This window comes from Pseudomonas fjordensis, assembly GCF_976987115.1.
The window spans coordinates 6753163-6810833 of record NZ_OZ336860.1 but is presented as its reverse complement, the minus strand read 5'-3'; the positions used below and the strand labels follow the sequence as shown (position 1 = coordinate 6810833).

The 57671-nt window shown below is 60.7% G+C and carries 45 protein-coding genes (2 of these 45 only partly in view); 18 read left to right on the top strand and 27 right to left on the bottom strand.

Annotated features, from left to right (window positions below; all coding sequences use genetic code 11):
• On the top strand, positions 1-310 hold the 3' portion of the coding sequence (locus ACWHXD_RS31290) for a DUF3617 domain-containing protein (protein WP_003195781.1). 212 nt of this gene lie to the left of the window's left edge; the window shows 310 of its 522 coding nt (coding positions 213-522); its start codon lies off the left edge, out of view; the stop codon is at positions 308-310.
• On the opposite strand, the gene ACWHXD_RS31285 is transcribed toward ACWHXD_RS31290, so the two are convergent.
• The 6 genes from ACWHXD_RS31285 to folE2 are packed head-to-tail and all read right to left on the bottom strand — an operon-like array spanning position 307 to position 5517.
• Positions 307-1644, bottom strand: a complete 1338-nt coding sequence (locus tag ACWHXD_RS31285) for a dihydroorotase (protein ID WP_138762540.1) — start codon at positions 1642-1644, stop codon at positions 307-309. The two genes, ACWHXD_RS31290 and ACWHXD_RS31285, sit on opposite strands and share 4 nt — an antisense overlap.
• Positions 1645-1647: 3 nt before the next feature.
• A complete protein-coding gene (locus ACWHXD_RS31280) occupies positions 1648-2208 on the bottom strand; it encodes a gamma carbonic anhydrase family protein (RefSeq protein ID WP_005792581.1) in 561 nt (186 codons plus the stop codon).
• Entirely contained in the window at positions 2205-3083 is an 879-nt protein-coding gene (locus tag ACWHXD_RS31275) for a metal ABC transporter substrate-binding protein (protein ID WP_098949990.1), read from the bottom strand. Before ACWHXD_RS31275 ends, ACWHXD_RS31280 begins: the two co-directional genes overlap by 4 nt.
• 11 nt (positions 3084-3094) lie before the next feature.
• Positions 3095-3961 (bottom strand): metal ABC transporter permease, encoded by an 867-nt coding sequence (locus ACWHXD_RS31270; RefSeq protein WP_098949991.1) that lies wholly within the window; start codon positions 3959-3961, stop codon positions 3095-3097.
• The gene (locus ACWHXD_RS31265; RefSeq protein WP_098949992.1) at positions 3962-4630 is read right to left on the bottom strand and encodes a metal ABC transporter ATP-binding protein; all 669 of its coding nucleotides are present in this window, start codon (positions 4628-4630) and stop codon (positions 3962-3964) included.
• Positions 4627-5517, bottom strand: coding sequence for a GTP cyclohydrolase FolE2 (folE2, locus tag ACWHXD_RS31260; protein ID WP_138762541.1), 891 nt, complete (start codon positions 5515-5517; stop codon positions 4627-4629). The genes ACWHXD_RS31265 and folE2 overlap by 4 nt, the downstream gene beginning before the upstream one ends.
• Before the next feature lie 128 nt (positions 5518-5645).
• Between folE2 and ACWHXD_RS31255 the strand changes: the two genes are divergently transcribed.
• Positions 5646-6857: an N-acetylmuramoyl-L-alanine amidase gene (locus tag ACWHXD_RS31255; RefSeq protein ID WP_138762542.1), complete on the top strand. Its 1212-nt coding sequence runs from the start codon at positions 5646-5648 to the stop codon at positions 6855-6857.
• Here ACWHXD_RS31255 and ACWHXD_RS31250 read toward each other — a convergent pair.
• Entirely contained in the window at positions 6854-7222 is a 369-nt protein-coding gene (locus ACWHXD_RS31250; RefSeq protein WP_138762543.1) for a glutamine synthetase, read from the bottom strand. The genes ACWHXD_RS31255 and ACWHXD_RS31250 overlap by 4 nt on opposite strands.
• Before the next feature lie 126 nt (positions 7223-7348).
• Between ACWHXD_RS31250 and dksA the strand changes: the two genes are divergently transcribed.
• The 4 genes from dksA to ACWHXD_RS31230 are packed head-to-tail and all read left to right on the top strand — an operon-like array spanning position 7349 to position 10637.
• Entirely contained in the window at positions 7349-7753 is a 405-nt protein-coding gene (gene dksA, locus ACWHXD_RS31245) for an RNA polymerase-binding protein DksA (protein WP_032894419.1), read from the top strand.
• Positions 7754-7780: 27 nt separating this feature from the next.
• The gene (gene zigA, locus ACWHXD_RS31240) at positions 7781-8986 is read left to right on the top strand and encodes a zinc metallochaperone GTPase ZigA (protein WP_032894420.1); all 1206 of its coding nucleotides are present in this window, start codon (positions 7781-7783) and stop codon (positions 8984-8986) included.
• Positions 8986-9630 carry a DUF1826 domain-containing protein gene (locus ACWHXD_RS31235; protein ID WP_138762544.1) on the top strand — a complete coding sequence of 215 codons (645 nt, stop codon included), beginning with the start codon at positions 8986-8988 and terminating at the stop codon, positions 9628-9630. The genes zigA and ACWHXD_RS31235 overlap by 1 nt, the downstream gene beginning before the upstream one ends.
• 44 nt (positions 9631-9674) lie before the next feature.
• Positions 9675-10637: a CobW family GTP-binding protein gene (locus tag ACWHXD_RS31230; protein WP_098949997.1), complete on the top strand. Its 963-nt coding sequence runs from the start codon at positions 9675-9677 to the stop codon at positions 10635-10637.
• Here the strand turns inward: ACWHXD_RS31230 and ACWHXD_RS31225 are convergent.
• Entirely contained in the window at positions 10631-11026 is a 396-nt protein-coding gene (locus ACWHXD_RS31225; protein ID WP_003195752.1) for a DUF3301 domain-containing protein, read from the bottom strand. The genes ACWHXD_RS31230 and ACWHXD_RS31225 overlap by 7 nt on opposite strands.
• 117 nt (positions 11027-11143) lie before the next feature.
• On the opposite strand from ACWHXD_RS31225, the gene pdxY reads away from it, so the two are divergent.
• Positions 11144-12016 carry a pyridoxal kinase PdxY gene (gene pdxY / locus ACWHXD_RS31220; RefSeq protein ID WP_003195749.1) on the top strand — a complete coding sequence of 291 codons (873 nt, stop codon included), beginning with the start codon at positions 11144-11146 and terminating at the stop codon, positions 12014-12016.
• A 123-nt stretch (positions 12017-12139) separates the two neighbouring features.
• On the opposite strand, the gene ACWHXD_RS31215 is transcribed toward pdxY, so the two are convergent.
• Complete coding sequence (locus ACWHXD_RS31215; RefSeq protein ID WP_138762545.1) at positions 12140-12625, bottom strand: acyl-CoA thioesterase; 486 nt, start codon at positions 12623-12625, stop codon at positions 12140-12142.
• Positions 12626-12907: 282 nt separating this feature from the next.
• Between ACWHXD_RS31215 and ACWHXD_RS31210 the strand changes: the two genes are divergently transcribed.
• A complete protein-coding gene (locus ACWHXD_RS31210) occupies positions 12908-14665 on the top strand; it encodes a cation:proton antiporter (protein WP_032894425.1) in 1758 nt (585 codons plus the stop codon).
• A gap of 102 nt (positions 14666-14767) precedes the next feature.
• On the opposite strand, the gene ACWHXD_RS31205 is transcribed toward ACWHXD_RS31210, so the two are convergent.
• The 3 genes from ACWHXD_RS31205 to uvrD all read right to left on the bottom strand — a co-directional run bounded on the left by ACWHXD_RS31205 (position 14768) and on the right by uvrD (position 18645).
• Complete coding sequence (locus ACWHXD_RS31205) at positions 14768-15175, bottom strand: SMI1/KNR4 family protein (RefSeq protein WP_003195742.1); 408 nt, start codon at positions 15173-15175, stop codon at positions 14768-14770.
• Between the two features lie 135 nt (positions 15176-15310).
• Positions 15311-16177 carry a Tim44 domain-containing protein gene (locus ACWHXD_RS31200; RefSeq protein ID WP_003195740.1) on the bottom strand — a complete coding sequence of 289 codons (867 nt, stop codon included), beginning with the start codon at positions 16175-16177 and terminating at the stop codon, positions 15311-15313.
• A gap of 284 nt (positions 16178-16461) precedes the next feature.
• Positions 16462-18645 (bottom strand): DNA helicase II, encoded by a 2184-nt coding sequence (gene uvrD, locus ACWHXD_RS31195; protein WP_044270067.1) that lies wholly within the window; start codon positions 18643-18645, stop codon positions 16462-16464.
• Between the two features lie 278 nt (positions 18646-18923).
• Here uvrD and ACWHXD_RS31190 point away from each other — a divergent pair, with 278 nt between their 5' ends.
• The 3 genes from ACWHXD_RS31190 (at position 18924) to ACWHXD_RS31180 (ending at position 23681) form a co-directional block, all read left to right on the top strand.
• Positions 18924-21797 (top strand): EAL domain-containing protein, encoded by a 2874-nt coding sequence (locus tag ACWHXD_RS31190; RefSeq protein WP_098949999.1) that lies wholly within the window; start codon positions 18924-18926, stop codon positions 21795-21797.
• 162 nt (positions 21798-21959) lie between these two features.
• Positions 21960-22826: a transcriptional regulator HexR gene (gene hexR / locus ACWHXD_RS31185; RefSeq protein WP_003177007.1), complete on the top strand. Its 867-nt coding sequence runs from the start codon at positions 21960-21962 to the stop codon at positions 22824-22826.
• Between the two features lie 657 nt (positions 22827-23483).
• Positions 23484-23681 carry a PA3496 family putative envelope integrity protein gene (locus tag ACWHXD_RS31180; RefSeq protein WP_073526287.1) on the top strand — a complete coding sequence of 66 codons (198 nt, stop codon included), beginning with the start codon at positions 23484-23486 and terminating at the stop codon, positions 23679-23681.
• On the opposite strand, the gene ACWHXD_RS31175 is transcribed toward ACWHXD_RS31180, so the two are convergent.
• On the bottom strand, positions 23611-24585 hold the full coding sequence (locus ACWHXD_RS31175) for a LysR family transcriptional regulator (RefSeq protein WP_032894431.1): 975 nt from the start codon (positions 24583-24585) through the stop codon (positions 23611-23613). The genes ACWHXD_RS31180 and ACWHXD_RS31175 overlap by 71 nt on opposite strands.
• A 194-nt stretch (positions 24586-24779) precedes the next feature.
• On the opposite strand from ACWHXD_RS31175, the gene ACWHXD_RS31170 reads away from it, so the two are divergent.
• Both ACWHXD_RS31170 and oadA read left to right on the top strand, forming a co-directional pair.
• On the top strand, positions 24780-26195 hold the full coding sequence (locus ACWHXD_RS31170; protein WP_003195732.1) for an acetyl-CoA carboxylase biotin carboxylase subunit: 1416 nt from the start codon (positions 24780-24782) through the stop codon (positions 26193-26195).
• Positions 26196-26206: 11 nt separating this feature from the next.
• Positions 26207-28015, top strand: coding sequence for a sodium-extruding oxaloacetate decarboxylase subunit alpha (oadA, locus tag ACWHXD_RS31165; protein ID WP_003195730.1), 1809 nt, complete (start codon positions 26207-26209; stop codon positions 28013-28015).
• Positions 28016-28099: 84 nt separating this feature from the next.
• On the opposite strand, the gene ACWHXD_RS31160 is transcribed toward oadA, so the two are convergent.
• Positions 28100-29401, bottom strand: a complete 1302-nt coding sequence (locus ACWHXD_RS31160; protein ID WP_138762546.1) for an autotransporter outer membrane beta-barrel domain-containing protein — start codon at positions 29399-29401, stop codon at positions 28100-28102.
• Between the two features lie 109 nt (positions 29402-29510).
• Positions 29511-32477, bottom strand: coding sequence for an autotransporter outer membrane beta-barrel domain-containing protein (locus ACWHXD_RS31155; protein ID WP_138762547.1), 2967 nt, complete (start codon positions 32475-32477; stop codon positions 29511-29513).
• A 223-nt stretch (positions 32478-32700) separates the two neighbouring features.
• On the opposite strand from ACWHXD_RS31155, the gene ACWHXD_RS31150 reads away from it, so the two are divergent.
• Both ACWHXD_RS31150 and ACWHXD_RS31145 read left to right on the top strand, forming a co-directional pair.
• Positions 32701-34041 carry a type II toxin-antitoxin system HipA family toxin gene (locus tag ACWHXD_RS31150; protein WP_098950003.1) on the top strand — a complete coding sequence of 447 codons (1341 nt, stop codon included), beginning with the start codon at positions 32701-32703 and terminating at the stop codon, positions 34039-34041.
• Positions 34038-34316, top strand: coding sequence for a helix-turn-helix domain-containing protein (locus ACWHXD_RS31145; RefSeq protein WP_192901650.1), 279 nt, complete (start codon positions 34038-34040; stop codon positions 34314-34316). The genes ACWHXD_RS31150 and ACWHXD_RS31145 overlap by 4 nt, the downstream gene beginning before the upstream one ends.
• A gap of 3 nt (positions 34317-34319) precedes the next feature.
• Here ACWHXD_RS31145 and ACWHXD_RS31140 read toward each other — a convergent pair whose 3' ends face one another.
• Both ACWHXD_RS31140 and ACWHXD_RS31135 read right to left on the bottom strand, forming a co-directional pair.
• Positions 34320-35090, bottom strand: coding sequence for an amino acid ABC transporter permease (locus tag ACWHXD_RS31140; protein WP_138762548.1), 771 nt, complete (start codon positions 35088-35090; stop codon positions 34320-34322).
• Complete coding sequence (locus tag ACWHXD_RS31135; protein ID WP_138762549.1) at positions 35087-35908, bottom strand: ABC transporter substrate-binding protein; 822 nt, start codon at positions 35906-35908, stop codon at positions 35087-35089. The genes ACWHXD_RS31140 and ACWHXD_RS31135 overlap by 4 nt, the downstream gene beginning before the upstream one ends.
• 114 nt (positions 35909-36022) lie before the next feature.
• On the opposite strand from ACWHXD_RS31135, the gene ACWHXD_RS31130 reads away from it, so the two are divergent.
• On the top strand, positions 36023-36925 hold the full coding sequence (locus ACWHXD_RS31130) for a homocysteine S-methyltransferase family protein (protein ID WP_138762550.1): 903 nt from the start codon (positions 36023-36025) through the stop codon (positions 36923-36925).
• 152 nt (positions 36926-37077) lie between these two features.
• On the opposite strand, the gene ACWHXD_RS31125 is transcribed toward ACWHXD_RS31130, so the two are convergent.
• Genes ACWHXD_RS31125 through ACWHXD_RS31115 form a run of 3 tightly spaced genes read right to left on the bottom strand, consistent with a single transcriptional unit; the run spans position 37078 to position 38841 of the window.
• Positions 37078-37749, bottom strand: coding sequence for a GNAT family N-acetyltransferase (locus tag ACWHXD_RS31125; RefSeq protein WP_138762551.1), 672 nt, complete (start codon positions 37747-37749; stop codon positions 37078-37080).
• A gap of 10 nt (positions 37750-37759) precedes the next feature.
• The gene (locus ACWHXD_RS31120) at positions 37760-38206 is read right to left on the bottom strand and encodes a GNAT family N-acetyltransferase (RefSeq protein ID WP_138762552.1); all 447 of its coding nucleotides are present in this window, start codon (positions 38204-38206) and stop codon (positions 37760-37762) included.
• Entirely contained in the window at positions 38203-38841 is a 639-nt protein-coding gene (locus ACWHXD_RS31115; protein WP_138762553.1) for an FMN-binding negative transcriptional regulator, read from the bottom strand. The genes ACWHXD_RS31120 and ACWHXD_RS31115 overlap by 4 nt, the downstream gene beginning before the upstream one ends.
• 87 nt (positions 38842-38928) lie before the next feature.
• Between ACWHXD_RS31115 and pdxR the strand changes: the two genes are divergently transcribed.
• Positions 38929-40467: a MocR-like pyridoxine biosynthesis transcription factor PdxR gene (gene pdxR, locus ACWHXD_RS31110; RefSeq protein ID WP_138762554.1), complete on the top strand. Its 1539-nt coding sequence runs from the start codon at positions 38929-38931 to the stop codon at positions 40465-40467.
• 6 nt (positions 40468-40473) lie between these two features.
• On the opposite strand, the gene ACWHXD_RS31105 is transcribed toward pdxR, so the two are convergent.
• From ACWHXD_RS31105 to ACWHXD_RS31075, 7 genes are all read right to left on the bottom strand, one after another.
• The gene (locus tag ACWHXD_RS31105) at positions 40474-45084 is read right to left on the bottom strand and encodes a dermonecrotic toxin domain-containing protein (RefSeq protein WP_138762555.1); all 4611 of its coding nucleotides are present in this window, start codon (positions 45082-45084) and stop codon (positions 40474-40476) included.
• A 177-nt stretch (positions 45085-45261) separates the two neighbouring features.
• Entirely contained in the window at positions 45262-46353 is a 1092-nt protein-coding gene (locus ACWHXD_RS31100; protein WP_138762556.1) for a polyamine ABC transporter substrate-binding protein, read from the bottom strand.
• Positions 46350-47384: a histone deacetylase family protein gene (locus ACWHXD_RS31095; protein ID WP_138762557.1), complete on the bottom strand. Its 1035-nt coding sequence runs from the start codon at positions 47382-47384 to the stop codon at positions 46350-46352. Before ACWHXD_RS31095 ends, ACWHXD_RS31100 begins: the two co-directional genes overlap by 4 nt.
• A gap of 127 nt (positions 47385-47511) precedes the next feature.
• Positions 47512-48504 carry an AraC family transcriptional regulator gene (locus ACWHXD_RS31090; protein ID WP_098950012.1) on the bottom strand — a complete coding sequence of 331 codons (993 nt, stop codon included), beginning with the start codon at positions 48502-48504 and terminating at the stop codon, positions 47512-47514.
• 63 nt (positions 48505-48567) lie between these two features.
• Positions 48568-53205: a hypothetical protein gene (locus tag ACWHXD_RS31085; protein ID WP_138762558.1), complete on the bottom strand. Its 4638-nt coding sequence runs from the start codon at positions 53203-53205 to the stop codon at positions 48568-48570.
• 114 nt (positions 53206-53319) lie between these two features.
• Positions 53320-54297: an asparaginase gene (locus tag ACWHXD_RS31080; RefSeq protein WP_138762559.1), complete on the bottom strand. Its 978-nt coding sequence runs from the start codon at positions 54295-54297 to the stop codon at positions 53320-53322.
• Between the two features lie 76 nt (positions 54298-54373).
• Positions 54374-55819, bottom strand: a complete 1446-nt coding sequence (locus tag ACWHXD_RS31075) for an alanine/glycine:cation symporter family protein (RefSeq protein ID WP_003195697.1) — start codon at positions 55817-55819, stop codon at positions 54374-54376.
• Positions 55820-56389: 570 nt separating this feature from the next.
• On the opposite strand from ACWHXD_RS31075, the gene ACWHXD_RS31070 reads away from it, so the two are divergent.
• Positions 56390-57671, top strand: partial view of a PAAR domain-containing protein gene (locus ACWHXD_RS31070; protein WP_138762560.1) — the 5' portion only. It continues 140 nt past the right edge of the window; only the first 1282 of its 1422 coding nucleotides appear in the window; its start codon is at positions 56390-56392; its stop codon lies off the right edge, out of view.

The following is a 57671-nucleotide window of genomic DNA, read 5'->3' as shown; positions in this document are numbered from 1 at the left end:
CAACATGGCCGGTAAGGGCGTGCAGGTGTGCCTGACCCCGGCTCAGGTGGCCTCCGATTCGATCCCGCTGACCGACCCCCAATCGGGCTGCAAACAGGAAGTCACCGACAAGAGCGGCAACCAGTGGAAATTCCGCTTCAGTTGCCCGAAAGCCCAGGGCACTGGTGTGGCAACGTTCCAGAGCCAGAAAGAATTCACCACCAGCGTCAACGGTACCTTCAATGCCACCGGTATCCAGCAGAAGGGTAGCCTGGACAGCCACGCCCAGTGGCTGGGTAACGATTGCGGTACCGTTAAACCCCGCGCTTAACGCCCAAACTGCAGGGGCAAGCCCTGGCAACTGTTGACCACCTGGCCGTTGTGCCAGGCCAGGTGGCCGCTGACCAACGTGGTACTCACGCTGTGGCGAAAGCTGCGCTCTGCAAAGGGTGTCCAGCCGCAGCGGGCGAGGATGGGTTGGCTGCTGACCGGCTTGCCGGCAGGCTCCGGTTTGATCAGTACCAGGTCGGCCCAATAGCCTTCACGCACGTAGCCGCGATCAGCAATGGCGAACAGGTCGGCCACGCGGTGGCTGGTCTTGGCGACCAATGTGGTGAGGGGCAAATGCCCGTCGGCCACCAACTCCAGTAACGCCGGCAGGGCATGCTGCACCAGGGGCAAGCCTGAGGGTGCTTGCCGATAGGCCAACTGTTTTTGCGCCCAGGTATGTGGCGCATGGTCGGTGCCAATCACATCCAGACGGTCACTCAACAATGCCAGGCGCAGCGCGTCGCGGTCGGCGCGGGTCTTGATCGCCGGGTTGCATTTGATCTGATGGCCAAGGCGGTGGTAATCGCGGTCATCGAACAGCAGGTGGTGCACGCAGACTTCGGCAGTGATGTGCTTGTCGGCCAGGGGCTTGTCTTCGAACAGCGCGAGTTCGCGCGCGCTGGTCAGGTGCAACACATGCAGGCGCGTGCCATGACGTTTGGCCAATTCCACGGCTAACGATGACGAGCGATAACAGGCCTCGGCATCGCGGATCAGCGGGTGGGCGACGGCGGGAATATGCTCGCCGAAGCGTTCGCGCAGGCGCTGCTCGTTGGCCAGGATGCTGGGCGTGTGTTCGCAGTGAGCGAGCAGGATGGTTGGCACCTCGGCAAACAGGCGCTCCAGAATGCGTGGATCGTCCACCAGCATATTGCCGGTGGAGGCACCCATGAACACCTTGACCCCAGCCACTTCACGGGGGGCAAGGACCGCGACGGTGTCGAGGTTGTCGTTGCTCACGCCAAAGTGAAAGCCGTAGTTGGCCACTGAGTGCAGTGCGGCACGGCGCTTTTTATCGGCCAGGGCTTCCAGGCTCAGAGTGGCCGGGTGAGTGTTGGGCATGTCCATGAAGCTGGTGATGCCACCGGCCACCGCCGCGCGGGATTCGCTGTAGAAGCTGCCTTTTTCCGGCGCGCCGGGTTCGCGAAAATGCACTTGGTCGTCGATCATCCCTGGCAGTAGCCACTGGCCGTTGGCATCGATTTCCACCGGTTCGTTATCGCCTTGAATGCTGGTGGCAATCTTCTCGATACGGCCATTGGCGATCAGTAAGTCGGCGTCGAATACCTGGCCTTCGTTGACCAGGCGGGCGTTGCGGATCAGCAGGCGGCTCATGGTTCAGAACTCGTTTTGCAGGGCTTTGTAGCCGCGTACCAGGTCGACGTTGGTGCGTGCCACGTCTTCGGAAAACTCCGAGGCGCTGACACTCACCGGCGGGAACTGCGACAAGTCGGTGTTGGGGCCGATACGCGTCGTAGAGGGCACGTAGAAAGCAGCGGGCAAATCGCGGCCGTCGACCACCGAGTTGTGGCGCACCACGCATCCATCGCCCACGGCGCAGTTGAACAGCACGCTGTTGAAGCCAATAAACACACGGTCGCCCACCGTGCAGGGGCCGTGGACGATGGAGCGGTGCGCGATGGAGGTGAATTCGCCGATGGTCACCGCTGCGCCGGATTTGGAGTGGATGACCACGCCATCCTGGATGTTGGAGTTGGCGCCGATGGTGATCGGGTCCATGGCGCCGCTGGCATCGACTTCGTCGGCGCGGATCACGGCGTAGGGGCCCACGAACACGTTCTCGCCGATGATGACTTTGCCGCAGATGATCGCGGTCTTGTCGACGTAGGCCGACTCTGCAATCACCGGCAGGTCGCCGGAAGGATTTTTGCGGATCATGGCTGGCTCAGTGCGGCGCACAGAGTGTTGAGGTTGTATTCGAACAGCCCGATAAAGGTGCTGGCCGGGCCTTCTGTGGCGAGAGCGTCGGAATACAGCGTGCCGCCGATCTGTGCGCCGCTTTCGTCAGCGATCTGCTTGAGCAGGCGCGAGTCCTTGATGTTTTCCATGAACACGGCTTTGACCTTGTCCTTGCGAATCTGGGTGATCAGCGCGGCAACTTCAGCGGCCGAAGGGTCACGTTCGGTGGACAAGCCCTGGGGCGCGAGGAACTGGATGCCATAGGCCTGGCCCAGGTAACCGAAAGCGTCATGGGAGGTGACGATGCGGCGGTTACCCGGTGGCAGTGCGCCGAACTTGGCCTTGGCCTCGTCCAGCAGGCTATGGATTTGCTTGAGGTAGGCCTGGCTGTTGCGCAGGTAGGCGGTCTTGTTGGCCGGGTCGGCGGCCACCAGGGCCTTGGTGATGTTGCTCACATAGATCTCGGCATTGGCCAGGTTGTGCCAGGCGTGCGGGTCGGGAATGGTTTCGCCATCCTCGTCCATGGTGTGGGAAATCACGCCTTTGCTGGCGGTGACCACCGTTGCTTTGGTTTCGGTGCTGGTGACCAGGCGGTCCAGCCACGGCTCGAAACCCAGGCCGTTCTTGATGATGACCTTGGCCTTGAGCAGTGCCTTGGCGTCATCCGGCGTGGGTTCATAGGTATGGGCATCGGCGTCCGGGCCGACCATGTTACTGATCTGGATATGCTCGCCACCGATCTGGTGGGTGATGTCATCGAGAATACTGAAGCTGGTGACCACTTGGAGTTTGTCTGCCGCGTGAGCCATCGACAGCGGCAGCAGCAGACTGAACAGCACGAGTAGAGCGCGCATGGGAAAACACCTCATTGGGATGTGAGCAAAGGCGGGCGGCGCAACAAACCGTGCACCGGACCGAATACCACGGACAACAAATACCCAGCGCCCGCCACCAGCACGATGGCCGGGCCGCTGGGCAGTGAGTAGTAGAACGACAGCAGCAAACCCAACCACACCGACAGGCAGCCCAGCAGCGCCGATACTGCGATCAACACCGGCAAGCGTCGGCTCCAGAAGCGTGAGGCGATGGCCGGCAACATCATCAAGCCGACCACCATCAGCGCGCCGATGGCCTGGAAGCCAATCACCAGGTTCAGCACCACCAGGGTCAGGAACACGCCATGGGCGAGGGGGCCGAGGCGGCTGACCGTTTGCAGGAACAGCGGGTCGAGGGTGTCCAGCAGTAGCGGTTTGTAGATCAGCGCCATGGCGATCAGGCTGAAACCCGAGACCCAGAGCATGCCGGTCAGGGTGGTGTGATCCACGGCCAGGGCGGAGCCGAACAGCAGGTGCAGCAGGTCCAGGCGCTTGCCGGCAAGGCCCAGGATCAGTACGCCGGCGGCAAGAGAGATGGGGTAGATGGCCGCGAGGCTGGCGTCTTCACGCAGCCCGGTGCGGCGGGTGATCCACGCGGCCAGGCCGGCCATGCTCAGGCCCGCACCCAGGCCGCCGAGGGTCAGCGCGGGCAGGCTTAGCCCGGCGAACCAGAAGCCCAGGGCGGCGCCGGGCAGGATGCCGTGGGCTACCGCATCACCGATCAGGCTCATGCGCCGCAGGATCAGAAACACCCCCAGCGGCGCCGTGCTGCAGGCCAGTACCAAACCGCCGATGAGTGCGCGGCGCATAAAAACAAATTCATGAAACGGCAGCCACAAGTGCGCAGTGAAGTGCATTCAGGCCACCTGCATCTGCGGTTGCGGGCGGATCAGCTCTTTGCTGGGGCCGAATACGCAGCCGGTGTTTTTGATCTGCAGTACGTGCTGGGTGTGGTGGCGCACGGAGGCCAGGTCATGGCAGACGATCACCAGGGTGCGGCCTTCGCTGTGCCAGGCATGGATGTGTTTCCAGCACAGCGCCTGGCCATCCTCGTCGAGGGCTGCATGAGGTTCATCGAGCAGCAGGACAGGTGCATCGGCCAGGCTCATGCGTGCCAGCAGGGCGCGCTGCAATTCGCCGCCGGACAGTGCCATCAAGGGGCGGTGTTCCAGGCCAATCAGACACCAGTCTTCCAGTACCGCTTGCAGGCGTTGGCTGCGTTGTTGAGCGGTGTGTTGGGTGCCCCAAAAACCTGCAGCCACCAGTTCTTGCAGGCTGATAGGAAACTGGCGGTCCAAGTGTTGCTGCTGGGGCAGGAAGGCCAGGCCGCCACGGCGTGGAACATCCACGATGACCTTTCCCGTCAAAGGCTTTTGCAGGCCGGCGATGACTTTGAGCAGGCTGCTCTTGCCCGTGCCGTTGGCGCCGATGATGCCGGTGAGGCTGCCTTTTTTCAGGGTCAAATCCAATGCCGGGGTGAGCGGTTGCCCAGGGGCACCCCAGCGCAACACGTTGCAGGTGATCATGCAGAAGCTCTCGTCCAGCGGCTTTCAGCCACGGCATCGTGCGCGTGCAGGCTTTCGGCGTGGATCACTTTGAGGTGGAAGGCGTTGATGGCATCCGAGCGTTTCAAGGCGAGGTTCAGGCGGCGAGCGGCGTCTTCGCAGAACATCAGGTTCTGCCCGTTGGCCAAGGCGAAGGCTTGTTCGTCTGCGCGTTTCACCGCGGTTTGTACGGCGGTGCCGAGCGCGGCTTCGGCAGCGTTGATCAAGTCGACTATCGGCAGGTCAGTACCTTGCAGATGAACGTGCAACTGCGCGCTGCTGCGTTGGCTATGGGGTGTGGCGACGATGCCGTTAGCGCTGCCGAGCCAGGCCAGCACCGCTTCGTGCTGTAACGGTGTGTTGGCGAAATCATCGACAAATTGCTGCTGAATCAACTGTCTGGCGAGGGCGGCGGAGCAAGGGCAGGTTGAGGAGTAAGTAACGTCAATTTTTAGTTCCACGTGGAACATCTGGTTTTCTAGACGTGCTTCGATGCTCACCGGGTAGGTCTTCCAGCCAGCTAATGGGCTGACCAGTGCAGGGCGTTTAAGCAGCAACTGGGTATGGATGCGCAGGTAAGCGTTCTTAGATAAACCTTCATGTGTGTCGAGAAAACGCTGCAGTACATTACGCAGCAGTGCAGGTGTCAGCGGCTGTTGATCAAGCATTTCCAGGGCCAGATACAGGCGTGACATATGAATGCCACGGGCCGTGCCGTCGTCCAGGCTTACGCCCGCGTCAGCGGTGGCGGCCAGGTGTTGACCGTCAATCAGGATCGGCAAGGCGATGCCGCACATCCCCACCCAGTCGAGTGGCAAGGCTTGGCGTGAAGCCTGCGCGGCAATGTCCGGCAGAGTCAGCGCATTCATAAGCAGGTCCATCGTTGGAAATAATTCGACATGTTATAGTATAACAATACGAGCTGCGATGAATTTTCTGCTCCAGCCTTTGTTCAGTCATATCGAGTAGGGACGCTCCTTTATCTGCGGTATATGTCATGCACAGACGTCAGCTCCTCAACCTGCTGCTGGTCAGCCCCCTGTTCACCTTGCCTTTGGGGGCTTACGCCACGCAGATTCGCAATGCACGCCTGTGGCGCTCGGACGATAAGCTGCGCCTGGTGTTCGACCTCAGCGGCCCGGTGCAATACAAGACCTTTTCCCTGACCTCACCAGACCGATTGATCATCGACTTGAGTGGCGCCGGGCTCAGCGGCGACTTTTCCCAATTGGCGCTGAAGAACAGTGGGATTACCTCGATCCGTTCCGGGCATTTCGGCAAGAGCGATACGCGCATCGTGCTGGACCTGGTCGAGCCCATGCAGCTCAACAGTTTCGTGCTGCCGCCCCAGGATGGCCAAGGCCATCGCCTGGTGCTGGACTTGACCAACGCGACCCGTGCGCCCAGGCAAATCGCCGCTGAGCCGGCACCCTTGGTGGCGCCGGTAGACAAGGCGCATCCCAAGCGCGACATCATCGTGGTGGTCGACCCCGGCCATGGCGGCAAAGACCCCGGCGCCATCGGCTCCAAGGGCCAGCGCGAAAAAGATGTGGTGCTGTCGATCGCCCAGTTGCTGGCTAAACGCCTGAAACGCGAAAAGGGTTTTGACGTAAAACTGGTGCGCAACGACGACTTCTTCGTGCCGCTGCGCAAGCGCGTGGATATCGCCCGTCAGCACAAGGCCGATATGTTTATCTCGGTGCATGCCGACGCCGCGCCACGGCTGACCGCGTCGGGCGCCTCGGTGTATGCGTTGTCTGAAGGCGGCGCCACCTCGGCCACGGCGCGTTTCATGGCCCAGCGCGAAAATGGCGCCGACTTGCTGGGCGCTACCACCTTGCTCAATCTGAAGGACAAGGACCCGATGTTGGCCGGGGTGATTCTCGACATGTCGATGAACGCGACCATCGCCTCCAGCCTGCAACTGGGCAACTCGGTATTGGGCAGCCTGCAAAACATCACCAGCTTGCATCAGAAACGTGTGGAGCAGGCCGGGTTCGCCGTGCTCAAGTCACCGGACGTACCCTCGATTTTGGTGGAGACGGGCTTCATCTCCAACGCTCGCGACGCCCAGCGGCTGGTGACGGCGCGCCATCAACAGGCGGTGGCGGATGGCCTTTTCGAAGGTCTGAAACGTTACTTCCAGAAGAACCCACCCATGAACAGCTACATGGCCTGGGTGCAGGCGCAGAAAAACAGCCAGGCCTAACAGCCGGTCATTCGGCTGCAGGTGAACTTGGCGCTGGCGCCTCCTGAGCTGGAAAACCGGTTGATAGTGGTCCAGCCCACGCGCCGCGTGTAGCCGACCCACGCCTCGCCATCCGATGCCAACCCGGTAAAAAACGTCAGTTGCCCATACCGGCTGTTGGTCTGCGCCCAATAGCGTTTGCCGATCACTTCGAAACCGCGCAGATACGTAGTGCTGCCGACGGTTGCCACGCTATAGGCATTGCCCAACGGGTCTACACAGGCCAGCAGGGTGGCGCTGCGTGTGCACTTGGCCAACAGGCTGGGTGCCTGGGCGCAGGCAGGCTCGGCCGCCGCCAATAGCAGGGCGCACAGCAGATATCTCATCGGGTTTCTCAGCATAAGAAGGTGACCCAGCATTGCGCCCTTCGTCGCGGCGAGCAAGAGGGATTGGCTTATTCGTATTGTTATACTATAACATAAAAGCACAGCCCGACCCGCGAACCGTTTCCCATGACCGAACAAGATTTGTTGGCCCAACCAGCGGCCGACTACATGAATGAGGCCCAGCAGCGCTTCTTCCGCGAGCTGTTGCTGGCTCAGCGCGATGACCTGCAAGCCCGTATCGACGCGCAGTTCCAGGCACTGCGCGAGCAGGAAACCAACAGCGACCTGGCGGACATCGGCAGTGCCGAAGAACAACGCCAGTGGCAATTGCGCCTGCTGGAGCGCGAAAAGAAGCTGCTGGACAAGATCGACGACGCCCTGGAGCTGCTGGCCCGTGGCGAATACGGCTGGTGCCGTGAAACTGGCGAACCCATCGGCCTGCCACGCCTGCTGCTGCGTCCCACCGCCACCTTGTGTATCGAAGCCAAAGAACGTGAAGAGCTGCGCGAACGCCATAAACGGGCAGTTTGACCGGCCAACCTTGATGAGGAATACCTGATGCCCAATCGTCTCCCTGTGACCGTGTTGTCCGGCTTTCTCGGCGCCGGTAAAAGTACGCTGCTCAACTATGTCCTACGCAACCGCGACAACCTGCGGGTGGCGGTGATCGTCAACGACATGAGCGAAATCAACATCGACGGCAGCGAGGTGCAGCGTGATGTCACGCTCAATCGTTCGGAAGAAAAACTGGTGGAAATGAGCAACGGCTGCATCTGCTGCACCTTGCGTGAAGACTTGCTTGAAGAAGTGGGAAAACTCGCCAAGGAAGGTCGTTTCGATTACCTGCTGATCGAATCCACCGGTATTTCCGAACCTTTGCCCGTGGCCGAAACCTTCACTTTTCGCGATGAAAACGAGCAAAGCCTGGCCGACATTGCACGCCTGGACACCATGGTCACGGTGGTCGACGGTATGAATTTCCTGCTCGACTACCAGGCTGCCGAAAGCCTGGCTTCACGGGGCGAAACCCTCGGTGAAGAGGATGAACGCTCCATCACCGACCTGTTGATCGAACAGATCGAATTCGCCGACGTCATCCTCATCAGCAAGATCGACCTGATCAGCAGCCGCGAGCGCGAAGAACTGATGGCCATTCTCGAACGCCTCAACGCCCAGGCGGAAATCATCCCGATGGTCATGGGCGAAGTGCCGCTGAACAAGATCCTCAACACTGGCCGTTTCGACTTCGAACGCGCCGCCCAGGCACCGGGCTGGTTGCAGGAATTGCGCGGTGAGCATGTGCCGGAAACCGAAGAATACGGCATTGCGTCCACCGCTTACCGTGCGCGCCGGCCCTTCCATCCACAGCGGTTTTTCGACTTTATCGACCGCCCCTGGGTCAACGGCAAGCTGTTGCGCTCCAAGGGTTTCTTCTGGTTGGCGAGCAAACATCAGGATGCGGGCAGTTGGTCCCAGGCGGGTGGCTTGATGCGTCATGGGTTTGCCGGGCGTTGGTGGCGCTTTGTGCCGAAAAGCCAGTGGCCGCAGGACGAGGAAAGCGTGGCGGCAATCATGGCTAACTGGCAGTTGAGCACCGGCGACTGCCGTCAGGAGCTGGTGTTTATCGGGCAAAACATCGACTTTGCCCAGATGCGTGCCGAGCTGGACGCCTGCTTGCTCAACGATGAAGAAATGGCCCTGGGTGTCGAAGGTTGGCGCCAGATGCCCGACCCCTTTGGCCCTTGGTATGAGCAGGTAGCCTGATGCTGGCCCCGGTGATTCCCCTGCGCCCAGTCATCCGCCAAAGCTTCGGAGAAACGCCGCTGGCGCTGTCCGACATCCTCAATGATGGCGTCAACCTGGCGATCTGGCAGCGCCAACTGCCCCTGCATATCGCCGAGTTTGGCGCTTTGCTGGTGGCGCTCGATGAGCCACTGGCCGAATCCTTGGTGATCGAGTTGAGCAACGAAGACGCGGTGCCGAACTTGCAGGGTTTGGCCTCCAGTTGTTGTGATCTTGAAGGTTACGACGGGTTTGTCGCCGATGTGTCGTGGCTGGTCAGTGCCTTCGCTTGCCTGCTCGGTGCCAAGCGCATCGGCGTGCGTTTACGGCTGTTGGACAAAGCCATGTGCCCGCGCTTTCACGTCGATCACGTGCCGGTTCGGCTGATCACCACCTACGCCGGTATCGGCAGCCAATGGTTGCGCGAAGGCGTCATGGACCGGCGCACATTGAGCCAGGCGGATGCCGAGCCCACTGAGCGTATCGAGCAGATCCACTGCGGTGAAGTGGCGCTGCTCAAAGGCACCAAATGGCACGGCAACGAAGGGCATGGCTTGATCCACCGCTCGCCGGCGCTCAAGGCCGATGAGCGACGGTTGATCCTGACGCTGGATTGGCTGGCATAACCGCGTAGGATCAAACGCTCTAAACGGCCTGAACCATGCCTCTTATGCTGCAGAACATTCCTACCCATGTGATCGCTGGGCCCTTGGGCGCCGGCAAGACCAGCTTGATCAAGCACCTGCTTGCCCAGCGCCCGGCCAACGAGCGCTGGGCGGTGCTGATCAACGAGTTCGGCCAGATCGGCCTGGACGCAGCCCTACTCACACAAGACGATGACGGTATCGCCTTGGGCGAGGTGGCGGGCGGCTGTTTGTGCTGTGTGAACGGTGCACCCTTCCAGGTAGGGTTGGGCCGCCTGTTGCGTAAGGCCAAGCCGGATCGGCTGTTTATCGAGCCCTCAGGCCTGGGCCATCCGGCGCAACTGCTCAAGCAACTGCGGCAGGCGCCATGGCAAAACGTGCTGGCCGTGCAGCCTTGTGTGCTGGTACTCGATGCCCAGGCGTTGGCGGCGGGCAGGCCGTTGCCCCAGGCACAGCAGGAGGCGTTGGCCAGTGCCGGCCTGCTGGTGCTGAACAAGGACGAGACGCTGACTGCTACGCAACGTCAGACGATTGAAGCGCAATTACCCGATTGCCCGCTCCATTGGACACGCCAGGCGCAATTGCCACTCAACCTGTTGCCCGGTTTGAAAGCGCAGGCCCAAAGCGCTGTGGATAACTTTGCGGTGCCTGATGCGGTGGGGCAAATGCCGGCGATCTGGAGCGACCCTGGGCTGCCGATTTGTCTGAGCCAGAGCCAGGAGGGCGGCTGGAGCATTGGCTGGCGTTGGCACCCAAGCCAGCGATTCGATGTCAGCCGTTTGCAGCGCTGGCTATCGAGTCTCGACTGGCGCCGTGCCAAATTGGTTATCCACGGCGTTGAGGGTTGGGTGTCCGCCAACGCTGTGGATAACACTCCACTGCACTGGCAACTCAGCGCATGGCGGCGCGATTCACGTGTTGAATTGATCTTCAGCAAACCACAGGACGTGGCCGCCATGCAGAGCGCCCTGGCAGCCTGCCGTTACTGATGTTTCTTGCTGGCGTGGTCCTGGCGCCACTGGCTCAATTCGATGATCTCGGCGCTGGGCAGCGGCTCCTTGGTTTCGAACGGGTAGGGCGCCAGTTCGATCTGCGCACTGTGGGCGCCAAATTGGGTGATGACCCCGGCGTGCCGGGTTTCGCCGGTCACGGTGAACTCGAAATTATAGATACGCGCCAAGCGTCGGCGGCCATTGGCATCCTTCACGAAGCCGATGCGTTTAAGTGCCACGGCACCGTCGAGCAGCTCGATATCAAGCTTGGCGCAATGCTGCTTGACCCGCGCCAGCGCCCGTTCACGCAGGCCGTGGTTGTGCCAAACCCAGGCGGCGCCGGTTGCCAGCAGCATCAAGACGAAGATGTTTCCCAGGGTCAGCATTCCATGAACTCCAACAAAGTGAGCGCAGCTTAACTGTGTCGCCGGTCTGTCGTACAGGCTGCGTTTAGTCGCATACTGCTCGGCCAGAAATTCAACGGTTTTACGGAAATCTCCCGCATGAAACGTACACCTCACCTGCTTGCGATCCAGTCTCATGTGGTCTTCGGCCACGCCGGAAACAGCGCCGCCGTGTTCCCCATGCAGCGGGTCGGGGTGAACGTCTGGCCGCTCAACACGGTGCAGTTCTCCAACCACACACAGTATGGACAGTGGGCGGGCGAAGTGTTGGCGCCGCAGCAAATTCCTGCATTGGTGGAGGGCATTGCCGCGATCGGCGAGCTGGGCAACTGTGATGCGGTGCTGTCCGGATACCTGGGCAGTGCAGACCAGGGCCGCGCCATCCTCAGCGGTGTGGCGCGCATCAAGGCGATCAACCCCAAGGCGCTGTACCTGTGCGACCCGGTGATGGGCCACCCGGAAAAGGGTTGCATCGTGCCGCAGGAGGTCAGCGATTTCCTCTTGGATGAAGCCGCCGCCATGGCGGATTTCCTGTGCCCCAACCAACTGGAGCTGGACAGTTTTGCCGGGCGCAAGCCGCAATCGCTGTTCGATTGCCTGGCGATGGCCAAGGCCTTGCTGGCGCGCGGGCCCAAAGCGGTGCTGGTCAAGCACCTGGATTACCCAGGCAAACTGCCAGAAGGCTTTGAAATGCTGTTGGTGACGGCTGATGGCAGTTGGCACTTACGTCGGCCCCTGCTGGCGTTTCCGCGTCAGCCAGTGGGCGTCGGCGACCTGACGTCCGGGCTGTTCCTGGCGCGGGTGCTGTTGGGTGATAGCCTGGTGGCTGCCTTTGAATTCACCGCCGCGGCCGTGCATGAAGTGCTGCTGGAAACCCAGGCCTGCGCCAGTTATGAACTGGAACTGGTGCGGGCCCAGGACCGTATTGCCCATCCGCGTGTGCGCTTCGAAGCCACGCCGATCAGCCTGTAAGCGCCCAGAACCCAATGTGGGAGCGGGCTTGCTCGCGAATGCGGTGGACCAGCCACACATGTATTGACTGGCGCACCGCATTCGCGAGCAAGCCCGCTCCCACATTTTGATTGGGTTTACAAATTACGGCGCGTCGGCTTTGATTTCCCGGTAGCGCTTTTCCAGTTCCTGGCGAATCTGCCGACGCTGCTGGGCCTGCACAAAGCGGCGCTTGTCTTCGCTGTTCTGCGGCTGCAACGGCGGTACAACGGCAGGTTTGCGCTGGTCGTCCACGGCCACCATGGTGAAGAAGCAGCTGTTGGTATGGCGCACCGAGCGTTCACGGATGTTCTCGGTCACCACCTTGATGCCCACTTCCATCGACGTATTGCCGGTGTAGTTGACTGACGCCAGGAAGGTCACCAGTTCACCGACATGGATCGGCTCGCGAAAGATCACCTGGTCTACTGACAGCGTGACCACATAACGACCGGCATAACGGCTGGCGCAGGCGTAGGCCACTTCGTCGAGGTACTTGAGCAGCGTGCCGCCGTGCACATTGCCAGAGAAGTTGGCCATGTCAGGGGTCATCAGTACCGTCATCGACAGCTGGGCGTTTCCGGGTTCCATAGCACACTCACGGGTTGTAGGCATTGGTTGGGGGGAAGGCACCTCTGCGGGTACTCAAGGTCTTTGCAGCGCCATCCCTAACGGGACGCCGTCAGGCGGCTTGCCGTCACGCGCGCAGCGATCTGTTTCCATATATTGCACCGGCTTTCCAGCAGAAGTCGCGGTGTTACCCTTCAAAAGCCCTTCTCAGGGCTTTTCTTACGATCAAGGCAGACTTTTCCGACCCTTCAAAGGCGAGGCCGGAAGTGGGAAAAGCGCCCGCACCTCAAGGAGCCCCTCGCCATGCACGCCATCAGCTTTATCCAAGACTTGGCCGTGATCATGCTGGTGGCAGGGGTGGTCACCATCCTGTTTCACCGCTTCAAGCAGCCGGTGGTGTTGGGCTACATCGTCGCCGGCTTCATTATCGGCCCCCACACCCCGCCGTTTGGCCTGATCCACGACGAAGACACGATCAAGACCCTGGCAGAGCTGGGGGTGATCTTCCTGATGTTCTGCCTGGGCCTGGAATTCAGCCTGCGCAAGCTATTCAAGGTAGGGGCCACGGCGTTTATCGCGGCGTTCCTGGAAATCGTGCTGATGATCTGGATCGGCTACGAGATCGGTCGCTGGTTCGACTGGAGCACCATGGACTCGCTGTTCCTCGGCGCGATCCTGGCAATCTCCTCGACCACCATTATCGTCAAGGCCCTCAACGACCTGAAGATGAAAGACCAGCGGTTCGCCCAGCTGATTTTCGGTGTGCTGATTGTCGAGGACATCCTGGGTATCGGCATCATTGCCTTGCTGTCGAGCATCGCGGTGAGTGGCACGGTCAGCTCCGGCGAGGTGTTCTCCACGGTCGGCAAACTCTCGTTGTTCATGATCGTCGCCCTGGTGATTGGTATTTTGCTGGTGCCGCGCCTGCTGGCCTATGTGGCCAGGTTCGAAAGCAACGAGATGCTGCTGATCACCGTGTTGGGCCTGTGTTTCGGCTTCTGCCTGCTGGTGGTGAAGTTGGAGTACAGCATGGTACTCGGGGCCTTTCTGATCGGCGCAATCATGGCTGAATCCCGCCAGTTGATTAAGATCGAGCGCCTGATCGAACCCGTTCGCGACATGTTCAGCGCAATTTTCTTCGTGGCGATTGGCTTGATGATCGACCCGCAGATCCTGCTGCAATACGCCTGGCCCATTGCAGTGATCACTGTGGCCGTGGTGGTGGGCAAGATGCTGTCTTGCGGGCTGGGCGCGTTTATCGCCGGCAACGATGGCCGCACCTCGCTGCGGGTCGGTATGGGGCTGTCACAAATTGGCGAGTTTTCTTTCATCATCGCGGCGTTGGGGATGACGCTACAGGTCACCAGCGACTTTCTGTATCCCGTGGCGGTGGCCGTTTCGGCGATCACCACGCTGCTCACGCCCTACCTGATCCGTGGCGCGGACCCACTGTCGTTGAAGATCGCGGCGGTGATGCCCAAGCGTATGAGCCGAGTGTTCGGCATGTATGGCGAATGGCTGCGCAGCATTCAGCCTCAGGGCGAGGGGGCAATGTTGGCCGCGATGATCCGCAAGATCATCCTGCAGGTCGGGGTAAACCTGGCGTTGGTGATCGCGATCTTCTTTGCCGGCAGCTTTTTCGCGGAGCGCATCGGTGGGTATCTGCAGGGCTGGGTCAGCGATCAGAGTTGGCAGAAGGCGTTGATCTGGGGCGGGGCGCTGCTGGTGTCGTTGCCGTTCCTGATTGCGGCGTATCGCAAGCTCAAGGCGTTGTCGATGCTGCTGGCGGAGATGAGCGTGAAGCCGGAAATGGCCGGGCGGCATACCCAGCGTGTGCGACGGGTGATTGCCGAGCTGATCCCCATCTTGTCGCTGCTGGTGATCTTTTTGCTATTGGCAGCCTTGTCGGCCAGTATTCTGCCGACCAACAAGTTGCTGGTGCTGATTGCCGTGGTCACGGCGGCGGTGGCTGCAGTGCTCTGGCGCTGGTTTATCCGTGTGCATACGCGGATGCAGGTTGCGTTGCTGGAGACGCTGGATAACCACAAGGACACACCGTAGGAGCGAGCTTGCTCGCGAAGATCGTTAACGATAACGCGGGAAACCTGACACCCAGCGGCGCCCTCAGGTTTCTCGCGAGCAAGCTCGGCTCCTACAAGGGACTCAGCTTTCCAGCCAGACGTCCCGCGCCCAGTGCCACACCGATTCCCAGGTTTCTTCCTGGACGAGTTCTTCTTCGGCAGACCACAACACCACGGTGCCGTCTTCTTCGACGCAGTAGTAGTCATCGCCGTCCTGGCAGATTGGGATCAGGCTGCGATCCACACCGGCATCCCAGGCGTTGGCGGCAACGTCCGGCAGGTAGGTGTGGGACTGCGGGTCGGTGACGGTCACTGGCTCCAGGCTGCCATAGACCACGTCACTGACGGTCAGCAGGAATTCGCGGAAGACAAAGGGGATGTCGATGAACAGTTGTTCTTCGATTTCCACCAGTTGGTCTTCGTCAGGTAGCTCCAAAGGAACCGGGACCGGTTCGTTGGCTTCACGCAGTTGTTCGATGATTTCTTCCACGGCCGGGATCCTCTTGCTAGATGGCGCGGTTTATAGGGGCGTTTTATACAGTAGCTCGCTATAAGTGCAACCGTGAAATAGAAAACCCCGGACATGTCCGGGGTTTTTGTTACCGCTTGCTCAACCGCGCAGGTATTAGCCGTTCTGGCGGATACCGGCGACCAGCCATGGCTGGTCGTCGCCCTGGGCGCGTTCCATGTTCCAGCTTTCGCTGAACACTTCGCCCTGGTCGAAACGCGAGGACTTCGACACACCGCTGAAGGTCAGGGTGGCGATGGTCTTGTCGGCGCGATCATCCACGCCGTCGAGCTGTACGCGCAGGTCGTCGATGTAGGTCGACTGGAAGGCGTCACCGATCTCGGCACGTTCGCGCTTGAGGAACTCCAGCAGTTGCGGGGTCACGAACTCGGAGATCTTGTCCATTTCGTTGGCGTCCCAGTGCTGTTGCAGGGACTGGAAGTGGCTGCGGGCCGCTTCGACGAAACGCTCTTCGTTGAACCAGGCCGGTGCGTTGATCACCGGACGGGCGGCAGGGGCTGCCGAACCACCGAAGATCGAACCCATTGCAGGCTTTTGTTCGAACGCTTCACGCTGCATCGGCGCGCCGGCTGGAGCCAGGTGCTCCTGCTGCTTGCGGCGACGGGCGGCGATAAAGCGGAAGACCAAAAAGGCGATGACGCCCATGATCAGGATGTCGAAGATCTGCATGCCCTGGAAGCCGTCGCCCATGAACATGGACGCCAGCAGGCCACCGGCGGCGATGCCAGCCAGTGGGCCCAGCCAGCGCGAAGCACCGCCGGCCTTGGCAGCAGCGCCAGCGGCACCGGCTGCGCCTGCAGTCGCCGCAGCACCGCCCGCACCGGCGGATGGAGCCATTTGGCTGGTCTGGTGAGTCGGTGCCGCGCCCGAGCTTTTGCCGCCACCGAAGCGTTTGGCGTTGGCGTCGAGGCTCATCGTCAGGCCGATGCACAACGCCATGGCGATGCTAAGAAAACGTTTCATATAGGGAATTCCCATTTGTGGATTGCACGCGCGCCATGTTGCACAGGTGTCGTGGCAGTGGCTAGCGGCATAATGTTTCGGGCTTTTGCGTAAGATCAAATCCGAAGGGTCTGTAGGACTAATTACAGATATTGGCCCGCACGCGTGAAATACAAGGGCGCAGCCGTATCTTGCTGTAGGAGCGAGCTTGCTCGCGAAAATCGTCAACGATTACGCGGGCATTCTGGATGAACGCATTGTCTGGGCGTTCTTCGCGAGCAAGCTCGCTCCTACAGGAATGGGGTTCAGACCGCTTCGAGCTTGGCGTAACCCATCATCAGCCACTTGCTGCCCTCGGCGAAGTTCACCTGCACCCGGGCCTGGGCGCCGGCGCCTTCGAAGTTGAGGATCACGCCTTCGCCGAAGATCGCATGTTTGACCTGCTGGCCCAGGCTGAACGGGGTTTCCGGTATTTCGGAGCCGGCAAACATGCTGCTGGAGTTCTGTTGCTGGCCACCGCCGAACGGGCGGCTGACGCTGTTGGACAAGCGCACTTCCTGGATCAGGCCCTTGGGCACCTCACGTACGAAGCGCGACACCTTATTGTAGGTTTCGCTGCCGTACAGGCGTCGGGTCTCGGCGTAGGTCATCACCAGGTTCTGCATCGCCCGGGTAATGCCCACGTAGGCCAGGCGGCGTTCTTCTTCAAGACGGCCAGGTTCTTCCAGGCTCATCTTGTGAGGGAACAGGCCTTCTTCCATGCCCACCAGGAACACGTAAGGGAATTCCAGGCCCTTGGCGCTGTGCAAGGTCATCAGCTGGATGCTGTCTTCATGCTCATCGGCCTGGGTATCGCCGGCTTCCAGCGAGGCGTGGCCCAGGAAGGCGGCGAGCGGCGTCAGCTCTTCGTCGTCATCGGTGTTTTCGAACGCACGTGCGGCGCTGACCAGCTCCTCAAGGTTTTCTACCCGAGCCTGGCCTTTCTCGCCTTTTTCCGCTTCGTGATAGGCGATCAGCCCGGACTGCTCGATAACAGTCTGAGTCATCAGGTGTAGCGGCATCTCTGCGCACTTGGCCGCCAGGTTCTCGATCAGCTCGACGAACACCCCCAACGCCCCGGCAGCACGGCCAGTCAGGCCTTTGTTGGCGATCAGCAAGCGCATGGCTTCCCACATCGACACATCGGCATGGCGCGCATGGTCGCGGATCGCTTCGACGGTTTTCTCGCCAATGCCGCGCGCCGGGATATTGATCACCCGCTCCAGCGCCGCATCGTTACCCCGGCCTTCCAGCAAGCGCAGGTAGGCCATGGCGTTCTTGATTTCGGCACGTTCAAAGAAGCGCTGGCCGCCGTAGATGCGGTACGGGATGCGCTCGCGCAGCAAGGCTTCTTCCAGCACCCGCGATTGGGCGTTGGAACGGTACAGAATCGCGATATCGCTGCGGGCCAGGCCAGTCTTCAGTGCGCTTTCGATGGTTTCCACCACGTAGCGCGCTTCATCGTGCTCATTGAACGCCGCGTACAGGTTGATCGCTTCGCCTTCGCCGCCGTCGGTCCACAGCTCTTTGCCCAGGCGCCCGGTGTTGTTGGCGATCAAGGCGTTGGCCGCCTTGAGGATCCCGGCGGTGGAGCGGTAATTCTGCTCCAGGCGGATGGTCACCGCGTCCGGGAAGTCTTCGGAATACTGGTAGATGTTCTCGATTTTCGCACCGCGCCAGCCGTAGATCGACTGGTCGTCATCGCCCACCACCATCAGGCTGTCGCCGCCTTTGGCCAGCAGGCGCAACCAGGCGTACTGCACGGCGTTGGTGTCCTGGAACTCGTCCACCAGAATGTGGCGGAAGCGTTTCTGGTAATGGGCCAGCAAACCGGGGTTGTCGCGCCACAGGTCGAGGGCACGCAACAGCAGTTCGGAGAAGTCGATGACGCCGGCGCGCACGCAGGCAGCCTCGTAGGCTTCATAAATGCTGCGCATGGTGGCTAGGAACAGGTCGCCGCTGGCCTGGATATGTTGCGGGCGCAGGCCTTCGTCTTTCTGGCCGTTGATAAACCACTGCGCCTGGCGCGCCGGCCAGCGTTGTTCGTCCAGGCCCAGCTCGCGGATCACGCGCTTGACCAGGCGTTGCTGGTCGTCGCTGTCGAGAATCTGGAAGGTCTGGCTCAGCCCCGCTTCCTGCCAATGCGCCCGCAACAGGCGGTGCGCCAGGCCGTGGAACGTGCCCACCCACATGCCGGCCGGGCTGATGCCCATCAACTGCTCGATGCGATGACGCATCTCGGCAGCCGCCTTGTTGGTGAAGGTCACCGACAGGATGGAATGCGGGGACGCGTTCTCGACCTGGATCAACCAGGCGATACGGTGCACCAGCACTCGGGTTTTACCGGAGCCAGCACCGGCCAGGACCAACTGACGGCCAACGGGGGCCGCTACGGCCTGGCGTTGGGCATCGTTGAGGGAGTTCAGCAAAAGAGAGAGATCATCGCGCATCGACGCATTCTATGGGCCTTGGGGGGCCTGGGCAAATCCCAATGCCGGATGGTCGATGCAAAACGCCTGCACGCTAGTGCCGGGGCGAGCATTCTGGCGGGGGTGATGACCGGTTGGTCATCGGCCGCAGCCCGTGCCGCGTCTTGCCCAAGCGGTCTGGGCCAAAGGTTTGCGGCCAATCGCAACAGGTTTTTTATGACTTGTAGCAGTTTGGCCCTGGCGCTTGCTTGTGTATGCTCCGTCGACGTTTCGGGCTCACCATTATAAGAACACCGCCTATGACCCTTAGCACCGACCTGTTTGGCCCCTCGCCGGCCCCCGCACAGGTCATCCGTAAACACTATGCAACCGAAATCGCGGTTGAGCGCACGCGCCTGCTCTATCAAGGCTCGTTGCTGCCCACGCTGCTGATGCTGGTCAATGGCCTGGTCTGCGCCTGGTTGCTGTGGAACCCCGATCAGTACCTGCTGGACAGCGTCTGGCTGCTCTGGCTGCTCGCCCTGGTGGCGATGCGCGTAATCCAAGTGGCGGCCTTTGATTCGGCCATGCCCAGCCGGCAGGCCCAGCCCGTGTGGCGCCGTATGTTCATGCTCGGCTCGGCGGTCAGTGGCCTGACCCTCTCGGTTGCGGCCATTGCCTTGGTGCCCACGGACAGCTTCATGCATCAGGCCTGGGTGTTTGGCCTGATTGGCGCCGCCACCTTGTCGGCCAGCGTGGCCTATGCCGTGAGCCTGTGGGCCTACCTGTCGTTTGCCTTGCCGTGCCTGGTGCCGGCCATCGTTTACCTGTTCTGGGATGGCACCCCGCAGCAACAAGGCTGGGGCGTACTCGGGCTGATCCTGCTGGCGTCCCTGAGCCTGGTTGCGTGGCAGGTCAACCGCCTGATCCAGCGCGGGCTGGTGCGCCGTTTCCAGAACCAGGCCCTGATCGAGCATCTACAGCAGGCGCAGCAACGCAGTGAGCAGTTGAACCTGGAGCTGGTGCGCGAAGTCGAGCAGCGCCGCGAGGTGGAGCAGGACTTGCGTGAAGCCCAGGTCGGCCTGCAAGACCGTGTGGCGCAACGCAGCCAGCAATTGGATGCTGCCAGTCTCGCCTTGAGTAAAAGCGAAGCGCGCCTGGCCATGGCCCTGCAAGCCAGTGAACTGGGCCTGTGGGACTGGAACCTGCAAACCGACGAGGTCCACCACACACAACTCAAAGAGTTGTTCGGCCTGGAGCCCGAATACGTCACGGCGATGCTCAGCCACCTCAAACCGCGCCTGCACCCCGACGATCTGCCCTTGCTCAAGCACGCGCTGGTCGAGCATCTCAAAGGCCGCAGCGAGGACTATCAGGTGGAATACCGGATACGTCATGGCGATGGGCATTGGGTGTGGATCCAAGACCGCGGGCGCGCCGTGGAGCGCACACCCAGTGGCCGGGTCATCCGTATGCTCGGCACGCGCCGTGACATCAGCGCCGCCAAGGCGGTGGAAGAGCAGCAACGTCTGGCCTCGACGGTGTTCGAGGCGGCCAGCGAAGGCATTGTGATCCTCGACCCGAACTATGCGTTGATCGCCGTGAACCAGGCGTTCAGCCGCGTCACCGGTTTCGACATCGACGACATGCTTGGCCGCAACGTCGTGGAACTGCCCTGCAGTCGCGATGCGCGGCGCCACTTCCCGCTGATCCGCCAGGCATTGCTCAGCCACGGCACGTGGCAGGGTGAATTGGTGGAAACGCGCAAGAACGGCGAACTCTACCCGCAATGGCTACAGCTGAACGTGGTGCGCGATGTACGGGGTAACGTCAGTCATATCGTCGGGTTCTTCGCCGATCTGTCGGCGCGGCGCGAGTCTGAAGAGCGCATGCGCTACCTCACTCACTACGACGAGTTGACCGGCCTGGCCAACCGTTCGCTGTTTCGCGAACGGCTGCGCGAAGCTCAACAGCGCGTGCGCCAAGGCGGTCGCAGCCTCGCGCTGCTGCATATCAACCTCGACCGCTTCAAGTTGCTCAATGACAGCCTGGGCCATGAAGTGGCCGATCAACTGTTGCAGAAAATGGCGCGGCGCTTGATCAACGCGCTGCCGGAGGCCGACACCATTGCGCGCCTGTCCGGGGATGAATTCGCCGTGTTGTTTGACGCCTATGGCAACCTATCGAGCCTGGCGCGGGTGGCGACCCGGCTGCTGGCGAAACTGCGCGTGCCGGTGAACGTGGAGGGGCATGAACTGGTGGTCAGTGCCTCGATGGGCGTCAGCCTGTTGCCGGATAACGCACGGGAAATTTCTGCACTGGTCAGCCAGGCGAATATGGCGATGCAGCACGCCAAGCATTTGGGCGGGAATAATTTCCAGTTCTTCACCGACAGCCTGCAAGCCAGCACCCTGGAGCGTTTGCAGCTGGAAAACCACCTGCGCAAAGCCATCGACGAGCGTCAGCTCACGGTGTTCTACCAACCCAAGCTGTGCCTGGCCACTGGCAAGCTGAAGGCTGCCGAGGCGTTGGTCCGCTGGGAGCATCCGCAGTGGGGCATGGTGCCGCCGAGTGACTTTATCGGTTTGGCGGAAGAAACCGGCTTGATCGTGCCATTGGGCGAATTTGTGCTGCGCCAGGCCTGCTGGCAGGCCTGCGAATGGCAGCGCCAGGGGCTGGCGCCGATTCGCGTGTCGGTCAACTTGTCGGTGCATCAGCTGCGCCAGGGCAAGCTGGTCAGCCTGGTGCGCCAAGTGCTGGAAGAAACCGCACTGGACCCGCAGTACCTGGAGCTGGAACTGACCGAAAGCCAGTTGCTCGACAGCGTTGAACACATCATCGCCACCTTCCAGCAATTGCGTGACCTGGGGGTGAAGCTGGCCATCGACGATTTTGGCACCGGTTACTCATCCCTCAGCTACCTCAAGCGCATCCCGGTGGACTACGTAAAGATCGACCAGGCCTTTATTCGCGGGCTTGGCCAGGGACGCGAGGATGCGGCGATCACCCGCGCGATCATCGCCATGGCTCACGGGTTGGCGCTCAAGGTAGTGGCCGAAGGCGTGGAGGATCAGCAGCAGCTGGATTTCCTGCGCGGCGAGCAGTGTGACGAGGTACAGGGTTACCTGATCAGCCCGCCCATGCGGGCTGAAGGGTTGGCGGATTTGTTACGCAAAAATGCAGATTTTTCTTAACGCAGCGTAGGCCGCCTTTATGGCTACATAGCGCCTGCCCGCTGAATCAGGGGGCAGCGGGGCGATTTAGTGATGCATCGGACGGGCAAAACGACAATTCTTGTAGTATAACTACAAGCTTGCTACATCCCTGGCGTCTGCCAATAACAAGAGTCCTGCCCTTTGAACCTGTTGCAACATATCGCCCAGTCGCGCCACCTGTTACGCAAATCGGAACTCAAGGTTGCCGATCATGTGCTGCTTGACCCTGCGGCCGTGATGCACAGTTCCATGGCCGACCTGGCCCACAGCGTGGGCATCAGTGAGCCGACCATCGTGCGCTTCTGCCGCGCCATTGGTTGCTCCGGGTTTCAGGATCTGAAACTCAAGCTGGCGCAAAGCCTGGCTGCCGGTGCGAGCTTCGGCCAGTTTGCGATCCATGAAGACGACTCCGTCGCCGACTACAGCCTGAAAATCTTCGACACCACCTTGCACACCCTGATGGAAGTGCGTGAGAAGCTCGACCCGGTGGAGCTGCAAAAGGCCGTGACCGCGATGTCCCAGGCCCAGCGGGTCGAGTTCTACGGCTTCGGTGCGTCCGGCGCGGTGGCTGCCGATGCCCAGCACAAGTTCTTCCGCCTGCTGCTGACCGCCGCGGCCTACAGCGACCCGCACATGCAGGCCATGTCGGCGGTGACCCTGAAGCCCACTGACGTGGCCATCTGTATTTCCCAATCGGGTCGTTCCAAAGACCTGCTGATCACCGCCAACCTGGTGCGTGAGAGCGGCGCGTCGTTGATTACCCTGTGCCCGAGCCAGACGCCATTGGCGGAGCTGTCCACGGTGAACCTGGCGATCGACGTGCATGAAGACACCGAGATCTACACGCCGCTGACCTCACGCATTGCCCACCTGGTGGTGATCGACGTGCTGGCGATGGGCGTGGCCATGGCCCGTGGCCCGAGCCTGGTCAACCACCTCAAGAGCGTGAAGCGCAGCTTGCGCAGCCTCCGGTTGTCGCCCAAGTCCGTCAAAGCCCTCGACGACTGAGCCCAGGCCATACTTGGTCAAAATGTGGGAGCTGGCTTGCCTGCGATAGCGGTGGGTCAGTTGATAAGATGGCGACTGGCAGGCCGCTATCGCAGCATAGGTATCTACATATCTTTGGTGTGACGCTGGACCTGTGGCGAGGGAGCTTGCTCCCGTGACGCCCTGACGGCCGGCGCCTATCTCCCTGGCGCCCCAGGATCCAAATGTGGGAGCTGGCTTGCCTGCGAAGACGGCCTGACAGTCAACACAGTTAGACCGGGTGCATATCCATTCCTGCGGTAACGGCCGCTTAGGGTTCCGCCCTGACGGCGGGTCACTTTTGGAAAAGAGCCCCAAAAGTAACCAAAAGGGCTCTTGCCCCACCACTCGGCACCTCGCTTAGGCTCGGTGTGCCCGTAATTCGCCAGCGTGGTTTGACGGGGCGCTTAAGATCAAGATCAAAAGCAGAGCAAGAGCGGCTCGCTTCGCATCGTGGTTACCGTTGGCTGCTGTAACCTACAAAGTTGTGTAGATACCTATGGCTATCGCAGGCAAGCCAGCTCCCACATGGGTTTGCGCCATATGCGCAAGATTCATCATCCTGTAACCCCCGCGCCGCCAAACCGTCATCCCCCACGCCCATCCTGTACTCCCCGTACTCGCATTGGGAGACTCCAAATGACCCGGCCCTACGAAGACAGCAACAGCACCGTCAAGACCCGTCGTCAGCAGGAAGACCAACGCCGCATGGCGTTCCGTCGCGCCATCGAAGACCGTTGCGAGGAGCGCCAGTTGCTCCAGAGCATCAGCGACTACCCGGAACTGCATTGGCAGGCACCCGTGGCTGCCCAGCGAAACGCTCAGCCAGCGCGCTGATCTGCACCCGTTCGCTGCGAATAAAGCCCAGGAACGCATGGGCCACCGGTGACAGGCGTTTAGCCTTGGCCTGCACCAGGCACCAACTGCGGTACAGTGGCAGTTCTTCCACCGGCAGCTCCTTGAGCCCGCCGGTGGCCAGCTCCAGGTTCAAGGCGTGGCGCGTCAGCAGGGCCACGCCCAACCCTGCCGCCACGCACTCACGCTGCGCCTCCGCCGAGGCCACTTCCACCGTCTGGGTGAAGTGCACGCGTTTTTCCTTGAAGTACTCTTCGCAGGCCAGCCGCGTGCCAGAGCCCGGTTCGCGGATGAGCAGGGTATAAGGCTCCAGGTCTTGCAGGCGCAGCGGCCCTTGCAGGCTCAGGGGATGATCCGGCAATGCCACGGCCACAATCGGGTTGTTGAGAAACGGCAGGAACTCCAGGCCCATGTCCTGGGGCACCATGGACATGATCACCAAGTCGTCGCGGTTGTCCGAGAGCCTGCGGATTACCTGGGCACGGTTGACCACCGTGAGCTGCAATTGCACTTCCGGATGCTGGCGCTTGAAGGCGGCGAACAGGTGCGGCACGAAATACTTGGCGCTGGATTCCACCGCCAGTTTCAGTTGGCCTTGCAGTGAACCCTGCATGTCCGACAGCTGCATATCGAGGTTTTCCAGGCGCCCGAAAATATCGCGGCTGGCCCGTTGCAGGGCTTCGGCGGCCTCGGTCATGTAGAGCTTTTTGCCAACATAGTCGAACAGCGGCTGGCCGATCAGCTCTTCCAACTGGCGAATTTGCAGGCTGACCGCCGGTTGGGTGAGGGACATTTCTTCGGCGGCACGGCTGTAGGAACGCAAATCGCACACTTCATTGAAGATCTGCAATTGACGCAATGTCATACGCATCAATGACTTACGCATTTTATAAGCCCTTAGCTCCCCGGTATTCCGGCCAACTATAAGTCTTTACTTATACACAACCCAATAATTATTGATTTTTGTTAATTCTCCTGTGCGCATAGTGTGTGTCTCGCGACTGTCATGAAACATTTGGTCACGCGCCGGCCCGGCTGCAACGGGTCGAAGCACGCAAATCGGCTCAAGGGAATTTCCAAGTGATAAAAAAGATCCTGATCGCCAACCGTGGTGAAATTGCCGTACGAATCGTGCGTGCCTGCGCCGAGATGGGCATTCGCTCGGTCGCGGTCTATTCGGACGCCGACCGCCACGCGTTGCACGTCAAGCGTGCCGACGAAGCCCACAGCATCGGTGCCGAGCCCCTGGCCGGCTACCTGAACCCGCGCAAGCTGGTGAACCTGGCGGTGGAAACCGGCTGCGATGCGCTGCACCCCGGCTACGGCTTCCTGTCGGAAAATGCTGAGTTGGCAGACATCTGTGCCGAACGCGGCATCAAGTTTATCGGCCCCTCGGCAGAAGTGATTCGCCGCATGGGCGACAAGACCGAAGCGCGCCGCAGCATGATCAAGGCCGGTGTGCCGGTTACGCCGGGCACCGAAGGAAACGTCGCCGATATCCATGAAGCCCTCACCGAAGGCGACCGCATCGGTTACCCGGTGATGCTCAAGGCCACCTCCGGTGGCGGTGGTCGTGGCATTCGTCGTTGCAACAGTCGCGAAGAACTTGAACAAGCCTTCCCCCGCGTGATTTCCGAAGCCACCAAGGCCTTCGGTTCGGCGGAAGTGTTCCTGGAAAAATGCATCGTCAATCCCAAGCACATCGAGGCGCAGATCCTCGGTGACAGCTTTGGCAACGTGGTGCACTTGTTTGAGCGTGATTGCTCGATCCAGCGTCGCAACCAGAAGCTGATCGAAATCGCCCCCAGCCCGCAACTGACCCCGGAACAGCGCGCCTACATCGGCGACCTGTCGGTGCGCGCGGCCAAGGCTGTGGGCTACGAGAACGCCGGCACCGTGGAGTTCCTGCTCGCCGAGGGCGAGGTGTACTTCATGGAGATGAACACGCGGGTGCAGGTGGAGCACACCATCACCGAAGAAATCACCGGCATCGATATCGTTCGCGAGCAAATCCGCATCGCCTCCGGCCTGCCGTTGTCGGTCAAGCAGGAAGACATCCAGCACCGGGGTTTCGCGTTGCAGTTTCGTATCAACGCCGAAGACCCGAAGAACAACTTCCTGCCAAGCTTCGGCAAGATCACCCGTTACTACGCCCCCGGCGGTCCCGGCGTGCGGACCGACACGGCGATCTACACCGGTTACACCATCCCGCCGTTCTACGACTCCATGTGCCTGAAACTGGTGGTGTGGGCGTTGACCTGGGAAGAAGCCATGGACCGCGGCCTGCGTGCCCTGGACGACATGCGCCTGCAAGGCGTGAAGACCACCGCCGCCTACTACCAGGAAATCCTGCGCAACCCGGAATTCCGTAGCGGCCAGTTCAATACAAGCTTTGTGGAAAGCCACCCTGAGCTGACCAACTACTCGATCAAGCGCAAACCCGAAGAGCTGGCCCTGGCCATCGCCGCCGCCATCGCCGCCCACGCAGGCCTGTGAGGAATATAACAATGAGCAAGAAGATCTTCGTAACCGACACCATCCTGCGCGACGCTCACCAATCGTTGCTGGCCACCCGCATGCGCACCGACGACATGCTGCCGATCTGCGACAAGCTCGACAAAGTCGGCTACTGGTCATTGGAAGTCTGGGGCGGCGCGACCTTCGACGCCTGTGTGCGTTTCCTCAAGGAAGACCCGTGGGAGCGTCTGCGCCAACTGCGCGCCGCGCTGCCCAACACGCGCCTGCAAATGCTGCTGCGCGGCCAGAACCTGCTGGGCTACCGCCATTACAGCGACGACGTGGTCAAGGCCTTCGTGGCCAAGGCGGCGGTCAACGGTATCGACGTGTTCCGCATTTTCGATGCAATGAACGACGTGCGTAACCTGCGCGTGGCCATTGAAGCGGTCAAGGCCGCTGGCAAGCATGCCCAGGGCACCATCGCCTACACCACCAGCCCGGTGCATACCGTGGAAGCGTTCGTGGCCCAGGCCAAGCAATTGGAAGCCATGGGCTGCGATTCCATCGCAATCAAGGACATGGCTGGCTTGCTCACGCCCTACGCCACTGGCGAGCTGGTCAAGGCACTCAAAGCCGAGCAGAACCTGCCGATCTTTATCCACTCCCACGACACCGCCGGCCTGGCCGCGATGTGCCAACTCAAGGCCATCGAAAACGGTGCCGACCATATCGACACGGCCATCTCCAGCTTTGCCTGGGGCACCAGCCATCCGGGTACCGAGTCGATGGTCGCGGCCCTTAAAGGCAGCGAGTTCGACACCGGCCTCGACTTGGAACTGCTGCAAGAGATCGGCCTGTACTTCTACGCCGTGCGCAAGAAGTACCACCAGTTCGAAAGTGAATTCACCGCCGTCGACACCCGTGTGCAAGTCAACCAGGTGCCGGGCGGGATGATCTCCAACCTGGCCAACCAGCTCAAAGAGCAAGGCGCTCTGAACCGCATGAGTGAAGTGCTGGCCGAGATCCCGCGGGTTCGTGAAGACCTCGGCTTCCCGCCACTGGTAACACCGACCTCGCAGATCGTTGGCACCCAGGCGTTCTTCAACGTGCTGGCTGGTGAGCGCTACAAGACCATCACCAACGAAGTGAAGCTCTACCTGCAAGGCGGTTACGGCAAGGCGCCGGGCACGGTGAATGAAAAACTGCGCCGCCAGGCCATCGGCAGCGAAGACGTGATCGACGTGCGCCCGGCAGATTTGCTCAAGCCGGAAATGACCAAACTGCGCGGCGAAATCGGCGCACTGGCCAAGTCCGAAGAAGACGTGCTGACCTACGCCATGTTCCCGGACATCGGGCGCAAGTTCCTCGAAGAACGTGACGCCGGCACCTTGGCTCCTGAAGTGCTGTTGCCGATCCCGGAAGCTGGCGGCGTGGCCCGTGCTGGCGGCGAAGGCGTACCGACCGAATTCGTTATCGACGTGCACGGCGAAAGCTACCGCGTGGATATCACCGGTGTCGGCGTGAAGGCCGAAGGCAAGCGCCACTTCTACCTGTCCATCGACGGCATGCCGGAAGAAGTGGTGTTCGAGCCGCTCAACGAGTTTGTCAGCAGCGGCGGCAGCAAGCGCAAGCACGCCACCGAACCGGGCCATGTCAGCACGGCGATGCCGGGCAATATCGTCGATGTGCTGGTCAAGGTCGGCGACGTGGTCAAGGCCGGCCAGGCCGTGCTGATTACCGAAGCCATGAAGATGGAAACCGAAGTGCAGGCAGCGATTGCCGGCAAGGTGAGCGCTGTACATGTGGCCAAGGGCGACCGGGTGAACCCTGGCGAAATCCTGATTGAGATCGAAGGCTGATCACAGCCTTCGAAACTAACGTTTAATCCTCGGGGGGGCAGGTGCTCCCCTTTTTTTTCGCCTGCAATTCAGGCGTTCACGGGCTTAGAAGCTCATTTTCCACTGGCCCATCAGGCCTTGGTCGTGGCCATGGTTGCCGGCTTGGCGGGTATAGGTCAGGCCGACGCTGTGTTGGGTGGACAAGGCAAGGTCCAGGCCTGCTTGCAGGTCGAAGCTATCGCGGTCCAGGGCGGTGCCGGTGATGGTGTAACCGTCGATCAGGCCCGGCGCATAGCGCGAGGTTTGGCGGACCTGGCTGTTGACGTCGCCGTAGAGGTGTTTCCAGCTCGTACTGAGGTGGGGCGTGAGGCTCATGTTGTTGTCGAAGCGATACAGCGTTGCCAAGCGCAGGCCAAAGGTGCTGTTCAGGTTTCGCTGGGTTTGTGGGCCGACGTTCAATGCGGTCACGCCGCCGCTCTCTTTGAAACGGTCGCGCTGGTAGCGTTGGTAGCCGAGGCCGACGAAGGGTTCGACAGTGGAATCACCGCTGCCCAATTGATAGCCCAGTTCGGAGAACAGGGTCTGGCTGCTGGCGTTGTATTTGCTTTTGAGCGAGTCGTGGTAATTGAGCAGGCTGACGCTGCGTTTGTTCTGCCCGGCATGGTTGCTGTAGATCGCCCCCAGGCGCAGGGCGAAGGGGCCGTCCTGGCGCACGGCGTAGCCGCCCAAGTGCCAGCTGTCCAGGTCGGCGGCATAACGCGGGGCATCGAAGCGGCTGGAGGTCTTGGCGCCCATGACACCCACCCGCCAGGCATGGTCGATCGCCCAGTCGGCGCCCAGCAACAGGCCCTGGGTATCGTGTTTCAAGCCAACGCTGCCGTGTTGTGCGTCTAGGCTGCCGCCGTTGCCCAGGCCTTGCACCCAGAAGTGGCCGTCGTCGTCAGTAGGCAGTGTGCGCAGGGTGGCGAGCAATTGGCGGCTCAGGTGCTGGGTGGTGGCCTGGGTTGCGGTGGCCAAGTTGGCGTTTTGGCTGGCGGCCAGTTGCTCAAGGGCCGCGCCGATCCCTCCAGGTTGCTTGCTCAATTGTTCGAGCGATTTTTGCAGGTCCTTGAGGTCTTCCGCGTCCAACTCGCCGGAGGCCACCAGTTGAATCACTGCCGGCTCCAGCACCTTGGCGACTTGCAGGCCGTTGTGTGAAGTGGCCTGCTGAGTGAGGAACCCGTCGAAGGGCGGTGGAAGGGGCGGCGCTTCGAACTGGGGTATAAATACTCCGCTATAGTCGGCGGCGTCATAGGGATAGCTGCCGTAGGGCTTGTATTCAATATCGCCGCGCGCATGGGCTGGCTGAAAACTGGCGGCCACTGCCAAGCTGATGACGATTGCGATTCTTTGAAGTGTAAAGGGCATGAATTCCCAACCTCTGATGAATGAGGCCGGGAATTTAGGCGAGGCGCGGGGGGATAACTGTCAGCCTATCGACCGCTGATGTGCGGGAGTTGTCTCTAGTACGGTGCGATTAAAAACTCATCTGCCATTGGCCGGTCAGCGCATGGTTGCGGCTGTTGCTGCCCACTTCGCCGGTATAGCCCAGGCCCAGGCGATGACGGGCGGATAAGCCTACGTCCAGGCCCGCTTCGAGCAACAGGCTGTCGCGGTCCAGGGCGCTGCCTTGCACATTGAAGGCGGTGCCACCGGCCAGGAAAGCCTGGCGTGTGGTGCTGTCGACATCGCCATAGGTGTGCTTCCAGCCAACGCTGGCACGAGGTGTGAGGCTGACGCCGTTGTCCAGCTGGCTCAGGTGCGCCAGGCGCAGGCCGAAGGTGCTGCTGAAGTTGTCCTGGGTCTGGCCCTCGACGTGCAGCGCAGCGGCGCCGCCTTTTTCGTTATAGCCGTCGCGCTGGTAGCGCTGGTAGCCGAGGTTGGCGAACGGTTCTGCGCTCAAGCGACCGCTGCCCAGGGCGTAGCCCAGTTCCGCAAAAGCCTGCTGGCTGTTGGCGTCATAGTCGCCTTTGGGGCGGTCGTTAAAACCGTTGAAGGCCACCGTGCGTTTACTGTCGCCCTGGTGCCCGCTGTAGGCCGCACCCAGGCGCAACGCCAATGGGCCACTCTGGCGCAGGGCATAGACGCCGGCGTGCCAGCTGTCGACGCTGCCGTCCACACCGGTGGTGTCCAGGTCGGTCTTGGAGTAACCGCCCAGCACACCCAGGCGCCAGTCGCTGTCCAGTGCCCAATCGGCACCGAGCACTGTGCCTTTGGTGCGTTGGGTCAAGCCGTTGCTGCCGTGCTCGCCATCGAGCTTGCCGTAGCTGCCGATGCCTTGCAGCCACAGTCGGCCACGGGCGTTCGGGTCATTGAGGTTGCGCACCTCGGCGGGCACGCCGGTGGCGGCCAGTACCGGCGTATCTTTGTCATTGAGCCCTATCAGCAGTCCCGCACCGCCGCCCACCTGGTGCATGGCGGCGAGCATGCTGTTGCCCACTTGCGCACTGGCATTGAGGGTGGCGCTGGTGAGGTTGGCGGTGCTGCTGCCCGCCAGTTGCTCGATGGCTACCCCCGCTGTGGCGGTGGTGGTATTGAGCAGGGCGTTGTACAGCGGGTTGTTCGTGCCCAGGCCCGCCAGGCTGTTGGCGGCGCTGGCGCCATTGCCGGTGCTGGCGAACTGGTTGAAGGCGATGTCGTTACGGGTGTACGTAAGGCCGACCTGAGTGGCGCTGTAATCCAGGGTTGGGATCAGGAAGGCGTAGTCGCTGGTGACCTTGCCAAACGTGCCATTGATGCTGCCGGCTTGCAGCACGCTGTAATGGCTTTGCCAGGGGTAGGTGCCTTCGCCGGGGTTGACCGCCAGCGTCGCGCCATTGAGGTAAGCGGTGCCGCCGACCTTGATCGGCGCGCTGCTGCCGTCGGCGTTGACGCCATAGGCCAGGGTCGAGCCGCTGCCCATGTGCAAGTCGCGGTTGATGCTGGCGGTGCCCAGCGCGGTGTTGGTCTGCAGGGTGCCGTTCACCACCATGCTGCCCACCGAGCCGCCGCCGGCATACACACCGCCTGCGTCGACCGTCACGTCCCCGACAATGCCGCCTTGGTTGACCAGCTTGGCACCGCTGGAAATCTCGCCGCCGTCGCTGAAATCACCTTGGCCGGTCAACGTCCAGGTGCCTTGCTTGACGTTCAGCCGTTCGAGGTTGCGGCTGTCGCCAAAACTGCCACCGGCGACGTCGTCCAGGGTCAGTCGGTCGTAACCGCTGCCGCCGTCCACCGCGCCGATAAAGCGGCTACCGTTGCGCAAGATCAGATTGTCATCGCCGCCGCCCAAATCCAGGGCCAGGCCATTACTGCCGCTGATGGTGCCGCTGTTGATGACCGTGTCGGCGTAGTTGCCGACGAACTTCACGCCAAAGCCATCCAGGCCTTCAATCGTGCCGTGGTTCTCCAGGGTGGTGGCCGTGAGCCCCGGCCCGTCGCTGCCGTCGTCCACCAAGATGGCATTGTTGGCACCACTGACCAACGCGCCTTTGGCGTTGTAGAGAGAGCCACCGCCCAGGGCGATCCCTTCGCTGCCGTTGGCAAAGCCGTTCTTGTCGACACCCCCGGCGCCGACACCCTGGATGACGCCGTAGTTTTCGATATGGGCGATCTTGTCGATGTCCACGCCGTCACCGTCGCCATCCGGTTGCAGCCCGGAGAACGCGCCGGTGATGGTGCCGTGGTTGATCACAGTGCCGTCGCCATCGGAACCAAAGCCCGAGCCGTTGCGACCGATCACCGTGCCGTAGTTGGTCAGCGTGGCGCCCTCGTCCGTGGTGATGCCATGGCGGCCACCGGAAATCAGACCGTAGTTGGTGACCGTCACGCCGCTGGCGGAGTCGATGTCCACGCCATCGAACTTGTCATCGCGGGAGAAGGTGTTGCCGGTGGAGATCTCACCGTAGTTAGTGATAGAGGCGTTGGCGCCGGTCTTCATGCCGTCGCTGGCCTCCCCGCGAATCAAGCCACCGGCACGGTTGATGATCGTGGTAGTGACGTTACTGCTGCGCAGCGCATCCAGGTCCAGCCCTTGGCCGGTGGCCGAGCGAAGGGTGCCGCTGTTGTCGATCAGCACGCTGCCGCTGGCGAAGTTACTGTTGATGCGCAACGCATCATTGGCGCCTTGAATCACCCCACCGGCAAGGTTGTAAATGCTGTACCTGCGCTCCCCGCTGACACTGCCCGAACTGTCGATACCCCGGCCGCCAGTGGAGGCCAGCTTGCCCGCGTTGGTGACTACCACCCCCTCACCGCGGGTGCCGTCCTTGAGCGTCACCGCTACCCCGGAAGTTGTAATGCTGCCAGGCGCCGACGTGGTCAACGTATCACTGCCACCCAGGGTTTGCCCCTGGGTAGTAGGTGTGTCGATCTGCAGGTTTTTTGCTGCGGCGGCTTCAATGAAACCGCCGCTGGCCAACAGGGTGATGGCGAGCGCGAGGCGTTGAGGAGACGGGGGCATGCTGGACGACCTTGTTATGGCAAGCGAGTCGATTGGTATAGCGCAAGGTCGTTGCAGAAATGTGGCGCAGTGATGACGGTTAAGCCGTTTGCATTAAATTGCATGTTTTCAGGTATTTTCCCTCGATATCTGCATTTTAATGCGTATATAAAGGCTCGTCATTCGTAGGATATGCACTATATTGCATGTGTCGCTCCCGTTTCCGCCTCGCAGGTGCACTAAATTGCAGAAAGACACCGCTTACTCTTTGACGCTGCAGATTTTCACCGCCGGGCACTGGCGTGATGCTATGCGACTTGAATTTCCTGAACCGCAACAGGGTTTTGTCGGGCCCTGCAGGTTTCATTACCGCCAGGATTATCTGGTCGATCACCTCGAAGAGATCCAGCAACCTTTCTGCACCGCTGTCAGTGCCCGGTTCCCGCTGGATTGGGACGTGACAGTGCTCAAGTCAGCCCCCGCTTTTTTGCACGATATCGCGCCAGCCGGCGCGGCCAAGCGTTTTTTGATGCAGCGTCTTGGTCGTGAGAAACCCCAGGCCATCGATGACGATTTGTTCTTACTGGGGCGCAGTACGCCGGCACCGATTGGCAACATGCGGATCAAGGAGTCCATCCAAGCCCTGGGCGGTGAAACACCGATGGGATTTGCACGACATGAGGTCGTCAGTCGCGACAGCCGCTTCCTGGAATATGCCTATGAACAAGGTGCTGCCATCGGTGGTGCGACCGGAGCAGGGGGCGAGGCGCCGAAATTATTGATGACCCAAGGTACAGATGGCTTGTTGTACCCAGATGCGATTCTGAATGACGCTGACGTCGCTCAGCACTGGTTCATCAAGTTCGCGCGCAACCAGGCCACGCAGACTGATCAAGATATCCTGCGAAGTGAGTACCACTATTACCGGGCGCTTGAGTCTCTTGGCATCGAAACGGTCGCCACCCAAGGGCTGGCGCTGGAAGAGGCGACAAAACCCAGCCTGTGGATGCATCGTTTTGATCGCAGGCTGGGTGAGGGCGGTGTTGAACGGCTGGCCGTCGAGTCGATCTATTCCTTGGCCGGTGTAACCACCCCTGGCAGCTACATGGATCATCTGGAGGTGGTGAGGCTGTTGGTCGATCAATGGCGAGCAGTGGGCCAAGAGGCCCAAATCGCAGATCTGGTCGCAGAGTACCTGCGCCGGGATTTGCTGAATAAAGTGCTGGGTAATTCGGATAACCACGGCCGCAATACATCGATCATCCGCGAGCCCAAGGCGCTGCGCCTGGCCCCCATTTATGATTTGGCACCCATGGTAATGGACGCTGAAGCCGTCACTCGAACCACCAAATGGCCCAAACCCTTGGAAATCGCCGGGGATATCAATTGGCGAGCGGTATGCGAGGCTTTGGCCGACCTCGTCGACCCCGAGCAAAGCTTTGAACGCCTGCGACAAACAGCCGAGCACCTGCGTGCATTACCGGATCTTCTGGTGACCAGTGGCGTGCCCGCTGTGACCTTGAATCACCCCAGCGTTCCACTGGGGAAGCTGGACCTGCGCCTCAAACAGTGGGGGTTGAGATGACGATCAGCATGGACGCCCGTGCGCTGTTGATCGACAGCGTCGAACAAGGCTTGGCCGATGGCTCGCTCGAGCTGGGCGCCGCCGTGCGCCGCCTGCGCACCGAAGTGACCGGCCTGCACCAAAGCCAGTTCGCCAGAATGTGCAAAATCTCGGTGCGCACTCTGGTGCATATCGAACATGGCGAGGGCAACCCAACCCTGAAATCGCTGAATGCCGTGTTTCGGCCCTTCGGTTTGCAGATGGGCGTGATCAAGGTGCGGCGCAACGGGCCCTGACCTTCAACCGCGCCGCACGTAGCCCTTGCCGAAATGCCGCTCCATGCGCGCCTGGATCAATTCCAGCCCCAGAGACATCACCCAATAAATGATCGCCGCCGTCGTGAGCATCTCGATATAGCGGTAGCTTGAGCGGCCATAGGACTGCGCCAGAAACATCACTTCCCATACGCCCATCACCGAGACCAGGGAGGAGTCCTTGAGCATCGAGATGAACTGGTTGGTGGCCGGCGGGATGATGGTGCGCATGGCCTGGGGCAGGGTCACGTGCCAGAAGATCGCCCTGTCGCGCATGCCCAGGGCCAGCGCAGCCTCGCGTTGGCCATGGGGCACGCCGAGGATGCCGGCGCGGAAAATTTCACTCAGGTAGGCGCCGTAGTTCAGCGACAGCGCGATGATCCCGGCGACGATGGCGCCTGGCACCAGCCCCAGTTGCGGCAGGCCCAGGTAGATCAACAGGATCTGGATCAGCAGCGGTGTGCCGCGAAAGAACGAGGCGTAGAAACTGGCGATGCCGAACGCCACCGCACTTTTGGACAGGCGCCCCAGCGCGGTGATAAAGCCCAGCACCGATGAGGCGACAATGGCACACAGGCACAAGAACAGTGTCAGCGCCGCACCTTGCAGGAAGCCGTTGGGCGCAAGGTGCAGGCCGACCAGGTTGGGCAGCTTGTCGAGGATGATCGAGAACTTCAGGTCAAAGCTCAGGAAGAAACTCGCAAACAGGGCGAACAGTGCCGCCCAGGTCAGGTAAAGCCGTAGGCGAAAACTCATCGGCTGATATCGGCGCCGATCCATTTTTGCGACAGCGCGCTCAAGGTACCGTCCTGCTTGAGCTGGGCGAAGACCTCACGCACTTTGCTGTCCCACTGCGGGTCGCCTTTCTCGATGGCCACCGAGTTGGGCTCCGAGTACAGCGGCGCACCGGCGAGCTTGAAGCGCTTGTCCTGGGTCAGGCGCGGCTGCGCGGTGACCAGGTTGGTGAGGATCGCATCCAGGCGCACGCCAGCACCCAGGCCCAGGTCCTGGAATGCCACGTTGTCGGTGTCGTACGGGGCGATCTGCACCTCATCGAACGGGTACTGCAACTGCGTGTCTTCGGCGCCTTCGATCACCAGGTCCTTGTTCAGGTAGCTTTCGTAGCTCGAGGCGCTGGTGAGGCCGACTTTCTTGCCGCTCAGGTCCTTCGCTTCGTGGATGCGATCGTCCTTGGCATTGACCACGATCACGGCCGGCGAAGCGTAGTACTCCACCGGGAAGTCGAACACCTCGGCGCGTGCTTTGCTTGGGGTCATGGAGCAGATGCAAATGTCGTAGCGCCCGCTCCAGCGGCCGGCGGCGATCACGTCCCAGGACGGGGTTTCCAGGCGCAACTTCACGCCCAGTTTTTGCGCCACGGCCTTGGCCACATCCACGTCGAAACCGTCGAGCTGGTTCTGGTCATTGAGAAATGAAAACGGCGGGTAGCTTTCCATCAGCACGCCGACCAGTTCTTTTTTCTGCTCGACACGATCCAGCGTGGCACCGCCAAAGGCTTGGGTTGAAGCAGCCAACATCGTCAGGCCCAGGGCCAACAGCGGTCTGAATTTCAAAATCGAGCACCCGAATAAAAAAGAGGTTGTTATTAACCGAACGGTACGCATTAAATAGTTATAAGAACGACTCTCATAGTGAGTTATTTTCATAAGCATATGAGTAAAAAGCATATGGGCGCAGTAAGCACAGTAATTCTCGATGGCGGCATGGGCCGTGAACTGCAACGCCGTGGCGCGCCGTTCCGTCAGCCGGAATGGTCGGCACTGGCCTTGAGCGAAGCGCCGCAAGCGGTGGAGGCGGTGCACGCGGCCTACATCGACAGCGGCGCCAATGTGATCACCAGCAACAGTTACGCGGTGGTGCCGTTCCACATTGGCGAAGCGCGGTTTGCCCAAGAAGGCCAGGCGTTGGCCGCGTTGGCCGGTGAGTTGGCGCGACGGGCGGTGCAAGCCTCCGGTAAAGCCGTGCAGGTCGCCGGCTCACTGCCGCCGCTGTTTGGCTCTTATCGCCCTGATCTGTTCCAGGCCGAGCGCGTCAGTGAGTTGCTGACCCCGCTGGTGAATGGTCTGGCCCCGCATGTCGATCTGTGGCTGGCGGAAACCCAGAGCTCGATCGCTGAAGCACGGGCGATTCATGCCGGTCTGCCTAAAGATGGCAAGCCGTTCTGGCTGTCGTTTACCTTGAAAGACGAAGACACCGACGAGGTCCCGCGCCTGCGCTCCGGCGAACCGGTGGCGGACGCAGCCGAGGCGGCGGCGCAACTGGGTGTGCAGGTATTGCTGTTCAACTGCAGCCAGCCGGAAGTGATCGGCGCGGCCATTGATGCGGCGCGGGCAACCTTCGAACGATTGGGTGCAGCGATTCAGATCGGCGCCTACGCCAACGCCTTCCCACCGCAACCCAAGGAAGCCACGGCCAACGATGGCCTGGACCCGTTGCGCGACGACCTCGACCCGCCGGGTTACTTGCACTGGGCGGCAGATTGGCAGGCACGCGGCGCCAGCCATTTGGGCGGTTGCTGCGGCATCGGGCCGGAGCATATTGCGGTGCTGGCCCAGCGCCTGGCCGACTGATTCACCGCTGTTCAAACCTGTGGCAGGGGGGGCTTTAATACCGGTAGGAGCGAGCTTGCTCGCGAAAAACTCACAGGCGCCGCGTTTATTCAGGCAGCACGCGTTATCGTTGACGTTTTTCGCGAGCAAGCTCGCTCCTACAGAGTTGAGTGTTAATTGCGACACTCTGTGAGTGTCTTCAGTTGGCCCGAACCACTCTGGTTCGCCTCCGACAACCACGCCTCAAACCCGGCACCGACCTTCGGCCATTCCGAATCCAGGATCGAATACCACGCCGTATCGCGGTTCTGGCCTTTGACCACCATGTGCTGGCGGAACACCCCTTCAAAACTGAACCCCAACCGCTCGGCCGCGTACTTGGAACGTGCGTTGCCGTTGTTGCACTTCCACTCCAGCCGACGGTAGCCCTGCTCGAACGCATACTTGGCCAGCAGGTACACCGCTTCGGTGCTTTTCGGCGAGCGCTGCATCGGTGCGCCGAAGGTGACGTGGCCGATTTCGATACGCCCTTGCGCCGGGACGATGGACATCAGGCTGAGGATGCCCTGGACCTGGCCCGTGGCGCGGTCGATCACGCTGAAAAAGTACGGGTCGTTGTGGGCGGCGTGGTTGTTCAGCCAGGCATCGAAGGCACTGCGCTCGGTGAACGGGCCGTAGGGCAAATAATCCCACAGCTTCGGGTCGGCTCCTGGACCTTCAAGGGCTTGCCACAGTTGGTCGGCATGGCGCGCCGGGTCAAGCTTTTCCAGGTGGATAAAACGCCCTTCAAGCAGTTGCGCGGTGGGCGCCGGGGCGCCTTTCCAGTCGGCGAGGGAAGTAGTCATGCTGCGCTCCTTAGAGACCTTTGCGAAATTGAATGAAGCCTGGGCGTTCGGCGATGCGCTCGTAGAGCTGGATCGCGGTGGCGTTGGTCTCGTGGGTCAACCAGTGCACCTTGCAGCAGCCATCGGCCTTGGCGGTGGCGTAGACGAATTCGATCAGCTTGCGACCCACGCCGGTGCCACGTTGGGCCGGGTCTACCAGCAAGTCCTGCAGGTAGCAGGAGTTCTCGATGCTCCAGTTGGAGCGATGGTAGATGAAGTTGACCATGCCCACCGCCTTGCCGTCCTGCCAGGCCAGTGCCGAATGGGTCGGCTCGCTGGGGTCTATCAGGCGCTGCCAGGTGCTCTGGCTGACGGTGTCCGGCAGTTCGGTGTTATAGAACTTCAAGTACGCCTGCCACAGCGGCAGCCAGGCGGCGTGGTCAGCCGCTGTAACCTGGCGAATGTCGATCAAGCTCATTCTGAAACTCCTTGGGGAATAAAGCGGGCCAGGGTCTGGTCGCGTACATCGGCACTGGCGGCCAGGCCGTCACGCACACCGGCCATGTCGGCCGCGCTGCGGTTCTGGCTGAGTTTGCGTTTGCCCACCAGGCGCTCGATCGGCAGGGCGAAGCCGACGATGGCCTTGAGCATGCCGTCAATGTAGTCCGCCGGTGCGTCGCTGACACGCCAGGGTTGGGCGCGGCCGCTTTCATGGCGGTCGGTGAGGGCGGTGACCACCTTGAGCAAGCGCTCGGCGTCGCTGAACACCTCAGGCGTGCCATAGGCGTGCACGGCGATGTAGTTCCAGGTCGGCACCACTTTGCCGTGCTCGGCCTTGGCGGGGTAAAACGCCGGGCTGATATAGGCGTCGGCACCGGCGAAGATCACCAGCGCTTCACCGCCATTTTGCAGCTCGCGCCATTGTGGGTTGGCCTTGGCCAAGTGGCCGTACAGCGTGCCGTTGGGGCCTTCGTCGGGGTTGAGCAGCAGGGGCAAATGGCTGGCTTGCAGGCCGTTTTCACCCAGGGTGACCAACTGCGCCAAACGAGTGTGCTGGATCAGTTGCTGGATTTCGGGCAAGTCATCGAGAGCAAAGGCGCGGGGTGTGTACATGGAGATTTTCCTTGGCGAATGCCTGCATCCTAGGCAGGCTATTGGTTCGTTGTAAGAGCCATCTAGCGCTATTTTCATAGGTCCAATATGCCCCCGCTTTCGCCGCCGTTGTCCTTCAACCCTGCCGGTATCGAGTTGGACCGCCGCCAGGGCCTCACACGCCAACTCTATGAGGCCCTGCGCCAGCGGGTGCTGGATGGGCGACTGGTCAGTGGCACGCGGTTGCCCGCAACCCGAGATCTGGCGGCGGCCTTGTCGATTTCCCGCAACAGCGTGGTGCGCGCCTACGATCAGCTGTATGCGGAAGGGTTTATCGAGAGCCGGGTAGGTGATGGCACCTACGTTGCCCAATTACCGATGGCCAAAAAACTATCCACAAAAGTATCCACAGGGTTGTCAACAGGCTTATCCCCAGGTTTATCCACAAAATGGGCGAATTTACCCGAAGATTTGGACGATGAAGTTATCCACAGTGCCGGGTTGGCGCGGGTAAAAGACCATCACTTGCCCCAGCCGCCTGTGGGGCCACCTCGGGCCTTTCGCGTTGGTGTACCGGCCTTTGATCTGTTCCCGTTTGAGGTTTGGGCCAAGCTTAATGGGGCGTTCTGGCGCAAACCCGACCTGGAACAGCTGTGCTATGGCGATCCGGCAGGTGACGGCCGTCTGCGCGGTTTGATCGCCGCGTACCTGCGCAGCTCGCGCGGCATGCAATGCACGGCTGAACAAATTGTGATCACCAGTGGCGCACAGCAGGCCATCAGCCTTTGTGCACAGTTGCTGGTAGAGCCTGGGGACGGCGTGGCGGTGGAAAACCCCGGTTACCGCGCGGCCGGCCATGCATTCGCGTTGGCCGGCGGGCGACTGCATGGCGTGCCGGTCGACGGCGAGGGCATGGATTGCCAAGTGCTCGGTAATCTCAATGACTGCCGTGTGGCGTATGTCACGCCTTCCCATCAGTACCCACTGGGCGTGGTAATGAGCCTGGCACGGCGCCTGGAATTGCTGGCCTGGGCCGAACGTTCAGGCGGCTGGATCGTGGAGGACGATTACGACGGCGAGTACCGCTACAGCGGCGCGCCGCTGTCACCGTTGGCTGCGCTGGATCGCAATGGCCGCGTGCTGTACGTCGGCACCTTCGGCAAGGTAGCGTTCCCGGCGTTGCGCCTGGGTTACCTGGTGTTGCCCCCGGGCCTGGTGCAAGCCTTCACCCGGCGCCGCGCCGTGGACGTGCGCCACTCCGAAGTCAGCACCCAGGCGGTGATGGCCGAGTTTATGGCGGCGGGGCATTTCCAGCGCCACATTCGCCGCATGCGCCGCGCCGCATTGAGCCGACGCAATGCCTTGCTGGCCGGTTGGCCCGAAGGGTTACCCGGCGTCGGGCCCTTGCCCAGCGTTGCGGCGGGGCTGCACATGACGGTGCGGGTGGAAAGCCTGGCACGTGAACAGGTACTGCTCGCCCAGGCCCATGCTGCAGGTGTCGAAATCAACGGCCTGAGCAGCTATTGGTTGGCAGGCGCCAGCCCACCTGCGGACCAGCGTGCCGGCCTGGTGATGGGGTTTGCCGCCGTGCCCGAAGCCGACATCGCACAAGCGCTGGCACGTTTGCATCAGGCGTGGTTGCCGTAAAGACGTTCAGGTGTTGAAGAACAGCGACTTGGCCAGTGGCTTGCCGATCTTGCGGCGGTGAATTTCGATGATGTCCCAGTCATTAGGGCCAGTGCGTTGATGGGCCCCCCCGAGCCCTTGTTGTTCGCGAGTCTTGAGGTGGTCTGCGGTGAAATCCTCAAGGGCGGCATCCTTCGTCCCATAGTGAAAGTGCGCGTACCACAACACCCTGCCGCTCTCTTTATCGCGAATCTCGTACTCGTCCAGATAGCCCTTGTTGGGCCCTTTGAGTGCGCGGCGGCTCACGACCTTGACGATGCGGATCAAGCCTTGGCTATGCAGCCACTCCACGCGCTCGGCAGTGGGTGCTTGATGTTTGACCATCTCCAGGTAGGTTTTTTTGCCGAGCCGATAAAACCGTTGTGCCGCCTCGTTGAGCTTGCGGTTGGTCGAGGCGGCGGAAGTGTGATCGCTCTCGGTAAGGTTGCGGCGAGTCAGGGCCTCTTCAATGTTGTTGGATGCGCTTTCAAGCCTCCTGGCATAGGCATTGAACATGTCTTGAATGTCCTGCGGTGCGTGCCAGGGCTTCCTGGAGAACCCCTGGTTTTTGCGGATTTCAGTCTGTTCTCCATCCAGTAGCGTTTGCCCGGCGTTGATGCTGGTGTCCAGGTCAACGGAGGCCGGCGCAGGTGGCTGTGACGAGGTTTTCTGCCGTTTGACCCACACGCCGGGCGCCTTTTCATGGAACGTGGCGATCACTTTGCCGGTGACGCCAGCCTTGATGTCCACCAGGCTGCTGTCGGCTTCACGCGGTTCGCCCATCACCAGGCCGTGATGGCGTGTCTTGATGACTTTGCGCCGTGGCGGGGGCTCTGCCTTTGAGGTACCGGGCTTGGGTTCCAGCGCTTTTTTCTGGCGCAGGAGGTAAGCCAGGTCGCGCACGGCCCGCTGGCTGAATTCGCCAATCTGCTGGCGTAGGCTTTCCAAGCGAGGCTTGAGCAGGTACCGCGGGTAATCGGCATGCAGGTCCAGCAGGCGCTGATCGGCGCTGGAAAATTGCTCAACCAGGCTGTCCAGGACGTCAATGCGTTCATCCAGCGACGTACCGTTACCGCGCTCCACGATCTCAACGAAACTTTCGACGTTGAGTTCGGCGGTATCGACGACCTGGCCCATTCGCTCGCGCAGTGTGGCTGGGATCTGGCTTTGCGCTTCGTCGATACACAGGTAGCGGCCCAAGCTGATATCCAGCGCCTTGAGTTCGATAAGCGTGAACGAGGGCAATGATTCCATGGTTTTACGAATGACGGCTGCGCCTTCATCTCCCAGGGCTTTGAGATCGCCGAAACGCTCGTTGATGAACGCCAGGCGCTCGATGATCCCCCGGTTCAGAGTGGACAGGTTCTGTGCGCTTTGTGCCTGGTCCTGATAGTTAATATCTGCCTCGGCTTCAAGGACGGGCGACGACGACAGCAGCGCCTCCTTGTAGCTCACCAGTTGCTGTTCCAAGGCAATCTGAGTCAATTGCACTTGTTGCTTCAGGTAGCCGCTCATGTTGCTCTGGTAGGTGGGCACCGCGTCGATGATGCTCAAGGACTTCAACTGGTTGATCGCTTCGTCGTATTCGACCAGCCGGCCATCGACTTTATCGAGGAACGCACTTCGCTGTTGGTCGGTGGAAGGGCCGGCAGCGGCGTCCAGCGCGGGCTTGGATTCAAGCAGGTCCAGTTGTTTGCTGGCGGCGACCGCATCGAAAGCGTTGAGCGAAGTCTTGAGCGCCGAAATGCGCGCAGGCTGATCGACCTTGACTGCCCGTCGACGGTTTCGAAGGCCCCCACCGCGCAGTCGCAGCCGCACATCCACAAACCACTGGCCCGCCAGGTTGCCGATCAGCGGTGGGCCGGTGCGCGATGGGGTGTTCGGGTCGATGACGATGACGCTGTCATTGTCGTCGACCATCACCTCGAACCAACGCTTGCCCACCGGGGCATACCACTTGTCTGCAAGCGCATAGAGATTCAGGTGGCGACCGGGGGTTTTGTTCTGTTCGCCCAGTGCCTCAGGTTTGGTCACGCTGAAGCTGTCGAGTGTGCTGGCCAGGCCCAGGTGGCTATGACTCAGGGCCCCGCTGATGTGCACCGGGCCTTGATGCTTGGCGGGTACTTGGCTGTCGGGAATATTGGCTTGTTGATCTGCGCTGAATGTTGCCTCGGGCACCGCAGGCTTATCTATCGTTTGGAGGGCGGTTGATTCGGATTCGGTCTCGACCTTGGGCGCCTCGAAATGCTCCAGTGCGCTAGGGTGGCGCAGAGCGATGTGCAGGGTCAGCGCCATGCCCAGGTTGAGGAATACGTCCACCAGCGCTGTCCAGGACGCGGGCGAGTCGTCCTTGTTCACCGCTTCCTCGGCGGCTTGCAGGTCGTCCATGATTTGCCAGATCCAGGCGGCGACGCCAAGGGTGCGGCCCATGAACGGCAATGCGGCATTGAATATCTGCCAGCCGGCATGTCGAAAGGTCGCCCAGCGCTTTTGCACGTTGGACACCGATTGGCGGGTTGCCAATTCGACCAGGGCATTGGCATTGGCCTTGAACAGCGTGGCCAGTGTGTCATTGCCCACTTCTTCATCGGTCAGCGTGATCGGGCCGCTCATGTACAGCACGGTCAGGGGCTCGACCAGCGCACGCACCACCGTCCAAGGCGACGGCAAGGTGTCGGGAAACACGTATTGGGCGTAATTGAACCGTTGTGCCTCGGGCAGCCAGGCCAAAACCGATTCGCGCAACGATCGTTCATGTTTGATGGCGTACAGCAGGTTTTGCCGCGACGCAAATTGCAGCAGCGCCGGTTCAAGCAGGGGCCGATAGAGCACGCAGGGGCCAGCGTCGGACTGTCGTGGGCCGATCACGAACATATTGGCGACCCCGTCTTGTTCATGCCCAGGGCGCAGGGTGGGCACGAACGCCAGGCAGCGGATGACGATAGGCTGCCCGTCCACCTGGCGCTCATGTTCCTCGGTACGCATCACCGCGGCGACATACCGGTAACCGCGTTCATCGATACCGCCCTGTTGGCGAATCTTCATCTGCAGGGCCAGCAGCGGCAATTGCACCTGCAAGTGGCTGGTGTAGAGCTGCTGTCGTCGGCTGGATTGCTGCGGGTCCTCGAGGAGTTTCTGTTTGACCAGGGCAGGGTAGTACTGGCCAATATCGATGTCTTCGATTACGTCTTTCAGGTAGCTGTAGGTCAGCCAGTCGGGTACGCCGTTGTCCTTGCCGTTGTAGTGCACCGTGGTATTGCCGGTGGGCAGGCCGGTGAGGTTCTCCAGGGCCAGGTCGATCAGGCTGCGACGGGTAATGTCCACGGCATCGGGGATGATAAAGGTGCCCCACAGGACCGGGCTCTCGATGACGATCTCGATCTTGTCCAGGTTCAGGTGCGCGTTCTTTTTCGGGGCACGGATGCGGCTTTGCAACTGGGTTCGTGCATAGTCACGAATGGTTGGAATGCCGTCCTGGAACGTCTCGCCTTGGTAGTGGGTGTGCAGGTGGGCCAGGTCGATCAGGTAGCGGCTGTAGGCGGCGGTATCGGAGTCTGATGCCGACGCCAGCCAGTTGGGAAGTTGTTGGTGAATGTCGCGGATACTCGACAGTTGATGATCGCTCATCTCTTCAATGCTGGGCACGATGCTTACCACGCCGGGGGCACGGGGCTGTTCCCGCACATCCGTCTCGCCGAAACTGGCAATCACCTGTATTTGCAGCGAAATCAGGATGCAGGCCAGGGCATCGAAGAAGTTGCCGTCGGGTTCATACAGGCGCCATTGCAAGGTGGTGTTTCGTTCTGGAGCACTCAGCCTGGCGGGCAACGAGGCACCGAACGCGGCCAATGATTCGAACGTTTCATACCCACTGACCAATGAGTAAGTGAGGACCATCTGGCGCTTCTGGTACTGGCCCACTAACACGGTGATGTCCAGAAAGTTCACGTGGGTGGATTGGCCATCTGCCAGGATATCCACATCAACCAGGTAGGCATGACAGTTGTAAGGGTCTTTGCGTGAACGCTTGGCCCGGTCGGGTTCCTGAAACACCGTGCGCGCCATGGCGCATTCGTGTTCATCCAAGCCTTGCTCTTCGGTGAGGTTCCATACTTTGCGCAGGGCGTTGGAGAAGGACTGCCAACGAGGGCCGGTGCCGCCGTTGGACGCGTTCCAGAAGTCCAATTGCTGTTCTTGGAACGCAGTGAACAACAGGCCGGACAGCTCGTTGATCAGGCGTGCGATGGCGTCGATTTTCACGGCCAGGTGGACAGGTGCCGCAGCATTGGGCTGCAGCGTCAGGAAGTGTTGGCCGTCAATGTAGGTGACTCTGTCGTTGGACAGCGCCTGACGCGCGAGCACCGACGTGAGCGATTCGACAAGCGCTGGGGCGCGTTCGACAGCCTCGCCGATCACCTCCCATTGAGGGCTGACCACCACCGCCAGGTCGGGGTCGATATTCAGCGTGGGATACAGCTCTTTGAGTGCCGAGCGCAGTGTGGTGGCGGCCACTTCACGGGTGGTGGGGCCAGTGGTCAGTTGGGTGAGCAGTTCATAGGTCGTCGGTGGGCGGTGGTTATTGGCGATGTCATTGGGCATGCGCAGCTCCTCTGCATTCGATGGCCCGGACGGGCTTCAGGAATGGGCAAGGTAGCGAGCGCCATGGCGGTGAGGGCGGTAGATACGTCGAGGCGCAACTGCTCAGTGCTGCAAGGGTGGCGAGGGCGCAAGCAGCCCTCGTATTAAAGAAAAACGACCAACCAGAGAACCGGTGCGTTACTTCCCGGACTTGATCTTGGTCCAGGCCCGCGTCCTGGCGCGTTCGGCTTTGCTGTCCAGGGGCTTGAGGGTGTAGAGCGTGGCCATGGCCGCGTCGGTCGGGTACAGGTTGGGGTTGTTGCGAATGGCCGGGTCGACCAAACCGCTGGCGTCCTTGTTGGGGTTGGGGTAACCGACAAAGTCGCTGATCGGCGCGATCACGTTGGGTTGCAGCAGGTAGTTGATAAAGGTGTAGGCATCGCCCGGGTTTTTAGCGCCTTTGGGAATGGCGAGCATGTCGAACCAGATCGGCGCGCCTTCCTTGGGCAGGCGCATGTCCACGGTCACGCCATTCTTGGCTTCCTTGGCGCGGTTGGCGGCCTGGGAAAAACTGCCGGAGTAGCCCACCGCCACGCAGATATCGCCGTTGGCGATGTCGGCCATGTATTTGGAGGAATGAAAGTAGGTGACGTACGGGCGGATCTTCATCAACAGCGCTTCGGCCTTGTCGTAGTCCTTGGGGTTGCTGCTGTTGGGGTCCAGGCCCAGGTGCTGCAAGGCCAGGGGCAGGATTTCCGAGGGCGAGTCCAGCAGGGCGACGCCGCATTGCTTGAGCTTGCTGATGTTCTCTTCCTTGAAGATCAGGTCCCAACTGTCCACGGGCGCGTTGTCGCCCAGGGCGGCCTTGACTTTGGCGGGGTTGAAGCCGATCAGGATGGTGCCGTACATGTAGGGCACGGCGTACTGGTTGCCGGGGTCGTTGGCTTCGATCAGCTTCATCAGCTTGGGATCAAGGTGGTTCCAGTTGGGCAGTTGGCTGCGGTCCATCGGCTGGAACACGCCGGCCTCGATCTGCTTGGCCAGGAACACGTTCGAAGGCACCACCACGTCATAGCCGGAGTTGCCGGTGAGCAACTTGGCTTCCAGCGCTTCGTTGGTGTCGAAAATGTCGTACACCAGCTTGATCGACGGGTGCTGGGCCTTGAAGTCTTCCAGCGCCTTGGGCGTGATGTAGTCGAACCAGTTGTAGACCTTCAGGGTTTTTTCTTCGGCCTGGGCTGCGCCGCTGACAACCACGGCGCACAGGGCGAGCGACTTGAGCGTGTTCATTGGGCTGCTTCCTCGAAACCTTCCAGCACGTTGACGGCATTGATGCCGATTTCTTCCACCGCGTAGCCGCCTTCCATCACGAACAGCGTGGGTTTGCCCAGGCGGGCAATGCGTGCGCCCATGGCCAGGTAGTCCGGGCTGTCGAGCTTGAACTGCGAGATAGGGTCGTCCTTGAACGTGTCCACGCCCAGGGACACCACGATGATGTCGGCGGCGTAGTGCTCGATCTCGGCGCAGGCCTGTTCCAGCGCGGCGCTCCAGGCCTGCCAGCCGGAGCCGGCCGGCAACGGATAGTTGAAATTGAAACCAACGCCTGCGCCCTCGCCGTGCTCATCGGCATAACCGAGAAAGAACGGAAACTCCGCCTCCGGATGGCCGTGGATCGAGGTGAACAGCACGTCGCTGCGCGGGTAAAAAATCGACTGCGTGCCGTTGCCGTGGTGGTAGTCCACGTCGAGGATCGCGACCTTTTTGCAGCCCTGATCAAGGAACGCCTGGGCCGCGATGGCCGCGTTGTTGAGGTAGCAATAACCGCCCATCAAATCGCTGGCGGCATGATGCCCCGGTGGGCGGCACAGGGCGAAGGCACTGTGGGCGCCTTGCGCGATGGCGGCCTGCGCCGTAAGGGCCACTTGCGCCGCACTGTAAGCCGCTTGCCAAGTGCCTGCGGTGATTGGCGCGCCACCGTCGAAACTGTAATAGCCCAACTGGCCGTGCAGGCTGGTGGGCAGCACGCGGCGCAACGTGCGCGCCGGCCAGGTGTAGGGCAGCAGGTCGCCGTCCTGGCCGTATTCGGTCCAGCGCTGCCAGGCGTCTTTGAAGAAGTCGAGGTAGTCGCGGCTGTGGATACGTTGCAGCGGCGCCAGGCCGAAATCCTGCGGCGCCTGCACCGGCCCCAGCTCCCGCTCTTTGACGCGTTGCAGTACATGGTCGGCGCGCGAGGGCATTTCGAAGCAGGGCATCAGTTGCCCGTCCATTAGCTCACAACGGCCATGGTGCAAATGATGATCGTCCGAGTAGATCGTCAGCATGTTGTTGTTCTCCAAAGGCTCAGGGGTATGCCATGCAGTGTTGCCAGACGCCGGGGTTTGGAGAACGGCAGGAGCGGCCAAAAGGGGATCGATATGGCCAATGTGTTTGTCCGCTATTCGCCCCTTGCTAGGGCCTGAACTGACTCGGCGCCACACCGCTCCAGCGCACGAACGCATGCCTGAAGCTGGCGGTCTCGCTGAAGCCCAGTTGTTCGGCGATGCGGTAGATCGGCAGTTCATCCTCCCCCAGTAACTGCTTGGCGCGTTCGAAGCGTAGCTCGTCGAGCAACTCCTGATAGCTGCACCCCAGATCATGCAAATGCCGGCGCAGGGTGCGTGCCGAACAGTTCATTTGCCCTGCCAGTCCATCCAGGCCCGGAGCGGCATTCAATTGCGCGGCCAGTAACAAGCGCACGCGCCCCAGCCAGGCCTGGCGACCGGTGAACTCGGCGTTCTGCCGACGGCAGCGTTCCACCATGGCGCAGTGGGTGACGGCATCGGCCAGCGGCAGGGGCTGGTCGAGCCACTCACGGTCGAAGGCAAAGGCGTTAGTGGCGGCGCCAAATTGCAGCGGGCAGTCGAAGCGTTCGGCGTAGCGTGCTCGATAGTCGGGCGCTGGGTATTCAAAGCGTGCGCCGAGCAATGGCAGCGGCTGGCCGAGCAGGTCGTCGCAGATGACTTTCAGCGAGAGCAGGCAGAACTCGACATTGAAGGCGCCCAGGGCTGGGTCTTCGCGATAGTCGCTGGCGCGGAACCAGACGCGCTGGTCGTCCTCTTCCAGGCTCAGTTCAAAAAGTGTTCCCAACAGCGCCGGGTAGCGCAGGGCCAGGCGCAAAGCGTCACCGAAGGTGGCACTGGTGAGCAGTGCATAACCGAGCATGCCGTAGGACGACACATGCATGCGCCGGCCCAGTTCCAGGCCGATGTCCCGACGCAATGCCACGGCGTTGGCGCATACGCGCATTTCCTGATGAGTGGTAATACGCGTGTCGGCGCGGCTCAGGTCGGCACTGGCGATGCCACTGCCAGCCAGCAGGGTCTGGCTGGGTATGCCGTCGGGCTTGAACGTCTCCAGAATCAGCGAGACCGCATTGAGGGTGGTCAGGTGTGAATGCAGCATGATCGAGTCCAGCCTGGGTTTGTCAGGCTGGAGCAAGTTATGTGCCGTTGCGCGAGCGCGCCGTCAATAGACCTCTGGCGGGAAAAACAAGCGCTGGGCTTGGGTCAGGTTGATGGAACTGCGGTAGTAGTCGAGCTGTTGCTCTGCGGTTAAGCCGGTGAGCGTGTCAGCTACCTCTTTGAGCTGTTGTTCTGCTGGGGTTTTGAGTCGTGCGTGAAGAAATCTATTGAGTGAAGCGTGGGCGCTCGAGTATTGGAAATGCGCATACCAGAGAGGTTTGCTGGTAGACAGATCAATGACCGCATACTCATCTTGATAGCTCCAAGTGGCGCCCTTGAGGGGCTGGCGGGTCATGATCTTTTTGATCGCAATTTCGCGGTGGTTAATGAGCCAATCGACATGGGCAATGGTCGGAGGCTGTCGCTTGATGAGCTTGGCCACGGTTTCAGTGGCCCGTGCGTAAAGTGCTTGTGTGGCAGCCTTGAGCCTTTTGCGCAGGTCTGCGCTGGACTGCTTGGTTTGCGCCGTGACTTTGGCTTTGATCAATGCCTCGTCGATATCTTGCTTGCTGCGTTCGAGCAACCAGGCGTGCTGGTGAAACATGTGCTCGATGCCGATGGCTGTGCGCGAGGGATCGTCGGCTTGTTGGCTGGCGCGTTCTTGAAACTTCGGCAATTGGGCGAGTAATTTTTCGCCCGCGGTGGTGGCGTCGTGGAGCGTGAGCGCTGTAGATGTGGCCTGTGCCGGGGACGTTTCGATGTGCTCGACCCACATGCCCGGGGTCTTCTCATGAAAGGTAGCCAGGACCTGGCCGGTTATCGGGGACTTGATATCAACGAACTTTGATAAGGTCCCTATCGGGTCCAAGCGGGGTTCGCCAATCAGCACGCCGTTGTAGCGTGTCTGGATAAACCTCTTCAGCGGCCTGGGCGGCGTAGGAGGAGGGGTGGGCTTGATGCGCTTCAGGTTCTGTTCCTCGTGCAGCGGGACAAGTGCCGCCTTGGCGCGATTGGCGAACCCTTGCAGCGATTGGCTCAGGCGTTTCAAGGGTTGGGCCTGGATCTGCTCGGAGAACTCTTGAGAAAGGTCCTGCAAGCGCTCATCGATGAACTTGAATTGCTCCACCAGGTTGCTCAAGGCGTCAATACGCTCGTCTAGGCGATATTCGCTTCGCTCATCCAGGGTGTCACGCAGGGTCTGTACTGCAACGTCGGCGCTGTCGAGCGTGTCGTTGAGCAACTCCCAGGCCTGGGGTTCGGTGGTGAGGGATTCAGGGGCCAGGCACAAGTGACGGGCCAACGTCACCTGCAGGGCCCTGAGATCGTCGCTCGTATAGCTGGGCAGTTTGCGCTGGCGCTCTCTGATCACGTCGAATCCGGCCGGGCCGAATTTGCGCAGCTCGGTGAAGCGTGATTGAGCGTAATCCAGGCGCTTGATCATGCTGTCGCTCATCTCGACGACCTGTTGGTGGTCGGCGATATCGCTGGTATGAGGTGACGGTGCATGGGTTGGGAGCTGGTCCAGGACGGGCGAGAGTTTTGGCGCAAAGGTGATGAGCTCTTCGTTTACCCCCGCTTCATTGAGTTCCAGTTGAGCCTGTAGGTAACCAATGGCTTTTATCTGGAATTCAGGCTCCGAGGTGAAGACGGCCATGGTCAGCAAGTGTTGGCGTGCTTTTTCGTAGTCTTCTGATTGGCGATTGAGCGTGTCCAGGTAGGCCTGGCGTTTGGCTTGGGCACTGGTACTGGGGGCCTCGTCCATTGCTTTGCGGGTTTCTTGCAGTAGGTTCTGCTGGTTTTTTTTTGCGGTTTCAAACGCTTTCAATTTCCTGCGCGATGCGTCGGCTTCGCTGATTGCCAGGTCCTTGGCGGTATTTTTCAACCGATCGGTACTGGATTTACGCAGGCGTATCCGATGATCGACGGACCATTGACCCTGGGCGTTGTGAACCAGCATGGGCCCGATGCGGTGGGTCTGGTTGGGGTCAATGACAACGATGTTTTTATCATCGTCCACTTTCACCATGAACCAGTTTTTGCCGACGGGAGCGTAGTGCTGCTCACCCAACTGATACAGGTATTGGTCAGCAGCCGGCTGGTCTATCACGGAGCCGAGGTCATCGGGTTTTTCTATTTTAAAGCTTTCAAGCATCGAGGTTTCCAGCGCTGGCGTGCGGTTGATTGCGCCGCTCGTGTTCAGCGCGATCTCGTGATCGGGAGGCGGGGCCAGAGAGGTGCGCTCAGGCAGTTGCTCGACGGTGAAGCTTATCGTGCTGGAGGGGCCTGGCGTTTCAGGCGCAAGCTCGGTCGTCTTGACCTTGGTGGGCTCGATCTTGGCCGGTTCGAACTTAGGTCTGCTGCGCTGGGCGCTGTGCAAGGTGATCGCCATGCCCAGGTTAAGCAGCACGTCGGTCAGCGCCGACCATTGTGCAGGTTTGTCGCCTTCCTCATGGGCCTGGGCAAAGGTATCCAGTTGTTCGACGATTTGCCAGATCCATGCGCTAGTGCTTGCCACGCGCCCCATAAAGGGCAGGGCCGCGTTGAAGAGCACCCAACCGGCTTGCTTCAACGTGTCCCAGCGGCGTTCGGCATTCGATACCGACTGGCGGTCCGCCAGTTCAACCAGCGCATTGGCATTGCTATCAAACAGTGTCTTGAACCTATCCCCATTGAGCACCTCCTCACCAAGATTCACGGGGCCGCTATAGGTCCATAGATCGCTGGGGTTGACCAGAAACTCGGCGACAAGCCATGGCGAAGGCCAATGACTGGTAAAGACATAATTGGTGTAGTGGTGACGCACCGAGTCCGGTAGCCAGGTAACCACCGAGTCTCGCAAAGTGCGCGACTGGCTGATGGCATACAGTAAGTTCGCCGGTGATGGATATTGCAGCAACGCGGGTTCAAACAACGGGCGGTACAGCACGCAAGGGCCGTCTTGCGCATTTTCTGGGCCGATGATGTACATGTTGGTGACATCATCGTTGCTGTTGATGAGCCGGCGCTTGGGGTTGAAGCTCAGGCGTCGTATCACGATGGCTTTGCCGTCGACGTATTGGTCGCCGCTTTCGTCCTGCATCACAGCTACGACGTAGCGGTAGCCGCGCTCGTCAATCCCGCCAATGCGGCGGATCTTGTGCTGCAAGGCCAGCATCGGCAGCTGGACTCGCAGGTGATCGCGGTACAGTTTTTTGCGACGTGAGGCCTCAGCCGAGTCATCCAGCAGTTTGCTGCGGATCAGTTTTGGGTAGGTGGCACCGATATTACAGCGGCTGATCAGTGTCTCAAGGTAAGCCACGGTGATCTGATTCGGTATGGAGTGGCCGACGTCGCTCAGCAACGTTTTATTACCGGTGGGCAGTGCAATCAGGTTTTGCAGGGCCAGTTCGGCAAGGCTGAACGTGGTGGTTTCGTACTGCCCTGGCACAGTGAAAAGGCCCCACACCACCAGGCTCTTGACCTGGATTTTCAGCTTGTCGAGCTTCAGGTGTTGCAGGGTCGGGTGGTCCTTGAGCAGCTCGGTTTTCAACTGGTCCAAGGCGAATTGATGAATGCTGGGAATACCGTCCTCATAGGTCTTGCCGGCATTCAGGCTATTGAGCGCGGCCAAGTCCTTGAGGTGGCGTGCATAGAGTGATTGATCGCTGGCAGAGGCATCGGTCAGCCAGTCTGGCAGCAGGGTTTGATACCAGCCCGGCCCCGGGCCCTTGGCAACCGATTTTTCGGCAGGCGTCGGGAGTGTGAGCAGGGGTGACTGTTGGGTGCTGGGCTGTTTGCCATCACTGGTTTTGAGACCTTCCACGGTCTCAAGCTGCAGGGCGATCAGCTTGCAGGCTGCGTGTTCGAAAAAATCGCCGTCGGGTTCATAAAGGCGCCACTCCAGGCGATCAAAGGCCTCGGGTTGCTCCAGGTGATCCTTCAACGAATCGCCTAGCTGTTGGTAGGTGTCGTATTTCTCGTATCCCTTGAAGGGTGAGTAACAGAGGATCAGCGTTTTGTCTTCGAGTTTGCCCTCCAGCACGGTCATGAACACTTGGTCGGTGTGCTGCGTCTTGGAACCTTTGACTAGGTCGGCATCAATCAGGTAAGCGCGGCTGCTATAACGATTTTTGTCTTGGCGAGCGGAGCGGGTGGGTGCATGGAACAGCGTGCGGGCCATCGTGCAGTCTTCGTCGGTCCAGGCATCGACGTGTTGCACATTCCAGGCTCCGCGCAGGCTCTGGGTAAGTGTTTGCCAGCGAGGACCATTGCCGTTGCTTTGGTTCCAGAACGTTACCAGCTGTTCCTGAAAGGCTCGGTAGACCACCGGCGCCAGGGTGTTGATCAGGTTGGCGACTTCGACAATACGCACTGGCAAATGAAGCGGGGGGTCGGTTACCGGCTTCAGGGTCAGGAAGTGATTGCCCTCGACGCACAGCGTCGGCACTTTGAGGATGGCCTGCCGGGCCAGGATGCTGCTCAGGGTTTCATAATGTGTTGGCCCCGGCACGATCTGGTCATCGATGAGCTCCCAGGTGGAAGTGCCCATTAGTGTCATGGCCGGGTCGATGTCCAGGTCGGGGTATTTCTCCAGCAAAGACTGGCGCAGCAGTTCGCGAGCCGCTTCCCGGAACGAAGGTCCGACGGACAGTTGGGTGGCCAGCTTGTGTGTTTCAGTGTCTGGAGGCGTTTGCTGCGAGGGTGTGGAACTGGAGGTCGTCATGCGGGCATCCCTGTCTTGCCGATCAATGGAAAAGCCGAGCGCAGGCTCGGGTTTTCCATGTTAGGTATCGGCAAGCAGGGAATTGCAGTGCTTATGTAGGGCTGTCTTATGCGTTCAAGCTGGCTGGGTATGCAGGTCCAGCTCTACCAGGCGCCGCACTTGCTCCACGGCAAGGCCGGCACCGAGCAAGGCGTGCAACTTGCCGAACGCGGCTTCGCGGGTCATCCCACCGCCGGACAACACGCCGGCGCCCCGCAAGCGGCTGCCGGCCTCGTAGACATCCAGCTCCACACCGCCTTCATGGCACTGAGTGATGGCGACCACCACCACCCCTTGATCCTGCGCACGCTGCAAGCTGGCGAGGAATTGCGGGTTATCGCTCGGCCCGGTGCCGCTGCCGAAGCACTCCAGCACCAAGCCCTGAATGCCGCTGCCGATGATTGCGTCCAGCTGTGCAGCCTCGAAACCGGGTATCAGCGGCAGTACGCCGACGTTCGCCAAGGCTTTGGGCTGGCGGTAATCCAGCGCTGCCGGCAGGGTTTTGGCACGGGCGAAGTCGTCCTGGCGTTGCAAGGCTGCGAACGGGTTGCGCCCAAAACTGCGAATCTTCGCGCAGCGGGTCGGCGCCATCAACGCGCCGTGGAAGTACAGGTGCACACCCGGCTTCAACCCTTCGCCCAAAGCCGTCAACGCACCGCTGACGTTTTCCCAGGCATCGCTGTCGGGCACACCGGCTGGCAGCATCGAGCCGGTGAACACCACCGGCACCGGCAGGCCCAGCAGTTGGAAGCTCATGGCCGCCGCGCTGTAGGCCAGGGTGTCGGTGCCGTGCAGGATCAGCACGGCGTCGCAGCCGGCATCTACCGCCTCGACCACGGCGCTGCGCAGGCGTTGCCAGTAGGCAGGGTTCATGTTGGCGCTGTCGATCAGTGGCGACATTTCCTGGAAGCGCCACGCGGGCAGGTCTGCGCCCGCAAACTGTTCACGCATGCGCACTTCAAAACCAGACGCGGGCGCCAGGCCATTGGCGCTGGCCTGCATGCCAATGGTGCCGCCGGTGTAGAGCACCATCACGTTATTAGCTGATTGCATCGAAAATCTCCTGAACGAAAAACGCCGCCGGGCCCAGAGCATGCCCAAGGCCGGGCGGCGTGTCATCTAGCTGTGATTAACGTTGCGCTTGAGCGCTCAGTTCTGCTGCCGGGGCCGTTTCGGTTTTCACCGGGTTAGCCGGCCAGGCTTTGCGGTCTAGGTCCAGGTCGGGGAACTGGCTGGAATCGAACACCGGGGTCTTGATGCCCGCCGCGCGCTGGTTGTCGTAGTCGTTGAGGATGCGCATGGCAATCTTGAACAGGAACGCCAGGGCGAACAGGTTGACGAACGCGAGCATGGTCATGGTGATGTCGGCGAAGGCGAACACCGTGCTCAGGTTCTCGATGGAACCCCAGAAAATCAGCACCAGCACCAGGGCGCGATAACCCATCAGCACCTTGCGGTTGTTGCCCACCAGAAAGCGCAGGTTGCTCTCGCCCAGGTAGTAGTTGTACATGATCGAGGTGAACACGAACAACGCTAGGGCCACGGAGATGAACATGCGGCCCCAGTCACCCACTACCGCCGCCAGGGAGTTCTGGGTCAGGGCAATGCCGTCGCCTTCAAAGCCTGGGGTGTAGAAACCGGACAGCAGGATCAGCAACGCCGTGCAGGTGCAGATCACGAACGTATCGAGGAACACACTGAACGCTTGCACCACGCCCTGGGCGATCGGGTGTTCTACCGACGCCACTGCCGCCACGTTAGGCGCACTGCCCAGGCCTGCTTCGTTGGCGAACACGCCGCGCTTCACGCCCATGATGATCGCGCTGCCCACCAGGCCACCGAAGGCTTGGTCGAGGCCGAAGGCGCTCTTGACGATGGTCGCGAGCATGGCCGGTACGTGGTCGAATTGCAGCACGATTACGTACAGGGTCACGGCGATGTAGACCAGGGTCTTGACCGGCACCAGCAGGTCGGCGATCGAGGCGATACGCTTGATCCCGCCGATGAACACCAGGCCCAGCAACACCGCCAGGGCAAGGCCGGTGTAGGTGGTGTCGAGGCCAAAAGCGTTGTTCAGCGAGTGGGTGACAGCGTGGGCTTGCAGGCCGTTGAAGGCAAAGCCGAAGGTCACCAGCAGCAGGAACGCCATGACCATCCCCAGCCAGCGCTTGTGCAGGCCGTGCTGGATGTAATACGCCGGGCCGCCACGGTAGGTGCCTTCAGCGTCGGTGCGCTTGTACAACTGGCCGAGGGAGCACTCGATAAAGCTCGACGACATGCCCACCAGCGCGGTGACCCACATCCAGAACACGGCACCCGGGCCACCCAACGTCACGGCAATGCCGACACCGGCGATGTTACCGGCACCCACGCGGCCCGCCAGGCTGAGCATCAGCGCCTGGAACGAGCTGAGTTGACCGGCGCTGCTCTTGAGGCTGTCTTTAAACACCGAGAACATGTGGAAAAAGTGACGCAATTGCACGAAACGCGAGCGGATCGTGAAATAACCGCCGAGCCCGACTATGAGCACGATCAGTACTTTCCCTGAGAGGAAGTCGTTGATGACTTCGAGCATGGAGTGTTCCTCGCTGATTTTTCTAATGGCAAACGCAGGACGGTCCGACGCATCGCTCGGCACCAGGCAGTGCACGACGCTCGATCCCCATCCTTTTGCGGGTGTTGTTATTCATGCGCTTTCGCGGTGTACCCGGGCCTCGTTACCGACGGCCGCAGACGCGAAGAGGGGCGGCACTATACCTAGGTGCGCGCCAGCCGTCTGCAAGGGGCGTAATTGACCGAGGAACGGTCAATCGGAAAAATCGCGCTGGGGCCGATAAATAGCTTACCTGTGGCGAGGGAGCTTGCTCCCTCGCCACAACAGCCATTTGACGACTGTGTTTGGAACGTTAGTGGCAAGTAATACGCGCCCGGTGCACGGCATCGGGCGCCGTAGATACATCAGATTTATACGACGAAACTCACGGAATCGTCTGACTTTACCCTAAGTAAATCCCTCTCCAGAGTTTGGCTTGCTACGTGACTTTTCCTTACTCGTTTACCTCGATTTAAAGGCGCCACGCGTCAGTTTTCTTATCGAGACGAGCAGGAAAGCACGGCTAAAAAAACATGGATAAGAGGCGAAAAAATGAGCGTAGGTCATTTCATCTGTCAAGGTGACAAAACCAGTTGCGGCGGGGAAGTGCTGGGCGTAGATCAAACAACCCACATGAATGGCCGTCTTCGTGCCTGCGAAGGTGACCCAGTTACCTGCGGCAAGGATGGGCAAACGTACAAGATCATCGGCGGCATTTCCTTCATGGAGAGCAATGGCCGGCTTGTTGCCGGTACGGTGGATAGTTACAGCGGCTGTCCCTGTAAAGCCGAGCTGATTCCTTTGGCGTTATTCGGCGAGTACCACGGCAGAGGTGGCTCGGTCGTAAGCGCCAACAGACTGGCCGCTGAGCCGGTCCAGCCAGTAACCCACTGGGCAGCGTCCTCTCAACGCACCTCCACCTCGCCAAGTGAGTCGCCCCAATCCGCATTTGCCGCATTTAAAGCGCTAATAGGCGAAGAACCAGGTTTTTACATCGTGCCCAAAAGCATGAGCCGCGAGGCGCTGGAAGCCACACTTTTTCCGACGCTCGACCCGGCTGTAATGCGCAAGTTTCAATCGCTGAATCCCAACACAGGCCACGTCAAAGCTGGATCGATGATCGTGCTCAGCGATCCGAACAACACCTCCTGCACGTATGAAGAAGCTCAGTTGATGCAGGCTGCACAACACGTCAGTGCATCACTGGACGAACTGACGCCGGACGAGGCTGACTTTCTGTATCGCCACGGTGCAGAGATCGCCGGTTTCATCGGCCAAACCTCAACCTGGCTCGGCGTCAGTGCGGTGGTGATGGAAAAACACCTGAGCAATCTGCGCGAAACGCTCCAGGCCATGGAACGCCTGCATCAGGACAACTATCGGCAGCATGGGCACCTTAGGTCATCGCAGTTCTTTGCTGATCGCCAGCGGTTGATGAGCCAGTTGGATGCTCATCTGCTCAACTCCACGCGCCTGCGCGGCCAGACAACCTTGGGCGATCACCCCAAGTTGAAAACGGCCCTGGGTATATCCAGCCGCAGCTTGGTGCATCACTGGGACAAGGCGGGTGGGCCGGGGCAGATTCCGGGGTATGCGGCTCATGTGGAGGCGACGAGTCGGGCTACCAAGTATATGAAGGCAGGTGGTTACATCGGTATTGGTCTTGGCGGAGTGTCTTCGTTGCTGGCTATTGATCAGGTGTGTAAGGCTGATTCTGGAGCGGCTTGCAGGAAGGTCAAGTTTACTGAGGGAGGAAAATTCATCAGTTCAACGTTCATTGGCGCTTTCAGTGGGGCGGCGGCTGCGTCTGCCAGCGGTTCGATCTGCTTGGCGA

Coding starts and splice junctions, on each gene's coding strand:
- ACWHXD_RS31285 (WP_138762540.1), bottom strand. CDS start 1,644: ATGAGCCGCCTGCTGATCCGCAACGCCCGCCTGGTCAACGAAGGCCAG.
- ACWHXD_RS31280 (WP_005792581.1), bottom strand. CDS start 2,208: ATGATCCGCAAAAATCCTTCCGGCGACCTGCCGGTGATTGCAGAGTCG.
- ACWHXD_RS31275 (WP_098949990.1), bottom strand. CDS start 3,083: ATGCGCGCTCTACTCGTGCTGTTCAGTCTGCTGCTGCCGCTGTCGATG.
- ACWHXD_RS31270 (WP_098949991.1), bottom strand. CDS start 3,961: ATGCACTTCACTGCGCACTTGTGGCTGCCGTTTCATGAATTTGTTTTT.
- ACWHXD_RS31265 (WP_098949992.1), bottom strand. CDS start 4,630: ATGATCACCTGCAACGTGTTGCGCTGGGGTGCCCCTGGGCAACCGCTC.
- folE2 (WP_138762541.1), bottom strand. CDS start 5,517: ATGAATGCGCTGACTCTGCCGGACATTGCCGCGCAGGCTTCACGCCAA.
- ACWHXD_RS31255 (WP_138762542.1), top strand. CDS start 5,646: ATGCACAGACGTCAGCTCCTCAACCTGCTGCTGGTCAGCCCCCTGTTC.
- ACWHXD_RS31250 (WP_138762543.1), bottom strand. CDS start 7,222: ATGAGATATCTGCTGTGCGCCCTGCTATTGGCGGCGGCCGAGCCTGCC.
- dksA (WP_032894419.1), top strand. CDS start 7,349: ATGACCGAACAAGATTTGTTGGCCCAACCAGCGGCCGACTACATGAAT.
- zigA (WP_032894420.1), top strand. CDS start 7,781: ATGCCCAATCGTCTCCCTGTGACCGTGTTGTCCGGCTTTCTCGGCGCC.
- ACWHXD_RS31235 (WP_138762544.1), top strand. CDS start 8,986: ATGCTGGCCCCGGTGATTCCCCTGCGCCCAGTCATCCGCCAAAGCTTC.
- ACWHXD_RS31230 (WP_098949997.1), top strand. CDS start 9,675: ATGCTGCAGAACATTCCTACCCATGTGATCGCTGGGCCCTTGGGCGCC.
- ACWHXD_RS31225 (WP_003195752.1), bottom strand. CDS start 11,026: ATGCTGACCCTGGGAAACATCTTCGTCTTGATGCTGCTGGCAACCGGC.
- pdxY (WP_003195749.1), top strand. CDS start 11,144: ATGAAACGTACACCTCACCTGCTTGCGATCCAGTCTCATGTGGTCTTC.
- ACWHXD_RS31215 (WP_138762545.1), bottom strand. CDS start 12,625: ATGGAACCCGGAAACGCCCAGCTGTCGATGACGGTACTGATGACCCCT.
- ACWHXD_RS31210 (WP_032894425.1), top strand. CDS start 12,908: ATGCACGCCATCAGCTTTATCCAAGACTTGGCCGTGATCATGCTGGTG.
- ACWHXD_RS31200 (WP_003195740.1), bottom strand. CDS start 16,177: ATGAAACGTTTTCTTAGCATCGCCATGGCGTTGTGCATCGGCCTGACG.
- uvrD (WP_044270067.1), bottom strand. CDS start 18,645: ATGCGCGATGATCTCTCTCTTTTGCTGAACTCCCTCAACGATGCCCAA.
- ACWHXD_RS31190 (WP_098949999.1), top strand. CDS start 18,924: ATGACCCTTAGCACCGACCTGTTTGGCCCCTCGCCGGCCCCCGCACAG.
- ACWHXD_RS31180 (WP_073526287.1), top strand. CDS start 23,484: ATGACCCGGCCCTACGAAGACAGCAACAGCACCGTCAAGACCCGTCGT.
- ACWHXD_RS31175 (WP_032894431.1), bottom strand. CDS start 24,585: ATGCGTAAGTCATTGATGCGTATGACATTGCGTCAATTGCAGATCTTC.
- oadA (WP_003195730.1), top strand. CDS start 26,207: ATGAGCAAGAAGATCTTCGTAACCGACACCATCCTGCGCGACGCTCAC.
- ACWHXD_RS31160 (WP_138762546.1), bottom strand. CDS start 29,401: ATGCCCTTTACACTTCAAAGAATCGCAATCGTCATCAGCTTGGCAGTG.
- ACWHXD_RS31155 (WP_138762547.1), bottom strand. CDS start 32,477: ATGCCCCCGTCTCCTCAACGCCTCGCGCTCGCCATCACCCTGTTGGCC.
- ACWHXD_RS31145 (WP_192901650.1), top strand. CDS start 34,038: ATGACGATCAGCATGGACGCCCGTGCGCTGTTGATCGACAGCGTCGAA.
- ACWHXD_RS31140 (WP_138762548.1), bottom strand. CDS start 35,090: ATGAGTTTTCGCCTACGGCTTTACCTGACCTGGGCGGCACTGTTCGCC.
- ACWHXD_RS31130 (WP_138762550.1), top strand. CDS start 36,023: ATGGGCGCAGTAAGCACAGTAATTCTCGATGGCGGCATGGGCCGTGAA.
- ACWHXD_RS31125 (WP_138762551.1), bottom strand. CDS start 37,749: ATGACTACTTCCCTCGCCGACTGGAAAGGCGCCCCGGCGCCCACCGCG.
- ACWHXD_RS31120 (WP_138762552.1), bottom strand. CDS start 38,206: ATGAGCTTGATCGACATTCGCCAGGTTACAGCGGCTGACCACGCCGCC.
- ACWHXD_RS31115 (WP_138762553.1), bottom strand. CDS start 38,841: ATGTACACACCCCGCGCCTTTGCTCTCGATGACTTGCCCGAAATCCAG.
- pdxR (WP_138762554.1), top strand. CDS start 38,929: ATGCCCCCGCTTTCGCCGCCGTTGTCCTTCAACCCTGCCGGTATCGAG.
- ACWHXD_RS31105 (WP_138762555.1), bottom strand. CDS start 45,084: ATGCCCAATGACATCGCCAATAACCACCGCCCACCGACGACCTATGAA.
- ACWHXD_RS31100 (WP_138762556.1), bottom strand. CDS start 46,353: ATGAACACGCTCAAGTCGCTCGCCCTGTGCGCCGTGGTTGTCAGCGGC.
- ACWHXD_RS31095 (WP_138762557.1), bottom strand. CDS start 47,384: ATGCTGACGATCTACTCGGACGATCATCATTTGCACCATGGCCGTTGT.
- ACWHXD_RS31090 (WP_098950012.1), bottom strand. CDS start 48,504: ATGCTGCATTCACACCTGACCACCCTCAATGCGGTCTCGCTGATTCTG.
- ACWHXD_RS31085 (WP_138762558.1), bottom strand. CDS start 53,205: ATGACGACCTCCAGTTCCACACCCTCGCAGCAAACGCCTCCAGACACT.
- ACWHXD_RS31080 (WP_138762559.1), bottom strand. CDS start 54,297: ATGCAATCAGCTAATAACGTGATGGTGCTCTACACCGGCGGCACCATT.
- ACWHXD_RS31075 (WP_003195697.1), bottom strand. CDS start 55,819: ATGCTCGAAGTCATCAACGACTTCCTCTCAGGGAAAGTACTGATCGTG.